Raw genomic sequence first — 54,695 nt, 5'->3', positions numbered from 1 at the left:
GCGGCAAGGGTTCCTCGACGAACACATCCAGGCTGGCCCCACGCAGATGCCCCGAATCGAGCGCGGCCGCCAGATCCGCCTCCACCAGATGCCCACCGCGCGCGGCGTTGACCACCACCGCCCCCGACGGCAGCGCCGCGAACAGGTCGGCGTTCAAAACCCCGTGCGTGTCCGGCGTCAGCGGCAGCAGACAAATCAGAATGTCGGTCTGCGGCAGCATGGCGGCCAGCCCCTCGGCTCCGGCGAAGCTCTCCACCCCGTCGACGACCTTCGGGCTGCGGCTCCACCCGACCACGCGGTAATCCAGGCCGCGCAGCGCGCGCGCCGAGGCCACGCCCAACTCCCCCAGCCCCAGAACGCCAACGGTGACGTCACAGGCCGGTTTGTGGCCCAAGGGCCGCCAGCGCTCCGCCGCTTGGAGCGCGGCGTATTCCTCCATCTGGCGGTGCCAGCGCAGAACCTGAAGCACAACATACCCAGTCATGTCCGCCGTCAACCCGTCCGACACCATGCGGACCAACGGCACATCGGGCAGCGTCGGATCCTGCAACAGCGGTTCCACCCCGGCCCCCAGCGACACGATCAAGCCAAGATTGGGCAGGCTGGCCAGCATCCCGGCGGGCGGCTTCCACACAACCGCCATCGTGACGTCGGCCAGATCGCCGCAGTCGGGCCAGACGCGCATCTCCAGACCGGGAAGGCGTCGGGCGATCTCGCGCCGCCAATCCTCGGCGTTGTCGCTGGCGGAGCAGAACAGAAGCGTCACGACCGGTCCCCTGCTATGAAGGATGAAAGACGGCTACCATAGCGCCTTTCCGCCGGTCCTGAGCCATTCCCGATCCGCAAGCCAGAAAGTCCGCCCGTGCCGCGCCTGATTTTGCTGAACAAGCCCTATGGCGTGCTGCCGCAATTCACCGACGACCAGGGCCGCCCGACTCTGGCCGCCTTTGTGCCGATTCCCGGCGTCTACGCCGCCGGACGGCTCGACCGCGACAGCGAAGGGCTGCTGGCGCTGAGCGACGACGGCGCGCTGATCGCCCGCATCGCCGCGCCCAAGAACAAGATGGCGAAAACCTATTGGGTGCAGGTGGACGGCGTGCCGACCGACGCGGCGCTGGCCGCCCTACGCGCGGGCGTGACTCTGAAGGACGGCCCAACCCTGCCCGCCGAGGTGGAGCGGATCGACGAACCCGCCGATCTGTGGCCGCGCGATCCGCCGGTGCGCTTCCGCGCCGCCATTCCCACAAGCTGGCTGGCCCTGACCTTGCGCGAAGGCCGCAATCGGCAGGTCCGCCGGATGACGGCGGCGGTCGGTTTCCCAACCCTGCGATTGATCCGCTGGTCGATTGGCGATTGGACGCTGGACGGTCTGGCCCCCGGCCAATGGCGTGAGGTGGCGTTGCCGCAACCGGCGTCGAAGCCCGTCCAAAAGCCCCCCAAGGCGCCCACCGCGCGGAAACGGCGGCGCTAGGTCAATCCCGGCCCGCTCACGGCTTGACGGGAGGGGGCGCCGGGGCGCGGGCGTCGGTTTCGTTCGCCGCGTCACCCAGCAAACCCGCCTCGCGGTAATAGCGCTCAGCCCCCGGATGCAGTGGAATGGCGACGTCGGTCGCCGCCTTCGCCGGGTCGAAGCTGCGGCCCTTGGGATGGCCTTCGGCCAGGATGCGGCGGGTGTTCTCGTGCCACAGCGCCTTGACCACGCCATAAATCAGCTCAGGATCGCGATCCGCCCGCACCAGCAGTTCGGCCCCGAGACTCAGGGTTGGGGTTGGCGCGGTGCCGGGGTAGGCCTCCGCCGGAATTTCACTGTCGAGGTAAAAGCGCACCCCCCGCCGCAGCCGCTCCGCAGGTTCGCCATCAATGGGAACAAGACGAATCGGCACCCGCGCCGCCACGTCGCTGACCGCCGCCACCGGATAACCGCCGACCATGAAAAACCCGTCCAACTCGCCCTTGGCCAGCCGGTCGGCGGCGGTGCCGGGTTTCAGATATTGCGGGGTGATCGCGCTTTCCGACAGGCCATAAGCGTCCAGAATCAGCCGCGCCTCGACCAACGTGCCGGATCCCTCCTCGCCCAAGGAAATGTTGCGGCCCTTCAGATCGACCATCCGGTCAATGAAGCCGTCGGAGCGCACCACCACCTGGATCGCCTCGGCGTACAGCATGCCAAGCGAGCGCAGCCCCTCGAACGGCGGCTTTCCCGAATAGCTGCCGGTGCCGCTGTAGGCCCAATAGGCGACGTCGGCCTGGGCCAAGCCAGCTTCGACCGCGCCCGACCGCAGCAATTCGATGTTCTCGACCGATCCGTTGGTCGCCTGCGCCACCACGATCAAGCCGGGGATTCCGCAACTGCCGCCCCGGTCGCAGGCGCGCGATCCTGGCGGGTTAGAAATGGCGTTGGCGATCAAGCCGCCAATGGGAAAATAGGTGCCCGACGTGGTGCCGGTGCCGATGCGGAAATAGCGCAGTTCCTGCGCCAACGCCCGCCCGCCCGCGCCCCAGGCCAGCAACGCCAACCCCGCCGCCCCGGCCAGAAGCTGGCGGCGCGACGGACCGGACGCGCCAGAAATCGCCGTCGTCACAACGGCTGCGGAGGGGGGAGCGTTGCGTCCTGCGCGTGACACCAGGGAAATTCCCATTCGTTTGAGGGGCGGAGGAAGAACGATCCCAACAAGATCTCCGCACAACGCGCCCTTTTCAAGCCGCGAACGATTAAATCACGCCAACCAGATCAAGAACGCCCGCGACCGACACCACGCCGCCACACATTTTCACCGCGCGGGCCGATTCCGCCTGCGTCACCACCAGCGACAGGCCCACCCCGGCGCAGGAGACCAGCAACAGCCCGCTGGCGAAACCACTCCAGAACAACAGCGTTCCCTGGTGCGGATGGCCATGGAACACCGCCGCGACGGCGGCGACCAGAACCACCAGCGCCACCGGCGCCCGCACCGCAAAGCCAACCAGCCCGCCCAGGACGATCAAGGACACCGCCAAACCCGGCATGGCGTAGGGCAGCCGCAGCCCCATTTGCGCCGCGATTCCCGCCGCCAACGCGGCGGTGACGGCGGCGGTCGGCGCCTGCCAGACCGACGCCCCCCCGGTCTGCCCGGCCCAAAGGCCAATCGCCAGAAAGCCCAGCAGATGCTGAAGCACCCACACCGGCTCGACCAGCCCCGCGCCAAAGGCGCCCGTCACCGTCGTCATGCGCCCATTTCCTCAAAACTGACCGGATCACGGGCCGGTATGACGGCGGGCGCGCCGTTGGGTCAAGAGGAGAGGCGCGGACGACGGCACAGACTTGCCGCTCAGCGCGCCAGCGGATCGCCCAGTTGACGCAACTCGTTCTCCCGCCGCATCAGATCGCGCTGTTGCAGCGGATCCAGGCGGCCCAGCGCGTCGTCGCCGCGCATCCGGTCCACCTCAGGCCGCAGCAAGTCGCGTTTGAAAGCGTCGGTGGCCCCCTGGGTCGAGGCCGGGGGCGGCAATGGCGTCGGGCGGGGCGTCGGCGGGTAGCCGGTCGAATCGGGCGGCGACGAAGATCCCACGCGCGGACGACGCTCCACCGTGCGGAGCGGGTTGTCGCGCCGCCGCCGGTCGTCGGGCGGGGTGACGGCGGCGCGCGGCATGTCCATCCGCGTGCTCCGCGTTTCCAACTCAATTGGGCGAAAGGTCGGGCTGGGATAAGCGCCCTCCTCCCGCCGCCGCTCCCCCATCGGCGCGGCGACGCAGGCCGACAGGGCCAGCGCGGCAAGGCCGGACAGGATCAGGGAGCGCGGCGGGCGATTGGCGGGGATGTGCGGCATGACCGGGATATTGGGGGCCGTCGCCCGTCCGGCAAGCCGGACCAACGGCCAAGCCCCCAACCGATCAAAACAGATGCTGGCCGCCGGTGATGAACATTTCGGTTCCGGTGACGTAACCGGCGTCGGGGCCGCACAGATAATGGATCACCGCCGCGACGTCCGCCGGGGTTCCCATGCGCTTCAAGGGAATGCGCGGGATCAGCACGTCGTATTCCGGCCCGGTCATCGCCGTTTCGATCTCGCCGGGGGCGACGGCGTTGACCCGCACGTTGATCTCGGCGAACTCCACCGCCATTTCGCGGGTCAGGCCCGACAGCGCCGCCTTGGAGGTCGAATAGGCCGACCCGGCGAAGGGATGCACGCCATGGCCCGCGATGGAGGTGACGTTGACGATCGCCCCCTTGCCGCGCGACAGCGGGGCGGCGAAGCCGCGCGCCAGCACCAGCGGCGCGAAGAAGTTCAGCTCGAACACCTGATGCCAGCCCTCGATGGAGCCGTTCAGGCAGCCCAGCCGCTCCTTGATCGGGGTTTTCGGCGAGATGCCCGCGTTGTTGACCAGGGCGTGCAGCGGCCCGCCATCCAACACCCGATTCGCTTCCTCAACGAAAGCGGCCCGGCTGGCCGGATCGGCCAGATCGGTGGGGATGTGGTGCGTCCAGTTGGGATCGCGGCGGCAATGGGCCGGAATGTCCTCCCGCGCGCAGGAGATCACGCGCCAGCCTTCGGCGCTGAAGCGCGCGACGGTGGCGTGTCCGATGCCCCGGCTGGCGCCGGTGAGAATGACGGTTTTGCGGTGTGGCATGACCCCATGTTACCGCGCTTTGCCGCGCGGCGGAAGAGTTGCGAGCGATTCGCGATTGATGTTTTCGCCGCGACGCCCAACCTTGACGCCGAACCCCTCCCTGTTGGAGCCGCCGCCCGTGCCGTGCCGTCCATTCCGCCGCCTGCTGCTCGCCGCCGCCCTGTGTCTGGGGGCCGGGACGGCCCATGCCGACGAGCCGCGCCCGACGACGCCAGCCCCGGCGGCGGCCTGCGTCGCCCCCGGCGTCTGGGCTGATGGCGAGGGCAAGCCCTTGACCGACGCCACGCCGCTGCGGCGAATCGCCGAATTCCCCGTCATCCTGCTGGGCGAGCAGCACGACAAGCCCGATCATCACCGCTGGCAGCTCCACACCCTGGCCGGGCTGCACGCGCACAACCCCGATCTGGCCATCGGTCTGGAGATGCTGCCGCGCCGGGCGCAGGCGGCGCTGGACCGCTGGATGGCGGGAGAGTTGGACGAAGCGGCCTTTCTGACCGCCAGCGACTGGCGCGCGGTTTGGGGCTTCGATCCCGAATATTACCTGCCGATCCTGCGCTTCGCCCGGATGAACCGTCTGCCGTTGGTGGCGCTGAACGTCGAGCGCGGCCTGATCGCCCGCACCGCCCGCGACGGCTGGGCCGCCATCCCGCCGACCGAGCGCGAGGGCGTCGGCCAACCCGCCGCCCCCAGCGACGCCTACCGCGACAGCCTGACCAAGGCGATGGCCGCGCACCCGACCAAAGAGGGCGCGCCCAAGGACGGGACGAACAAAGACGAGCCGGACGCGGCCAGCGACGCCCCCGCTCCGCCCAACCCCGCCGCCCAACGCTTCATCGAGGCGCAAACCGTCTGGGACCGCGCGATGGCCGAACGGATCGCCGACACCCGACGAACCAGCGGACGCGCCGTCGTCGCGATTCTCGGCGAGGGCCACATCACCCACCGCAACGGCGTGCCGCGCCAGTTGGCCGATCTCGGCCTCACCGATTCGGTGGTGCTGCTGCCCTGGGACGCCGACCGCGCTTGCGAATCGCTGGATGGCCGCATCGCCGACGTGGTGTTCGGCCTTGGCCCGGCGTCCGAGCCCGCCGAACCGCCGCGCCCGCGTCTGGGCGTGCAACTGGAACCTTCAGCGGAGGGTGTGCGGATCGAGCGGGTGTTGGAGGGCGGCGTGGCGGCGGCCAGCGGGCTGCAAGCCGGGGACCGGCTGATCGCCGCCGCCGGTCGCCCGATCCGCCAGCCCGCCGACCTCACCGCCCTGGTCCAGCGCCAAACGCCGGGAACCTGGCTGCCGTTGACCATCCGACGCGGCGACGAGACCAAGGAGCTGGTGGCGAAATTCTCGGCGGAGTGACGCCCCGCCCCACACGCTGGATTCAGCGTTTCCTCGGCTTCGCTTTCGCCTTTGACGCGCTCTTGAGGATAAGCGCCCTTTGCTGCGCGATCACCATGTCTTGTTTCGCGTTCAACGCCTTGAGGTCGGCGACATCCTTTTCATAGGCCAACCGACGCACCCGCATCTCGTCGCGCAACGCTTGAACCATGTTGGTGGAGCGATAGAGCAGAACGGCCAAGTCCCTCATCGACGCCAACGCCTCCGCGTCATAGCGGTGGGTGGGCGGATCAAACCCGGCGATGCTGGCCATCAAACCGGCGGTGACAAAGCGGGCGTCGTGATGGGCGCGAATCAAATCATGCCCCACGGCGCCCAGAATGGCGTCGTAGCGGGCGAAATCCTCGCTAAGCTGCCGTTGGGTCGGCTGCGCGCGCAGGGCGGTTCCGGCAAAACCGTCGGCCTCCATCCGGGCGTAGCTGTCCTCCGTAACCCAGCCGTCCGACCCGGAATGCTCGTGAACATAGGCGGGGCGGGCGCAGGCCATCGCCTCCAGAATCGACCGCCCATAGCCCACGACGATGTCGGCCTTGGCGATGTCGCCCGCCACGTCGATGGTCGGGCGTGGGTGGCCGCAGCGGTTCCATTCCAATCCACGATCCGACCAGGCGGCGTAAAGCTGATTGGCGCCCACATCGGCAAAATTGGCGTAATTCCCCAGCAACAGAACGCTCAACGGCGTTTCTCGCGCCCGGCCACGCGGAAGAAACCGATACAAATCAACCGGCTGGCGAACGCGAATGACCTCGCCGGCGCCAGCGCAGCCACGGGCGAGCGTGGCCAGCCGGTCGTTCGGCGCGATGGTCCCGGCGACGATTCCCGGTTCCAGCGGCGGCAACCAGAACTCATCGGCGCTGTGCATGGTGAACAGGCGTCTGGCCCGTGGGTAGCGGGCCGCCATCTCGACGGCCAGCACCTTGTCGCAGGCGATTGTGGCGTCCGCCCGCCCCGGCAGATGCCCGAGTTCGCTGACGATTCGAATTCCCCGACGGCGCGCGAAGTCCGCCATCATCCCCAGGGAGAGGGCGTACATCACCACCTCATGCCCAAGGGCGGGCAGATGATCGGCGATGGTCGTCAGGAAGGTTTGCAGCCCACCCGGATTTTCCATAGCCCGCAAGGCGATGACAACCTTCACAGCGACCGCTCCCGAAGCAGGGACGCGGCGACGGTCGCGTCGTTGAAGGGGGCATAGGCCCCCTTGTCGTTGAGCGTCTGATAACGCAGCGCGCCCAACCCCAAAATGGCGACGACGTCCCCCGGACGGGCCGAAACAAGCGCCCGTTGGATGGCCCGACGACGGTCGAGAACAAGCTCAACCGGCCCAATCTCCCGCCCAGCGTCGCGCAGTTCGCGCAGGCGCAGAAGGCGGGAGCTGCGCGGGGCCGATCCCGTGGTGAAAATGACGTGGTCGCTCAACCGGCGCGCCGCCTGGGCGCAACCGCGCGCCTTGACCGGATCGGGCAGACCAACCGCCCCGAACACGGTCCGCAAGGCGCCGCCGCGCTCCACCGTGATGGCGCGCATGGCGTCCAGAAACTGGGTGATTCCATCGGGCGTGTGAGCGTAATCGACCACCACGTCAAAGGGTTGCCCCTCATCGATCAAGCCGCAGCGCCCCTGCGGCGCCTCCGCCCCCGCCACCCCGGCGGCGATGGCGTCCCACCCTATGCCGGACGCCAAAGCGGCGCCGACAGCGGCGGCGATGTTCAGCGCGTTGTGCCGTCCTGGCAATCGGGACGGCAGGTCGATGACGCGGCCCTCATGGGCAAGGCGCGCGTTGGCCTCGCGCATCGTCCATCGGACGTCGATCAGCCGCAGATCGGCGGATGGGGACAAACCATAGGACAGACTGCGGCCACCCGCCTGCTGAACCGCGTTCAGAATCCGCCTCCCCCAAGGATCGTCGGCGTTCACCACGGCGCAGCCGCAGGTTCGTCCATCGACCGCAAACATCCGTTGCTTGATTCGGCCATAGGCCTCCATCGCGCCATGACGATCCAAATGATCCATCGACAGGTTGGTGAAAACGGCGATGGCGGGCAGAAAACTCGGCGCGGCCTCCAACTGGAAGCTTGAGACCTCGCAGACCACCATCGGGCCGAGTTGAGCGGCGGACAGCGGCGGTCCGAATTCCGTGTTGCCGACCCGTTGAACCGCTCGCCCCGCCGCGCGCGCGATCGCCGCGATCAGGGCGCAGGTCGTCGATTTGCCGTTCGTCCCCGTCACCGCCGTGATCGGCGTGGAACACAGCCGCCAGCCGATCTCAAGCTCGTCAAGGACCGGCACGCCCTGGGTCAAAGCGGCTTGGAGCAAGGGCGCGTCCAGCGAAATGCCCGGACTCTTCACGATGGCGCCAAAGGGCGCTCCGGCAGCGAGCGACGACAGACCATCGCCGCCAAGATTGACCGACACGCCGCGCCGTCGCCATTGGGCGGCGCGCGCCTGCATCGCCGTGCCGTCGTTCGCGTCCCACGCGTGCAGCGTTCCCGACGGAAACAACCCGACCAAACGGGCCAAGGCGGCGTGGCCAGCCCGCGCCAACCCGGCGACCAGAATCGGCGCCGTCGGCAGCGGCGGTTTGCCGGTGGTCATGGAGATGCGGATGGATTGGCCAGCCGCCGAGCGACCGCCGCCGCGATTGGCAGGCCGGTCGCCTGCTCCATCCAGGCCCATTGGCCCGCCGCGTTGATCTCCAGAAAAAACACCTCGCCATCCGGGGTGACGATCAAATCCAATCCGGCCACCTCAAGCCCCAACGCGCGCGACAACGCCACGCACCGCGCCGCCACCACCGGATCCAGATCCTGCGGGAGAATGTCCAACCCGGCGTAACCAACAGCCCGCCAATCGACCGCCTCGTCGCCCCGCGCCCGGTTCTGGATGCGGGCGGTGAAAACGGCGCCCCCAACGACCGTGACCCGCAGCTCATAGGCTTTGGCGACGCGCCGCTGGTAAATGGCCGGGCACGCCGCCAACGCGCCATCGTCCGCCAAATCATCCGGCGTGATCGGCGTCGTGTAGACGACATACTGAGACTCGATGGATTCGCCGATGATCTGGCCCCCGGCAAGCTTGGCCACCATCCGGCCATCCCAGGCCCGATAGCGGTCTCTGATCTCATCCGGGGTCGCCGACACCAAGGTTTCCGGCACGGCGAAACCCAGCCCGACAGCCATCCGAAGCTGCAACAGTTTGTTGCGGGCATGGCGGTTGGCGTTGGGATGATTCATCCACAGAACGCCGTCGATGGCCATCAGCGCGCCTTCCAACGTCCAGCGCATCTCAGATTCGGCCATCTTGCGCGCCGCAAGGTCGCTCACATGAGGCGCGCGCGGCAATCCTGCGCTGCGAAAATAAACAGACTTGACCGCAGCGCCGCTGTGCTCACAGCCCTGGACAAAAAGTCTGGTGAGAGGAACGCCCCGTTCAACCACGAAACCAATGTTGACCGTCGAGCCGAATTCGGCTGTGTCAAACACAATGACCTGCGAACCCAGAGCCGCCAATTCGGCGCGCACCAGATTCACATGGTCATCGGCCCCGTAGGAAACAATCAGTGTAAAACCGTCGTCCATCAAAAGAAAATCACGCCTTACCGGATTTTTCGTCGCTGACAATCGGCTTCACAAAAGCTTCCTTCGGGTCCATTTCGGTGTCAGTCCCAACATACTGGGCGGCAACCTCGCCAGAAACACTCACACGCTTCTGAAACAGAAGAGGAGCGACAAGCGTCTTTTTATTTCCAACACTCGGCATTTCTTGACCTTTCGCAAATCAACTATCCAAACTGTAGAAGCTGAAAATTCAATGTCAACCAACAATTTTTGACAAACCATCAAAGAGATTGGCGCCTCGCGTCAGGATCAACCAGAGGTCGCCCAAGCGTCCCTTTAAGGCGCGTCAAAGACAAGAGTGGAGCCGACGGCCACACCCCTCTTCGCGCGGATGGAAAAGACCTTGAAGGCCAACGTTCAAGACGCCCAGCCCCAGCGCGCCAACGTTTCCGGCGTCGGGTTGACCGCCGGGGCGCCGTCAACGCGGCCCTGCCGGTCGCCATGCTCGCGCAAGGCCCAATGGACGGTGGGGAAGGCCAGCTCGTCCCACGGGATCGCGTCCCAGGCGAAGAGGCCGACCTCCAGGCTTTCCGGCCCGGCGGACACGTCGTCCGACAAAAGCCGGGCGTGGAAGATCAATTGGACCTGGCTGATGCGCGGAAGGTCGTAGATCGCCAGCAGGGGGCCGACGGCGATGCGCGCCCGCGCCTCCTCCCACGCTTCACGGGCGGCGCCCTCGGCGGTGCTTTCGCGCTCCTCCATGTAACCGGCGGGCAGGGTCCAGAAACCCCGGCGCGGTTCGATGGAGCGGCGGCACAGCAGAATCCGCCCATCCTCCCAGGTGACGACGGAGCCGACGACGATCAACGGGTTCTGATAGGCGATGAAGCCGCAATCCGGGCAGATCAGCCGCTCGCGATCCTCGCCCGGCGGAATGGCGCGGACGCGCGGCCCGCCGCAGGATGGCGGGCATGCGGCGGGATCGGACGGCGGCGCGGCGGGGGGCGTTGGCATGGCTTCCGATATGGCGCGGCGGCGCGTTTGGGGAAGGTGGAAAGGCCGTTCTCCACCCGTTCCAATTCTTGATTCGTTCCTGTAAACTGTCAACCAATTCAAACCTTGAACAAATCCCCTTGAACCACTGGCGGGCGAAGCGGAACGGTGATGCAGCAGATCGCGGTGGATGGGCTGTCGTTGGCGCTTGGGCTGGCCGTTGGGTTGTGCCTGGGGGGTGGGCTGGTGTGGGCGCTGTTGAGCGCCGCCGCCGGGCGCGCGCAGGCCGACTCCGCCGCCCTGCACGCCGAACTGGCCGCCCGGCTGGACATGGCCGAACGCGGCGAAGACGATCTGCGCGACGAGATCGAGGCGCGCGACCACCAGATCACCCGTTTGACCGGCGAGGTGGCGGCGGCGCGGGAGCAGCACGCCCGTCTGACCGCCCGTCTGGACGCCGAACGCGCCGCCGCCGCCGAAAAACTGGCCCTGCTGGAACGCGCGCAGGCCGCGCTGTCCGACAGCTTCAAGGCGCTGTCGGCGGAGGCGCTGCACCACAACAACCGCAGCTTTCTCGACCTCGCCCGCGAAACCCTGTCGGGCTTTCAGGAGCAGGCGCGGGGCGATCTGGACAAGCGGCAAACCGCCATCGCCGCCATCGTTGATCCGGTCCGCCAGACGCTGGAAAGCATGGACCGGCAAATCCGCGAGCTGGAATCGACCCGCGCCGGGGCCTATGAGGGGCTGAAGCAACAGGTGCTGTCGCTGGTCGAATCGCAAACGCAACTGCGTTCGGAAACCGGCAATCTGGTGCGCGCCCTGCGCACCCCGGCGGCGCGCGGGCGTTGGGGCGAAATCCAGTTGCGCCGGGTCTGCGAGATGGCCGGGATGCTCGATCATTGCGATTTTGTCGAGCAAGCCACCGTGGACAGCGGCGCCGGACGCTTGCGCCCCGATCTGACCGTCACCCTGCCCGGCGGCAAAACCATCGTGGTGGACGCCAAAACCCCGCTTGAGGGCTATCTCGACGGCGTCCAGGCGACGGACGAGGCCGGGCGGCGCGAGGGCATGACCCGCCATGTCCGCCATGTCCGCGAGCACATGAAGCAGTTGGGGACCAAGGCCTATTGGGACCAGTTCGCCCACAGCCCGGAATTCGTCGTGCTGTTCCTGCCCGGCGAGAATTTCTTTTCCGCCGCGCTGGAGCAGGACGCCACCCTGATCGAGGCGGGCATCGACCACCGGGTGATTCTGGCGACGCCGACCACCTTGATCGCCCTGCTGCGCGCCGTCGCCTATGGCTGGCGGCAAGAGCGTTTGGCCGACAACGCCCGCGACATCAGCGCGTTGGGCGGCGAACTGTACAAACGGCTGTCCGATCTGGGCGGCCATATGGAACGGCTGGGGGCGCAGCTCGACAAGGCGGTGGGCTGCTACAACGGCGCGGTCGGCACGTTGGAATCCCGCGTGCTGGTCAGCGCCCGCCGCTTCCGCGACCTGGACGCCGCGCCGGACGGGGCGGAGTTGCCCCTGTTGGAGCCGCTCGACCACAGCCCACGCCGTTTGCAGGCGGTGGAGCTGCGGGCGCCGCAGGGATAGAAGCCCCCTTCAAAACCGCTCGCGGTAGCCCTGCGGGCTGGCGCCGATCTGACGCAGGAAGCTGCGACGCATGGTGTCCTCCGCGCCAAAGCCGCAACGCGCCGCCGTTTGCGCCACCGACGCGCCCTGTTCCAACATCCGACGGGCGGCCTCGACGCGGATTTGCTCCACCGCGCGGGCCGGGGTGCGCCCGGTGGCCTGCCGGTAATGGCGCGAGAAGCTGCGCGCGCTCATCGCCGCCTGTTCGGCCAGCGCGGGCAACGACAGGTCGCCCCGCAGATTCTCGGCGATCCAGGCGTGCAGCCGGTCGAAACGGGCGCCATCCTCCGGCGCGGCCCCCTCTTGCAAACTCAAGGTCGCGCTGAACTGCGCCTGTCCGCCGGGACGCTTCAGGAAGACCACCAGTTGCCGGGCCACGGCCAGCGCCGTTTTGCGCCCCAAATCCTCCTCGACCAGCGCCAGCGCCAGATCGATTCCCGCCGTGATCCCCGCCGAGGTCCAGACCGCGCCGTCGCGGATGAAAATCGGGTCGGGATCCAGTCGCACCTTGGGAAAGCGGGCGGCGAACTCGGCGCAGCGTTGCCAATGGGTCACGGCGCGCCGCCCGTCCAACAGCCCGGCCTGGGCCAGCAGAAAGGCCCCGCTGCACACCGACGCCACCCGACGCGCCGCCCCGGCGCGGGCGGCGACCCAGGCGACCAGCGCCGCGTCGGCGCAGGCCCGGCGGACTCCGGTCCCGCCCGACAGGATCAGCGTGTCGAGCGGTTGGTCCGGCGGCGGCAACGGCTCGGCGCTCAGGCTCAGCCCGGCGGTCGTCCGCACCGGCGGGACGGCGGCCACCACGGCCAAAGCGTAGGGCGGCGGCGCCCCCGCCGCGACCGCCAGATCGTTGGCCGTGGCGAAGACCTGCGTCGGCCCGGCGATGTCGAGAAGCTGCGCGTCGGGAAAGCCCAAAATCTCGACGCGGCGGGGCGGCGGCGCGGAAAGCGTCATTGGCGGGATTCGCGGGGTGATTGGCGATTGCGCCACAGCGTCGCGCGCTATCCTGCCCCCGTCAACCCGCCCACGATCCCTGACGGAGCCGCCATCATGACCCTGCGCTTTGGCATTCTCGCCTTCCCCGCCGTTCAGCAACTTGACCTGTCCGGCCCTTACGAGCTGTTCGCCAGCGCGCCCGACGCCGAGGTTCATCTGCTGTGGAAGGATTGCGCCCCGCTGCGCTCGGCCACCGGCCTCATCCTGACGCCGACCACCCGCTTCGCCGATTGCCCGCCGCTGGACGTGCTGTGCGTGCCGGGCGGCGGCGGAATCAACGCGCTGTTGGAAGACGCCGAGACGCTGGCCTTCGTCCGCGAACAGGCGGCGCGGGCGCGCTTCGTCACCTCCGTCTGCACCGGGGCGCTGGTGCTGGGGGCGGCGGGGCTGCTGGTCGGCAAACGCGCCGCCACCCATTGGAACGCCGTTGATTTCCTCGCCCGCTACGGCGCCATCCCGACCGAGGGGCGGGTGGTTCAGGACGGCGCGCTCATCACGGCGGGCGGCGTGACGGCGGGGATCGACTTCGGCCTGACGGTCATCGCCGCCCTGCTGGGCCAGACGGAGGCGGAAACCATCCAACTCTGCCTGGAATACGCGCCCGCCCCGCCCTTCCAAGCGGGAACCCCGCGACAGGCCCCCGCCCCGGTTCTGGCCGCCGCCCGCCAACGCCTGGCCCCCTCGCGCGCCGCCCGCGAGGCGATCCTCGCCAGCGGACGCGCGCCAGGGGTGACGGCGTAAGGCTGGTCACTCCTTGGCCTTCGGCGGCGGGCTGAATTCGACGCGCACCGGGGTGTTGTCGTTCAGCCGCCCGGTTCCCGATCCGCTCATCAGATCGGGGGAGCGGCGGATGTCCACCGCGCCGTAACGGCCATCGTCGCAGGACACGGCGACGATCATGCGCGGCTCGACGCTCGACGCGTCGTAAACGCCGTTGCAGGATAGGCTCTTGTCCGCCGTCTGCACGGCGTAGCGGCCAAGCGCCGAGTCCGACCGCGCCTGAGCGATGCCCGACAGGGGCGTCTTGTCGCCCAGCGCGCCGGTGACGGGGATTTGAAAGACGGTCGTGCAGGCGCTGGTCGTCGCCAGAAGGGCCAGCGCGCAAAGGGGACGGAGCATGAAACGACCTCATCAACGGTTGAAACAGGAAAACGGGATGTCGGAGCGCGCCCCCGATCCGGCGCCTTGACCGGAGCACATTCTTTCTGTAATTCGATAATTCGTTATTGCCAAGAAGTAATTTTTTGGGAGATCACGGCATGAGTCAGGAGCTTCGTCGGGTTCGTCAGGCGCGAATCATCCGCGTCAGCCGCCGCCTGTCCGCCGTGATGACGGCCCTGCTGCTGCTGACCCCCGCCGGGATCATTCTCTACGCCGTCGCCTTCTCCGACGTGATGCTGGCCAGCCATCCCTGGCTGGCCGGGCTGCGCCTGCCGGTGCGGGCGTTGCCGCTGGAGGAATCCGCGCTCGCCGCCGCCGCCCTGCTGGTCGCCGCCCTGCCCGGCCTGTGGGGGATGTGGGAGTTGCGGGCGCTGTTCCGGGGGTTCGCCGCCGGAATGGTGTTCGCCCCAACCTCGGCCCGGCGGTTGCGGCGTTTTTCCTTGTCCTTGATGGCGTCGGGGGTCAGCGAGCCGGTCGGCTCCCTGCTGCTGTCGCTGGCGGTCCTGCGCCACAACCCGGCGGACGGGCCGCACGGCGCGCTGTCGCTCAGCACGGGCGACCTGTTCGTCGTTCTGTTGGGCGTGGTATTGCTGGTCATCGCCTGGGTGATGGGCGAGGCTGCGGCCCTGGCCGATGAAAACGCGGGTTTCGTCTGAACTTATGCCCATTCGTGTCACGCTCGACCTGATGCTGATCCGCCGGAAGATGAAGGCCAAGGATTTGGCCCAACGCATCGGCATCACCGAAGCCAACCTGTCGCTGCTGCGCACCGGCAAGGTGAAGGGCCTGCGGTTTGAGACTCTGGCCAAGATCTGCGCCGTGCTGGATTGCCAACCGGGCGACCTTCTGGCGCATGACCCCGACGAGTCCGACCTGACGACGGGTGACGAGGATGGCGCGCCCTAAACCGCGTGCCGCGCCGCGACCGCCTGTGCTAACCTCCGCCTCCATTTGTGTTTTTGATGAGGACGCCATGACGGATCCGACCGTCCGTTGCCCCCGCTGCGGCAACAAACACGCGGCGGACGCCCCCACCTGCCCGCATTGCCTTTCGATTCGCCGCAGCAACTTGGTGATGGGGGTGGCGTTGCTGATGCTGGTGATTCTGGCTTTGGTCGGATGGGTCGGCACTTTGGCTCTGACATAAAAATGTCATAGGGCGCTTTGGTATCAAAACAAGCAAACCGTGTGCAAAACATGAGCAGCCTGCACAAAGAAACATCGTTTCTTTTTGGGGTTAATATTTTGTAACTTTCTGCTTGTTTTCCCGCCGCGCATTTGACATCCAACCCTTCAGACGTCGTTCCGCTGAAGGGTCCCCGACATGCTGAAAAACCTCAAGATCGCCGCCCTGACCAACCTTTTTGGCGTCGTGGTGACTCTGGGCTTCATCGTGGTCGCCGCCACCGGGATGCTCGCCATCCGGGAGTTGAAGGTGGGCGGCCCGATCTATCAGCGGATCGTGCTGGGCAAGGATCTGATCGCCGACATCCTGCCACCGCCGGAATACGTCATCGAAGCCTATCTGGAAGCGACGTTGGCGCTGAACGACCCGTCCACGGTCAAGCAGCGGCAAGAGCGGCTGGTCCAGCTTCGCAAGGACTACGACGAGCGGCACGAGTATTGGCTGAAGGAGGATTTCAACCCGACCATCCTCAAACAGCTCACCGTCGCCTCGCACGCCCCGGTCATGCGGTTCTGGACGGAGGTCGAGACCAAATTCCTGCCCGCCCTGGCCAAAAAGGACGAGGCGGCGACCCGCGCCTCCTACAAGGCTTTGTCGGACGCCTACGCCGCCCACCGGGCCGAGGTGGACGCCATCGTCACCGCCACCAACCGCTACAACAGCGAGACCGAAGTCTACGCGGCCAGCCGCGAATCCCTGTTCATGACCGCCGTGTGGGTGGTGACGGCCCTGGTGCTGGCCGTGGTGGTGCTGGGCGTGCTGGGCATCTTGGGCCGGGTGGTCCGCCCCGTCGTCGCGCTGACGGCGATCATGCGCACCTTGTCCCAGGGCGATCTGGCCGTCGCCATCCCCGAGGCCTCGCGCCAGGACGAAATCGGCGCGATGACGTCGGCGCTGCGCGTCTTCAAGGACAACGCCCAGGAAGCCGAACGGCTGCGCCGCGCCCAGGACGAGGACCGCGTCCACGCCGAACAGGAAAAAGAAGCCGCTTTGCTGCGCATGGCCGAAACGGTGGAGCGCGAGGCGACCAACGCGGTGGACACCGTGGCCACCCACACCGGCCAGATGGCGGGCAACGCCATGCGCATGGCGGAATCGGCCCGCGCGGTCAGCGACAACAGCCAGAACGTCGCCGCCGCCGCCACCCAGGCGCTCAGCAACGCCCAGACCGTCGCCGCCGCGTCCGAACAGCTCAGCGCGTCAATCCGCGAAATCGCCACCCAGATCAACACCGCCACCATGATGACCGGGCAAGCGGTCGACGCCTCAACCCACGCCGAGGCGACCATCCAACGCCTGTCCGAGGCTGTCACCCGCATCAGCGAGGTGACGACCCTCATCAACGACGTGGCCGGGCAAACCAACCTGTTGGCGCTGAACGCCACCATCGAAGCCGCCCGCGCCGGAGAGGCCGGCAAGGGCTTCGCCGTGGTCGCCAGCGAGGTGAAGGCGTTGGCCGGGCAGACGGCGCGCGCGACCGACGAAATCGAATCGCAGATCGCCGCCATCCAGGCGACGACGTCCGACGCGGTGAAGGCGGTGCGCGCCATCGCCGATCAGGTGCGCGGCGTCGAAACCGTCTCCACCACCATCGCCGCCGCGATTGAAGAGCAGGAGGCCGCGACCGGCGAGATCGCCCGCAACGTGGTCCAGACCTCCAACGCCGCGCAAGAGGTGGCGTTCCGCATCGCCGACGTGTCGTCGGAAGCCACCGCGACCGGCGAACGAGCGACCGAGGTCAACGCGCTGTCCGGAACCGTGGCGGCCAGCATCGACCAATTGCGCCGCGTGCTGATCCAGGCGATCCGCACCGCCACGCCGGAGGTCAACCGGCGCCAGTTCGCCCGTTACCCGATCAACCGCCCGGGCGGCTTGCAGATCGGCGGACGCGAGCTTGCCGTCACCATCGACAACGCGTCCGAAGGCGGCGCGCAGATCAGCGGCCTGCCCGCCGAGACCATCGCCGGTCTGTCCGTCGGTCAATCGACGCGCCTCACCTTGAGCGGCGTCGATGTGGCGGTTCCGGCGACCATCCGTTCGGTCAACCCCAATGGCCGCCTGCACGTCACCTTCACCATTCATGACCAGGACCAGAGCCGCTTTGTCGAGCAGTTCAAACGGGTGGTGGCCGGAATCGCCCCGATGGCGCAGGCCGCCTGAGCCACGCCGACAAGACCCGGATGACAGGGATTTCATGACGGTTGGCGGGCCGGATGCGCCACAATAAGCGTCCGATTTGACACCATCGCGACGCTGGCGCGCCCGCCGAAAGCCCGGTTCATCATGAGCGACACCACCGCCTGCCCCTATTGCGGCGCCGATTACGGGCATGGCCCCAAGGATTGCCCCCTCTGTCGCTCCGCCCGCCGCAAGGACATCGTCATCCGCTGCGTGATCGGTCTGATGTTTCTGGCGCCGATCCTGACCCTGTTCGCCACCGTGCTGCTGGACAGCGGGGCTGGGGCGAAAATCTTTTCCCTGGATTGACACGCGATTGACAGGCTGACCGGGGCGAGGTCCGCCGCCCCGGCCACGTCCCGTTACGCTTGCGGCTGATAGATTTCGCCGCCCGATGACCGGAACTTCTCGGCCATGTCCGCCATCCCGGATTCGGCGGCGTCGCGGATTTCCTGCGTGATCTTCATCGAGCAGAATTTCGGCCCGCACATCGAACAGAAATGCGCGGTCTTCGCCCCTTCCGCCGGAAGCGTCTCATCGTGGAAGGATTCCGCCGTGTCGGGATCAAGCGCCAAGGCGAACTGATCGCGCCAACGGAAGGAAAAGCGCGCCCGCGACATGGCGTCGTCGCGCAACCGGGCGCCCGGATGGCCCTTGGCCAGATCGGCGGCGTGGGCGGCGATCTTGTAGGCGATCACACCGGCCTTGACGTCGTCGCGGTCGGGCAGCCCCAAATGCTCCTTGGGCGTGACGTAGCAGAGCATGGCGGTGCCGAACCAGCCGATCATCGCCGCGCCGATGGCGCTGGTGATGTGGTCATAGCCGGGCGCGATGTCCGTCACCAACGGCCCCAACGTGTAGAAGGGGGCCTCGCCGCACAGCGCCAACTGCTTGTCCACATTGTGCTTGATCTTGTGCAGCGGCACATGGCCCGGCCCCTCGATCATCACCTGGACGTCGCGTTCCCACGCCACCTTGGTCAATTCGCCCAGCGTCTCCAACTCGGCGAATTGCGCGGCGTCGTTGGCGTCGGCCTGGCTGCCCGGACGCAGGCCGTCGCCCAGCGACAGCGCCACGTCGTAGCGACGGCACAGCTCGACGATTTCCGGGAAATGGTCGTAGAGAAAATTCTCGCGATGGTGCGACAGGCACCATTTCGCCATGATCGAGCCGCCGCGCGACACGATGCCGGTCACGCGCTTGGCGGTCAGCGGGATGTGGGCCAACCGCAAACCGGCGTGGATGGTGAAGTAATCCACCCCCTGCTCGGCCTGTTCGATCAACGTGTCGCGGAACAGCTCCCAGGTCAGATCCTCGGCCTTGCCGTTCACCTTTTCCAACGCCTGATAGATCGGCACGGTGCCGATGGGAACCGGGGCGTTGCGCAGGATCCATTCGCGGGTCTGGTGAATGTCGGCCCCGGTGGACAGATCCATCACGGTGTCGGCGCCCCAGCGGATCGCCCACACCATTTTCTCCACCTCCTCCTCAATCGACGAGGTGACGGCGGAGTTGCCGATGTTGGCGTTGATCTTGGTCAGGAAATTCCGCCCGATAATCATCGGTTCGGATTCGGGGTGGTTGATGTTGGACGGGATGATCGCCCGCCCGCGCGCCACCTCGTCGCGGACGAACTCCGGCGTGACGACATCGGGGATCGAGGCGCCGAAATCCTCGCCGTCGCGCGGCGTGTCCAGCGCGGCCAACCGCCCGAGATTCTCGCGGATGGCGACATACTCCATCTCCGCCGTGACGATCCCGGCGCGGGCGTAGGCCATCTGGGTGACGGCGACGCCGGGCTTGCCGCGCAGCGCGCCGCCTTCGGTCGGCTCGACGTCGCGGCGGCTGACGATCCAGTCGCGGCGCAGCGCCTCCAGCCCCTTGCGCACGTCGATGTGAACCGACGGGTCGGTGTAGGGGCCGGAGGCGTCATAGACGGTCAAGGGCGGCTCGCCGCCGCCCAGGCAAATCTCCCGCAGGGCGACGCGCAGGTCGGGAAAGCGGCTGCTCAAAACATAACGTTTGCGCGACGCGGCCAACGAGCCGGTCGTGATCGGGCGGATCGCTTGATCGAAATCTTTTGGCACGGGGTTTCTCCGTCTGACAGGTGGCCGGACAAACCCGGGACAGACGGAGGCGATGGATCGCGGATGGGGGGCCTTTGATCGGACCAACCGGACCGCGCGCAAGACGGCCCCATCGCGTGTTCCCTCCCTTCGCCGGCATGACCCGGATCAGGTTCAAAGGGTCATCACGCTGCTGGACGCCGAAACGGCCCGCCGTTGATATCTCAGCCCCTTGTCGGGACCCCCCTGGAATGGCCGCGATGGTGCACAGACCCGCGCCCGCTGTCAAAGGAAAGCAGGCCGGATGATCGCAGAGACGAACGACAGAGAGGTTACAGCCAGCGGCGCAGCCGGACGAAAATCATCGGCAGCAGCGCCGACAGCAGCATCAGCAGCAAAGCCGACGGGTAGCCAAAGGATTCGTCCGATCCCGGCATCCACGAAAAATTCATGCCGCAGACGCTGGCGACCAGAGTCGGTGGAAACAGCAGCACCGTGATGATCGAGACGATCTTGACGATCTCGTTCTGCTCGACGTTGATCCGGCCCAGCGTGCTGTCGAGCAGCAACGCCACCTTGGACGACAGAAAGGCGCTGTATTCGTCCAACCCCGTGGCGTCCTGCAAGGCGGTGCGCGCCCAGCGGCGGGTTGGCTTTCGGGTGTTCCAGCCTTCGTTGCTGGACAGGAACTCCAGCATGCGAATGAGGCTGGCCAAACTGACATGGGCCTTGCCGACCAGATGGCCGGTGTTGCCGATGCGTTTCAGCGTTCCCGAATCGTCCATCACCTCGCCGCGCCGGGGCAAGGACGGCCCCCGGAAGGCGCGGCGGTTGATGGTGTCCAACTCCAGCCCCGCCCGCCGCAGGACGGCGGCGGTGCGGTCGATCAGACCATCGACCAGCGCGCCCATCACCGACTCGGCGGTCGCCAGCGGGATCGGGGCGTGGCTGACCTTGCGGCGGAAGGCCAGGAACGCCTTGGGGTCGATGTGGTGGACCGTGACCAGACAGCGCCCGGCCAGCACAAAGCCAACCGCCGTCAAACGCGGTTCGTCGGTTTCCGCCCAGACCAGCGCCATCACCGTCAGCGACAGGACGCCGTTGACGACGCGCAGACGACTCGACTCTTCAATTTCCGCCATCTGCTCGCGAGTCGGCAGCGGCATGCCGACCATCGCCTCGACCCGCGCCAATTCGGCAGGGGTCGGGTTCAGCAGGTCGATCCAAACAACGGACTCAGGCAGTGGTCCCGACGCGGCGTCCGCCTCCTTGTCCCAGCGCAACAGACCGCCGTCGTTGACAAACACGTGCAGCACGGGCGGCGCTCCTCTGGTTGGGGGCGGTGGTGGCGGCGAAAGCCTCCTCGCCTACGTCATCCGTCCGCCCCGCCGGGGCTTGGCCAGCGGCGTGGTCGGCGGCGTGGTCGATGGGGCGGGCGGCGGGTCCAGATCCAAACCCGCCCCTTCCGCCTTCAGCGCCTGGGCCAATTTCCGCCGAAACGCCCCGCCATCGTCGCGGGCGTCGAGGAAATGGCCCACCGCCTCCTTGGCGTTGGCGCTGTCGTAGGGCACCTTGCCGAACACCGCCAGCTTGGCGCGCTCCACCAGCTTCGGATCCATCTTGTCACGGATGGCCTTGATCTGGCGGAGCAGTTCCTCACGCGGGTCGGTCATCGGGCGCTCTCGTCGGGTCTGCGGGGTCTACCCCCCAATATAGGCGGTCATTCCCGCCCGATCAGGGTGCCGACGCCGCCTTCGGTGAAGATCTCCAGCAGCAGGGCGTGCGGCACCCGGCCATCGAGGATCACCGCCGCCTCGACGCCCTTTTCGACGGCGTCGACGCAGGTTTCGATCTTGGGGATCATGCCGCCCGACGCGGTGCCGTCGGCGATGGCCGCGCGCGCCTGGTCCAGCGTCATCGTGTCGATCAGCGTCTTGTTCTTGTCGAGCACGCCGGCGACGTCGGTCAGCAGGAAGAAGCGCGCCGCCTTCAACTCCGCCGCGACGGCGCCCGCCGCCGTGTCGGCGTTGATGTTGTAGGTGTCGCCCTTTTCGTCAAAGCCGACCGGCGCGATCACCGGGATGATGTCCGACTTGGCCAGCGCGTTGAGGATTTCCGGGTTGACCTTGTGCGGTTCGCCGACGAAGCCGAGGTCGAGAACCTGCTCGATGTGGCTGTCGGGGTCGCGCTGCACGCGCTCCAACCGGCGGGCGGTGATGAGGTTGCTGTCCTTGCCCGACAGGCCGACGGCGCGGCCGCCCGCGCTGTTGATGGCGGCGACGATCTGCTTGTTGATCGACCCGGCCAGAACCATTTCGACCACCTCGACCGTCGCCTTGTCGGTGACGCGCAGGCCGTCGATGAAGCTCGACTGAATCTTCAGCCGATCCAGCATCTGGCCGATCTGCGGGCCGCCGCCATGGACGACCACCGGGTTGATGCCGACCTGTTTCAGCAGAACGATGTCGCGGGCGAACAGTTCGGCCAGAGCGGCGTCGCCCATGGCGTGACCGCCATACTTGATGACGAAGGTGCTTCCGGCGTAGCGGCGCATGTAGGGCAGCGCCTCGGACAGGGTGCGGGCCTTGGTCAGCCACTCGTCACGGGTCGTGTTCGACACGGCAGGTTCCCTTTTATGTCGGGATGGTCAGTGGGGCTTCTTTAACGGAAAGCCCACGCCGTTGCCTAGAGGGCAATTTTTTGGTCATGAACGGCAAGAGCCGCCCAACGCTCCACCAGCCGGGTCATCGGCTGGGTCAGCGCCGTCACCGCCACCGCCATCAGCACCATCGCGGAAAAACAGGCGTTCGACAGCACGCCCGCCTCCAGCAGAATGGTCAGCACGATGACCTCCATCAACCCCTTGCAGGGCATCAGCGCGCCCAGCCGCAGGGCGTCAACCCAACGCTCCCCGGTCAGGCGGGCGGGAATCGCCGTGCCCGCCATTTTGCCGACCAGCGTCGCCGCGCTCGCCAGCCCGAACACCGCCCATTGCGACGGGTCGCCCAAATCCAGATCGACCTTCAGCCCGGTCAGCGTGAAGAAAAAAGGCAGCAGGATCAGAGTGGAGAAATGCTCCAACCGCGCCAGAATCGCCGCCGCCAGCCGCCGGGGCATGGCGGTCCCGGCGACGAAGGCCCCCAGAATGTAATGCAGCCCGATCATCTCGGTGATCGCCGCCGAGGCCAGCAGCGCGGCGCAGGTGACGACCACCGCCATGTCGCCGATCTCCCCGCCGGGGGCTGCGCGCGCCATCAGCCGGGCCAGAACCGGGCGGGCGACCAGTTCGGTCACGCCGACATAGGCGAAGCCCAACGCCGCCACCCCGATGATCGCCTCAAACCCGCCGGAGCCACCCGCCGCCCAAGCCAACACCCCGGTGATGAGCAGCCACAGCAGCGCGTCGTTGACGGCGGCGTAGCCCAGCGCCAAACGCCCGATCCGGTCGCCCAGCAGCCCCATTTCGCGCAGGATCGCCCCCAAAACCGGCAGCGCGGTGACGCCGACGCAAACGCCGAATCCGGCGGCGAACAGCCCCGGCGTGGCGCGCGGCCCGGCCATGCCGGGATAGGCCCCGGCCAACCACCAGCCCAACCCCAGCCCGACCAACGTCGGCACGGCCATGCTCGACAGGGCCACCGTGGCGAAGGCGCGGCCCCGCCCGCGAAACTCGGCGGGGTCGAGGTGCAGGCCCGTCAGGAAGGCGAAAAACAGCACGGCCAGCAGCGCCAGCCCAGACAAGGGGGCCAAGGCCGCCGGGGCGAACAAAATCGCCCACAGATCGGGGGCCAACCGCCCGAGCAGCGTGGGGCCAAGCGCGATCCCGGCCAGAATCTGGATGACCACCATCGGCGCGACGTGACGCGCCCCGGCCAGCCGCCAGACCAGAAACGGCCCGGCGATCAGCAACAGCGCCTGCGCCAGAAACAGCAGCGCCGGGGTCAGCGTCACCGTCGGCATTCGGTCATTCGGCGGCGAGCGTGGCGAGGCTGGCCCGCAATTCGGCGATGCCGATGTTCTTTTCCGAACTGGTGACGTGGATTTCCGGGAAGGCCGCCGGGTGCTTCTTCAAGGCCGCCTCGGTCGCCTTGCGCACGGCGTCGAGTTCATGCGGCTTCACCTTGTCGATCTTGGTCAGCACGACGACGTAGGGCACGGCGGTGCGGTCAAGCATCTCCATGATCTCCTCGTCGTTGGGCTTCAGCCCGTGGCGCGAATCGACCAGAACCAAGGCCCGCTGCATGGTGACGCGCCCGCGCAGGAAACGGCGGACCATGTTGTTCCAGGCCTCGACCTTTTCCTTCGATTCCTTGGCGTAGCCGTAACCCGGCATGTCCACCAGCTTCAGCCGGTTGCCCAGATTGAAGAAATTGAGCTGCTGGGTGCGGCCCGGCGTGTTGGAGGTGCGGGCCAGCGTCTTGCGCCCGGTCAGCGCGTTGACCAGACTCGATTTCCCGACGTTCGAGCGCCCGGCGAAGGCGACCTCCGGCAGATCGGCTTCCGGCAACTGGTTCAGCGCGTCGGCCCCCCAGACGAAATCGCACTCCTTGGCGAACAGCAGCCGCCCGGCCTCCAACGCCGCCTCGTCGAAACCGGAAATGATGCTGGGCTTGGTCGGGCCGGAACTGGTCGGGCTGGTCATGGGGACGCTTTCGGTTGCAGAAGCAGGTCATCGACGGTGACGCCAAGCGCCGCCGCCAACGCGCGGTAAACATCGACCGTCGGGCTTTTCCGCCCGGCTTCGATTTGGGACACATAGCTGGCGGTGAGGCTGGCGGCGGCGGCCAGATCGGCCTGGGTCAGGCCGCGATGCTCGCGCCAGACCCGCAACGGCGGCTCCCCCTCGATCAGCCGACGGGCCATCGCCCAGGGCAGATCCTCGTCATCCTCGGCGTCCAGGGCGGCGCGGATGTCGCCCTGATCCATCGCGCGGGCGCGCAGCGCCTCGAATTCGGCGATGGGAACCACCGCGTATTCGGTGTTGCCGTCCTTGTCGGCGATGAACTGCACAGTCATCGTTGCAGCCTCCTGACGTCGTAGGCTTGGCCTCTGGGTTCGACCGCCATCACGTCGATGACGCGCACCCCATCATCCCTTGTGAAGATGGCTCGAAACGCGCGGGCCAGGTTGCGGAATTTCAGCCGCAGATAGCCGGTTCCGACGATGGCCTCCACATCAAGCGCCGCGTCGTCGGGGTTGGCCGCCAACGCCTCAAGGTCCATCATCATCTGGTTGCGGATTGCCGGGATTTGACGGGCGATGGATTTCATCGCCGCCCGCTTGATGAACAGCTCATGCATCGCAAAAACATAACCGCCGGAAAACGTCCGTCAAGGGGAACGTTTACCGGCGGTCATGTCAGGCGATCAAACGAAGGATCAGGCCTTCACGCCCATGCGGCGCATGATGGTCCATTGCTGCAACACCGACAGCAGGTTGTTCCAGGCCCAGTAGATCACCAGACCGGCGGGGAAGCCCGCCAGCATGAAGGTGAAGACGATGGGCAGGAACTGGAAGACCTTCTGCTGCACCGGGTCGGGCGGCGCCGGGTTCATCTTTTGCTGAAGCCACATCGTGACGCCCATGATGATCGGCCACAGGCCGAGATGCAGCATGGAAGGCGGCGTCCAGGGGATGAGGCCGAACAGGTTGAAGATGGTCGTCGGATCGGGCGAGGACAGATCATGAATCCAACCGAAGAACGGCGCGTGCCGCATTTCGATGGTCACGAACAGCACCTTGTAGAGCGAGAAGAACACCGGAATCTGAATGATGATCGGCAGACAGCCCGACACCGGCGAGACCTTCTCGCGCTTGTACATGGCCATCAGCTCTTGATTCATCCGAGCCTGATCGTCGCCGAACTTCTCACGCAGCTCCTGCATCTTCGGTTGGAGCGCCTTCATCTTGCTCATCGCCTGATAGGACTTGTTGGCGAGCGGGAAGAAGACGGCCTTGACGCAGATGGTCAGCATCAGAATGGCGATGCCGAAATTGCCGATCACGCGGGCGAAGAAATCCAGCGCGTAGAAGAAGGGCTTGGTCAGGAAATAGAACCAGCCGAAATCAATCGCCAGATCGAAGTTGGTGACGCCCAGCTTGTCGGCGTAGGCGTCCAGCAGATTGACCTGCTTGGCGCCCGCGAACAGACGCCCGGTCTGCTCGACCGACGCGCCCGGCGCCACCTCGACCACCGCGCCCAGCGTGTCGGCCTGATAGCGGTCGGTGTTGGCGATCACGGTGTGGACGTAGCGCGCCGTGACCTTTTCCTTCTGGTCGGGGACCAGAGACACCAGCCAATATTTGTCGGTGATGCCGATCCAGCCGCCGGTGGTTTCGTTGGAGATGGTTCCAGCCTTGCGCAGATCTTCGTATTTCTGCTCGTTCAGCTTGCCGTTGAACACGCCAAGCGGACCTTCATGCAGAATGTAATAGCCCGAGGTCTGGGGCGTGCCGCTGCGCGACACCAGACTGTAGGGCATCAGGCGAACCGGAGCCGCGCCGGTGTTGCGCACCGTCTGCGTCACCGTGAACATGAAGTCTTTGTCAACCGCGATGCTGCGGGTGAAGACCAGCCCTTGGCCATTGTCCCAGGTCAGCGTCAAAGGTTGCGTCGGCGTCAGAACGCCGCCGGAGCTGGCCCACAGCGTCTTGTCGGTGGGGGCGGCGACCGCGCGGTCTTCCGGCACCCAACCGAATTCGGCGTAATAAGCCTCGGGCGTTCCCGCCGGGGCCAGCAGCACGATTTCCGCGCTCTTGGGATCGGGCGTCTCGTGGTAGGTCGCCAGCGTCAGATCGTCGATCCGGCCACCCTGAAGGTTGATCGAGCCGTGCAGCGACGGCGTGTCGATCTTCACCCGGGCGCCGGCGGCGACCTGCTCAGCCACCAGGGCGGCGCGGTCCTTGGTGACGTCCGACACCGTGCCGGGAACCTGTCCGGGGAGCGTCAGCCCGCCAGGAGCGGCCCCGGGAACCGGCTTGGGCGCCGAAAGTTCCGCCTGCGCGGCCTGCTGGGCGGCGAGTTGCTTCTGCTGCTCCATCCGTGGCTTTTCGTAAAAATACTGAAAGCCGAGCAGGATGGCGATCGACAGGGCAATCGCGAGGATGAGGTTGCGTTGGTCGTTCATGGCGTCCCGGTTGCCGTGAGGCCTTTGAAGAAGGGCGGCGTGTGCGCGGCCTTGATTACGGGTTTTCACGCCGCGCGGCAACAGCCGCCTGCCTCTGTCCGCCCGTTGACGCGTTGGTCACAGGCCCCGGCACCGGGTCATAGCCCGATCCGCCCCAGGGATGACAGCGCCCGAGGCGGCGCAACGTCAGCCATCCGCCACGGATGGCCCCATGCTTTTCCAACGCCTCGATGGCGTAGCAGGAGCAGGTTGGCTGAAAGCGGCAATGCCAGCCGACGAAGGGCGACAGCGTCCAGCGGTAGAGATAGACCAGCCCGCGCAGCCCATGGGCCAGCGGACTCATGGGGCGGCGTCCGGGGCGGCGTCCACAGGCCCAGCGTCCGATTCGCCCTGGATGGCCACCGGCGGCATGGCGACCGGGGCGGGCGGCTCCACCCACAGGCCAAGCCGCTTCAACCCGGCGGTGAGATCGCCGATCAGATCGGTCCACGGACGTTCCGCCGTGGCGGCGCGCGCCACCAGGACAAAATCATGCCCAGGGGTCGCGAAGACGGGAAGAATCTGTCGAGCCGCCTCACGCAAACGGCGGCGGGCGCGATTGCGCACCACCGCGTTGCCGACCTTGCGGCTTGCCGTCAGCCCAACGCGAACAAGCGGCTCGCCGGGGGCGGGCCGCTGTCGTTCGTCGTGCCGACGCACCTGGAGAATCAGGCCGGGCGCCACATGCTTGCGCCGTGTCCCAGCCACGGCCAGAAACTCCGGCCGGCGCATCAGGCGCCCGACCGCGCGGTCCGGCGCCGTCATGGCGGACTTAGGCGCTCAGGACCTTGCGACCGCGCGCACGGCGGCGGGCGATGACCTTGCGACCGCCAACGGTCGCCATGCGGGCGCGGAAACCATGACGGTGCTTGCGCACGATGTTGCTGGGCTGGAACGTGCGCTTCATGGCGCCTACTCCTCAAAGAACGATGATGGGACTGACCAGCGCCCGGACGGTTCCGGGCGCTGACGTGATGAACCTGCGAAAGACGCTGGCCCGCCTTATTCGGCGGCGGCGGCGGCCTTCTTGCTGACGCGCGGGGTGATGCCGTGGCCGGTCGTGCGCTCGGAGATGCGGGCCGACTTGCCGCGACGATCGCGCAGGTAGTACAGCTTGGCGCGACGGACGTCGCCCTTGCGGATCAACTCCAGCGAGTCGATGCGCGGGGAGTACAGCGGGAACACGCGCTCCACGCCTTCGCCGTAGCTGATCTTGCGGACGGTGAACGAAGAGTTCACGCCGGCGTTCTTGCGGGCGATCACGACGCCTTCATAGGCCTGGACGCGCTCGCGCGTGCCTTCGACGACCTTCACGTTCACGCGGACGGTGTCGCCCGGCGAGAAAGCGGGAATGGTCTTGCCACCGAGGGCCTTTTCGATCTGTTCCTGCTCGATCTGCTGCAACAGGTTCATAGCACTATCCTTTTCATTCGGCGCGCCTCGCGGCGGACCGTCACTCCGGTTTCGGATCGCGCCGGCGAACCTGCCGTCGACCCTTGTTCGTAACACTCGCGTCCCGCGCCCGGCGCTCCGCCTCGTAGAGCGACCACAGGTCCGGTCGCCGGGCCTCTGTGATCCGCTCCGCCTCGGCAAGCCGCCAGGCTCTTACCTTTTCGTGGTGGCCGGACATCAGAACATCCGGGACCACGCGCTCCACACCCTGCCCATCGGTCCAGACCGACGGTCGGGTGTAGTGGGGATACTCCAGCAATCCCCGCTCGAAACTCTCTTCCCCCGCCGTCGCCACGTTGCCCATGACGCCGGGGAGCAAGCGCACCACCGCGTCGATCAGGCACAGCGCGGCGGGTTCGCCGCCGGACAGCACAAAATCCCCGAGGCTCACTTCCTCAAGGCCATGCGCGTCCAGGACCCGCTCGTCCACCCCTTCGTACCGGCCACAAAGCAGCGTCACCACTGGGGCAGCCGCCAACTCCTTCACCAGTTCCTGGTTCAGCACGCGACCACGCGGCGACAAATAAATTGCCCTGCCACGCCCCGGCGCTCCCACAGGTCCGACCGTCGCGGTCAACGCCGCGTCGAGCACGTCGGGCCGCATGACCATGCCAGCCCCTCCGCCAAAGGGGGTATCATCGACGGAGCGGTGTTTATCGCGCGCGAACGAGCGAATGTCCACTGATTCCAGCGCCCAGACTCCATTTTCCAACGCTTTCCCGGCCAAACTTTGACCAAGCGGCCCCGGAAACATTTCCGGAAACAGCGTCAGAACCTTGGCGGTCCAGAGCAGCGGGCCTTCGGCGCCGTGATTCACGGCTCCTGCCCTCCGCCACCATCCTCAGCGGCCTCATCGTCCCCTTCGCCGCCGTCTTCGTCGCCCTCGCGGGCTTCGACGACGGTCGGCAGATCGACGATGATTCGCCCGCCCCGGACATCCACAACCGGCACGCAGGCTTTGGAGAAGGGCAACATCTCCAAGGCGCCCGAACCGACGCGGATTTCCAGGACGTCGCCGCCCCCAAAATCATAGATCGCCTTGACCGTGCCGTAGAGGCTGCCGTCGGCCCGTTCCGCCCGCAAACCAATCAGGTCGGCGTGATAGAACGAATCGTCGTCTTCCGTCTCCGGCAAGGCGGCGCGATCCACATGGAGGCGCACACCGGCCAGCGCCTGGGCCTGTTCACGGGTGGTGACGCCCTCGACCTTGGCCAGGAACAGATCCTTGGCCTTGCCCTGAAGCGTCACCTTGAACAGACGGGCGCCGGTTTCGTCGACGAGCGGCCCATAGGCCGCCACATCGGCGGGATCCTGGGTGAAGCTGCGCAGCTTCACCAGCCCCCGAACACCATGCGATCCCGCGAATTGGCCGACGCAAAGCTTGCTGGTCATCGAAGGATCGCCCGACATTCGGTCTTATCAGGCTTCGGCGGCGGCGCGGGCGGCGGCCTCGGCCTTCAAACGCTCTTGCGCCTTGGCCTTCGGCGCCGACTTCTTCGGCGTCTCGCGCTGGACGGGCTTTTCGATCAGGCCGGCGTTGGCGAAGAACAGGGCCACGCGGTCGGTCGGCTGACCGCCAACCGACAGCCAATGCTTGGCGCGCTCGACGTCGAGCACGATGCGCTGGTCGCTTTCGCGCGGCAGCATCGGGTTGTAGGTGCCGATCTTCTCGATGAAACGGCCATCACGCGGGCTGCGGGCGTCGGCGACGACGATCGCGTAGAACGGACGCTTCTTGGCGCCACCACGAGCCAGACGAATCTTGAGAGACATGAGTCGAAACACTTTCCTGTTAGAACGTTGACGTCACTGCGCGAATCGCGCGGGTCCTCTTCACGGGGGCTTAGAACGGCCCCCGGAAATTCTTTGGCAGAAGGCTTTGCAGCCCGTGGCGCATCAGCCCCTTCTTGCCCATCTTCTGCACCTGCTTCATCATCCCGCGCATGCCTTCAAACTGCTTCAGCAGCTTGTTGACCTCCTGCACCGAGGTGCCGGACCCGGCGGCGATGCGCTTGCGGCGCGACGCCTTGATGATGTCGGGGTTTTTGCGCTCCGCCTTGGTCATCGACGAGATGATCGCTTCCTGACGCTTAATCAGGCCGTCGTCAATGTTGGCGTCCTTCATCTGCTCTTTGATCTTGCCGATGCCGGGCAGCATTCCCATCAGGCCGGACATGCCGCCCATCTTGCGGAGCTGCTTGAGCTGCATCGCCATGTCGTCGAGGTCGAAGCCCTGGCCCTTTTCCATCTTGCGGGCGAGCTTTTCAGCCTCGTCCTTGTCGATGGTCTCCACCGCCTTCTCGACCAGCGACACCACGTCGCCCATGCCCAGAATGCGACCGGCGACGCGGTCGGGGTGGAACGGCTCCAGCGCGTCGATCTTTTCGCCGACGCCCAACAGCTTGATCGGCTTGCCGGTGATCTGACGCATCGACAAAGCCGCGCCGCCGCGCGCGTCGCCATCGACGCGGGTCAGCATGATGCCGGTCACGCCGACCTTGTCGTTGAAATTCGTGGCGACCGTCACGGCGTCCTGGCCGGTCATCGCGTCGGCGACCAGCAGGGTTTCCACTGGGTTGACCGCGTCGCGGACCGCCGCGACCTCCGCCATCAGCTCTTCGTCGATCGACAGACGACCGGCGGTGTCGAGCATGACGACGTCGTAGCCTTCCAGCCGCCCGGTTTCCATCGCGCGCTTGGCGATGGTGACGGGATCCTGACCGGGGATGACGGGCAAGGTTGCGACGCCGACCTGCTCGCCCAGAACCTTCAACTGCTCTTGCGCGGCGGGACGGCGAACGTCCAGCGAGGCCATCAGGACCTTTTTGCGGTCCTTGGTCTTCAGGCGCAGCGCGATCTTGGCGGTGCTGGTGGTCTTGCCGGAGCCTTGCAGGCCGACCATCAGGATCGGCACCGGGGCGGCGGCGTTCAGATTGATCTCGACGCCCTCGCCCAGCATTTCCACGAGGTTGTCGTGGACGATCTTGATGACCTGCTGGCCGGGGGAGATGGAGCGCAGAACCTCGACGCCGACGGCGCGTTCCTTCACCTGTGCGACGAACTGCTTGACCACCGGCAAAGCGACGTCAGCCTCCAGCAACGCCACGCGCACTTCGCGCAAGGCGGCGGAGACGTCTTCCTCGGTCAGCGCGCCACGGCGGCGCAGCTTGTCGAAGATGTCGCCCAGGCGTCCGGTCAAACCTTCAAACATCAGGCAATCGATCCCACAACAACGTTTCCGTTCCCGCACAAGCGCAAAAGCGCCAGTGCGCGACATTCGCGGACTGGCGGAGACACCCGACTCAGGGTCGAGGCGCCCGGTCTATCGGCTTGGCGGAAGACAGGTCGGCGGACCATAGAGAAGCGGGGACCGCGAGTCAACACCGACGAAAACAGCCTTGAATCGCGCGGGTTGCCGGCGGAAAGTTTTTTGACACCTTTACGATCCTTAACTGTTTTTTGGCGTATTCCTTTCATTCTAAGCCGCTACACGAAAGAGGGTATCCGGCGATGTCGTCCGCCCAGGGCTTCGGGTCCAACACGCCGCGCACCAAGCTGACCCAGAGTCAGTTGAACGCGATTCTGCTGCGCCATCTGGCTTTCCGCAAAAGCCAGCCCGGCGGCGTGCGCGCCAGCCTGAAGATGCGCGACCTGTCGAATCTGGATCTGTCGGGCATTGATTTGTCCGACGCCGACCTGTCGGGGGCCAAGCTGTTCAGCGCCCGGTTGACCGGGGCAAACCTGTCGAACGCCAACCTCTACGCCGCCGATTTGCGGCTCGCCAACCTGGAACGCGCCGACCTGCGCAGGGCCGATCTGCGCGGGGCCTGCCTGCGCGGCGCGGTGTTGAGCGACGCGTCGATGGTCGAGGTCGATCTGCGCGACGGCACGCTCCTTCATTACAACGCCAGCGGCGAAATGAGCGCGCACCAGTATCAGGATTCGGTTTTGACCTCGGAATTGACGGCGGCGACGATACGCGGCGCCGACCTGTCGCGGGCCAAGATCGCCAACGCCTTCGTCATGCAAACCGATCTGACCGACGCGGTGCTGCGCGGCACCAAATTCATGCGGGCCAATTTGACCGGCTCCAACCTGACCGGCTGCGACCTGACCGACGCCGATCTGACGGAGGCCAACCTGTCGGGGGCCAAGCTGTCGGGCGCGGTGATGACCGGCTGCGCCATCAACCGCACCAATTTCAGCGGCGCGACGATGATCGGGGCGATTCTTGACGCCGCCCAGCTCCGGTCCCCCAACCTTCAGGCGGCGGTGTTGGCCAAGGCGCTGGAAAACCCGGACGACGACCTGCGCAATCTGCTGACCGAGCATCTGTCCTGGATCGACAGCGGCGGAAAATCCGGGACTCGGGCCGATCTGTCGGCGTTGGATCTGTCGGGCCGCGCGTTGGACGGCGTGAATCTGTCCGCCGCCATCCTGCAATGCATCACTTTGCGCGGCGCGACGCTGACCGGCGTGTCGATGGCCATCGCCGATCTGTCGCTGGCCGATCTGCGCAAGGTCAACTTCACCGACGCCGACCTGCGCGGGGTGAATTTGGAACGGGCGACGCTGACCGGGGCGAATCTGACCGGGGCGCAACTCGGCCCGGTTCACATCCAGACGATGAGCGGGCATGTCTGGCGCGCCAACCTCCAACGCGCCCGGTTGGGCATGGCGATTTTGCGCGACGCCGATCTGCGCAAGGCCAATCTGGCCGGCGCCAACCTCGCCGGAGCCGATCTGCGCGGCGCCAATCTAAACGAAGCCGATCTGAGCGGGGCCGATCTGAGCGGAGCGGCGCTGGACGGCGCCACGCTGGAGAACGCCAACATGGCCGACGCCATCGGCTTGCCAGCCTAAAGCGGACGGGCGGACGCGGGCTTACAGCGCCCGCCGCGCCGCCCACGCGCCTGAGGCGTAGACCGTGCGGACATGGTGAATCAGGATGTTGCGCGCGTCGATCAACTGCGCCATCCGTTCCCGGCAGGCCACCACGCCGGTGTCGGGGTGATAGACCGGCGCCAGTTCGCGGAATCGCCGCCGCACCAGATCCTCGTCAAAGCACCATTCGCTGACGAAGCCGAACATCAAGGCGGCGTCGCGCACCTCGGTGATCTGCCCCTCCAACGGTTGGAAGGACAGGCGCTTCAGCGCGTGGGCCAAGGTCTTGTTGCGGTATCCCAAGGTTTCAACCGCCGCTTCCAGACGCCCGACGTCGCCAGCGGGAATCACGCGAAACCCCGGATCCGCCAAAGCCACGGCGGCGGCCAGCGCCCGGCGCACCGCCGCGTCACTGCCGCCAACGGACGCGCGCAGAGCCAGAACCGCCGCCCCCTCTGCGTCGCGGTCCCCCGGATCATCGGCCCCGTCCGGCAACAGAAGCTGCGCCGCCATCGCCAAGGCTCCAGCGTCGGTTCCCCGCGCGGCGGCCAACGCCGACACCGCGTCGCGCAGACGGACGCCGCATGGCAAAAGCCGGGGCGGCGGCGATTCGGCGGCACGATGAGGGGCGATGGCCGACGCGCCGGACGGAAGATCCAGCGCGTCAAACGGAACGCCATCGGAAGTGGTCATTGTCGGCGCCAACAGATCGTGTGCACAGCGGAATCCTAACGCAAAGGCTCGATTCGCCGCAACATTCCTATGGGCTTAGGACCGACCTACCGCCTCATCATCCCCGGCTTGGCGGCGGGCAGCTTGTCCAGCAGATCGGCGATGTAGGCGGTTTCGCTCTTGCCCGACATGGCGGCGAAGCCCTTGAGCATCTGGCCGCCAAAGGAAAACACGTTGGCGAGATCAATGCGCCACGCCCCGCCCTCGCGCACGAAATCGGCGGGCACCAGCGCCGGGCGGTTGTCCACCATCAGCAAACCCGACGCGTGGTCGCCCTTCACCCGCACCGGCCCCAAGGCGCTGCGCGCGATGATGTTCGGGCCAAGCCAACCTTGCTTCAACGCATGGTCGGCGATGTCGCCGACCGACATGCGGCGCAGCTCCGCCGGTCCCAGATAGCGGCGCAAGCCCATGGCGGCGAAGCGTTCCGCCGGTTCCAGCCGATCCATCGCCGAATCCCCCGGCGCGCGGGCGGCGAGCCGCACCGACTCCAGGGCCTTGACCGAAGCCCGCGACAGCAACGGCACCGCGTCGCCGCCGCGTTGGCTCGACAGGGCGGCCTTGGCCGCGTCGAACGCGGCGGCGACCTCACGCTCTTCCACCGTCGCCCGTGGCGGGGCGGCGGCGAATCCCGCGCCGGACGCCACCATAAGACACAGGCTGAACGCCAAAACCAGAACGCGCATGGCAACACCCACAGGGTAAGAAACCGTCACGCCTTTTCCTCAACCCCGAAGAACTCAAGCTGCCAGCGCATCTCGTCGTCGCTCATCGGGTAATGCGTGCCATCCCGAGCGTTAAGCGCCGTTTTTGGCGGAATTTGGGCGAGCCGCAACTGGGCCTGCCGGGCAAAACGCATGGTCAACCCGGCGCGCCAGCACAGCGCCGTCACCGCGCGCGGCGCGTGGGTGCCGATGATGCGGTCGATGATCGCCACCGGAATTTGCGACAGTTCGGCCAGACCAGCCAGGACAAAGGCGCGGTCGCCTTCGACCATAGAGCCTTCCAGCACGGATTCGGTCAGCTTGCCTTCCTTGAACAGCCGCGCCGCGCGATCCGATGGACGCTCCACCGGTTTTTCCGGCCCCGCCGCCGCGCCGCCGACCAGGTCATCGCCAAAATCAACCGGACCGCGCACGACGTCCGCGCCGCCGCCCCCCGCCGACGCCGCCTTGCCGACGCGCTGGCGCACCGCTTCCGCCAAGTCGCGGGCCGCCGCCGGGTCAAGATCGTCACGGCCCTGCAACACCTTGAGCAACCCGTCCGCCACGAAACTGGCCAGCCGCGCCACCGCGCGGGCGGGCAAACGCGGCCGCCGAACCAGCGGAGCGTGCCACGGCTCATGCTGCGGCGCCTGATCGAGGATGCGATCCAGCGTCTCCTCCCGCACCTGGGCGGAGGAGTTGCCAAGCAGCGCCGTCACCGCCGCCTCGTCGTCGGAGCGGGCGATGGCGTCGGCAACCGAGGCCGAGACGTTGCGGCGGCTGGCGATGGCCGTCATCGCCCCGGCCACCGGCCCCTTCAGGATGATGTCGGCCAAATCCTCGTCGGTCAGGATCGGCGAATTCAACAGAACCGGGCTGCACACCGACAGTTCGACGTCGCGGGCCAACGTGTTGATGACGCCGTGCGGGGCGTTCGGCAGATCCTTCAACGCCTCGGCCAGAATGCCGCGCACCTCGCTGGCCTGATCGCGGGCCAGGGTTTCCAAACACTCGACCGTCAGCTTTTCAATCTGCGCCGCCTGATTGGCCGACAATTCCGGCAACAGCCGGGCGATCTTCTGGGCCACGGCCCGCCGCACCATGACCTCGCGGTCCTTGGCGAGCATCAGGTCGGCCTGACGCGGCGTTCCGGCGTTGGTGGCGATGGCGCGCCGCACCTCCGCCGCCGCGTCGGCGGCCAGAAAATACAGCAATTCGGGCCGCGTCTTGGGATGCTCGGCCACCTTCCGGCGCACCGCCGGATCGGCGCTGCGCACCATCTGCTTGGCGGCTTCGTAATCGGCGGGGTCGAGATGGTCAGGACGCGAGGTCACGGCGACGTCTCCGCGACGGGGGTGGAGGACGGGGTGGATTCGTGAGCCGGGGCCAGCGCGTAATGCCCCTTGCCGCTTTTCTTCGCCGCATACATGGCCGCGTCGGCGCGATCCGTCAACTCGCGCACCGTTTCCCCCCGCCCGGGCGCGTGAACGGCGATGCCGATGGACAGGCCCAAGGGCTTTTCCGGACTGGCCGACAGATGCGCCAGACCGGCCATGCCCGACAGCAGACGGTCGGCCACCCGGCAAGCCTGCTCTTCATCCGCGCGGCCCAGCCACAGCACGAACTCGTCGCCGCCCAACCGCCCCGGCAAATCGCCGGGTCGGACCCCGGTGGACAGCAGCGAGCCGATCGCCTTCAGCACGGCGTCGCCCTGTTGATGGCCGTGCAGGTCGTTGACCGCCTTGAAATTGTCGAGATCGACGTAGAGCAGGGCCGAGGCGCCGCTGTCGGGCCGCGCCAGACTTTCTTCCAGCCGCTCGAAGAAGGTGCGGCGGTTGAACAGGCCGGTCAGCCCATCGCGCTCCGACAGACGGCGCAAACGCTCCTGATAGGCCAAATGGGCGTGGGCGATGCCGATGTGGTCGGCGACGCCGGACAACAGATGATGGTCCTCCTCGTCCCACGGCTCCGCATCGTCGCCACGCCAGACCAGAACCGCGCCGTTCAGCGCCTGCCGATGCTCCGTCCGCTCGCCAATCACCAACAGATCGCCCAGGCTGGCGACCACCACCCCGTCGGTCGCCGCGATGCGGTCGAGCAGGGGCTGCAACGCGCCCTCCCCCCCCATCTTGTCATCGGACAGATCGGCTCCGAATTCCGCCACCAGAGCCAACCCGCCGCCCGCGCCGCCCGCGCCATCCGTTTGCGCCTCGCTCGCCCGGTAAATCCGGCAACCGTCGGCGCTCAGCGCCCGCGCCGTCTCAGCCGACGCCACCGTCAGCGCCTCCGCCGCGTCGAGCCGGTCGCGCAGGGTGTGGACGATGTGGGCGAGCAGCCGTTCGCGGTTTCGCACCCGCGCCAGCTCCGCCGACCGCAACACCTGATCGGTCACGTCACGACAGACGCCGCGCGCGCCCAACCATTCCCCTTGCGCGCCGAACAGCGGCAGGGCCGACGCCACCACGCAAGCCGGGGCGCCGTCCGCGCTCTTCAACCACAGCTCGCTTTGATCGACCGGGCGGCGGCTGTCGAAGGGCAGCGGCAAATCGCCCCACTCGTCCAGCGCGAGGCTGCGCGGGTCGCGCCCAATCAGGCTGTCGGCGTCATACCCCAGCGCGCCCTTGTGGGTGACGAAGACAAAGGCGCCATCCGGCCCGGTTTCCCAGGCGAAATCGGACGACACCTCGACCAGATCCTTGTAGCGCCGCCGCGACTCGGTCAGCGTGTGGCGCAACTGCCGCTCCAACGTGTCGTCACGGCCCAACAGCAGAAAACCGCCGTCCGACAGCGGCACCCCGGCCCATTCGACGATCATGATGCCGCGCGCCGATTCGACCGGCGCCGACCGCAGCCCCGGCGCGACGCTGGACGTCGACAGCCAGGATTGCAGGTCCGGCAGCCAACGCGGATCGTTGTCCAGCATCTCCTCCGCCTCCGCGTTGACCTCGGCCACGGTCATATCCTCAGCCAAACGCAGGGCGGGGCCGGGATAGGTGGCGACCAGCGCGGCGGTGCCGACAGGGGTATGGGAGGAAGCGGACGCTGTGGCCAAGGTAAGATCCACGGTGGTCTCTGCGGTGGTCTCGATGATCGTGGGCGACGGTCGCGTTTGGGGAAAAACAAACTTCTGATGAAACGTAGGAGTGCGCGCCAAGATGGGCAAGCCCATGCTAACGCCTTGCTGGTTAATCTTCAATCAACCATCGCATACGGGAAAATCACCGCAAAGCGCCTTGCCGCCAGCGCGGCGGCGCTCCATTCTTGGGGCATGACCGCACTTGCCAGCCTTGCCGCGCTGCGTGACACCGGGGTTTGGATTTTCGACCTCGACAACACGCTTTATCCCGCCTCGTGCAACCTGTTCGCCCAGGTGGACCGGCGCATCAGCGAATTCATCGCCAACCAATTCGACATCCCGTTCGATCAGGCGCGGATCCAGCAGAAGCGGTTTTTCCGCGACTACGGCACCACCCTGCGCGGCCTGATGGTCGAGCATGGCGCCGATCCCGTCGCCTATATGGATTACGTCCACGACATCGACGTCAGCGCCGTCCAACCGTCGCCCCTGCTGACCCAGGCGCTGGACCAACTGCCCGGACGCAAGATCATCTACACCAACGGCTCGACCCGCCACGCCGAGAACGTCGCCGGGCGGCTGGGCATCCTTGACCGTTTCGAGGCGGTGTTCGACATCGCCGCCGCCGATTATGTGCCCAAGCCCGATCCGCGCCCCTACGCGACCTTGATTGAACGCCACGCCATCGACCCATCCCGCGCCTGCATGGTGGAGGACATCGCCCGCAACCTCGCCCCCGCCCACGCGCTCGGCATGACCACCGTGTGGCTGCGCGGCGAGAAGGATTACGAGCGCGCCGGGGTTGGTGACGGGATCCACATCGACCACAGCGTGGACGACCTGCCCCGCTGGCTGGCCCAGGTGGTCGGGCTGGACGCGGCGGACGCCCCCTGACAAACGACGACTGACCAGACGGCGACGCATGGTCGCAGCCGGTTGGTTGACAGGCGAACGGGTCGGCTCCATGGTGCCGATCCCTGCCATTTTCGACAGCCGAACGACCGCGCCATGAGCAACGCCAGCCTGCAAGCCACCATCGACGCCGCCTGGGACAACCGCGACGGCCTGAACACCGCCACCACCGGCGACGTCCGCGACGCCGTGGACGCGGCGCTGTCCGCCCTTGATTCCGGCGACCTGCGCGTCGCCGAGAAGACGGACAGCGGCTGGAAGGTCAATCAGTGGCTGAAAAAGGCGGTTCTCCTGTCCTTCCGCCTGAACGCCAACGAGATGATCCCCGGCGGCCCCGGCGGCTCCTCCTGGTTCGACAAGGTGCCGCCGAAGTTCGAGGGCTGGAGCGAAGGCCAGTTCCAGGCCGCCGGTTTCCGCGCCCTGCCCGGCGCCATCGCCCGCCGCTCCTCCTACATCGCCCCCGGCGTCATTCTGATGCCCAGCTTCGTCAACGTCGGCGCCTATGTCGACAGCGGCACCATGGTGGACACCTGGGTGACGGTCGGTTCCTGCGCCCAGATCGGCAAGAACGTGCATCTGTCGGGCGGCGTCGGCATCGGCGGCGTGCTGGAGCCGTTGCAGGCCGATCCGGTCATCATCGAAGACAATTGCTTCATCGGCGCCCGCTCCGAAATCGTCGAGGGCGTGATCGTCGAGACCGGCGCGGTGGTGTCGATGGGCTGCTACATCGGCGCGTCCACCAAGATCATCGACCGCCACACCGGCGAGGTCTTCGTCGGTCGGGTTCCGGCCTATTCGGTGGTGGTTCCCGGCTCGCTGCCCGGCAAGCCGCTGCCCGACGGCACGCCGGGGCCGAGCCTGTATTGCTGCGTCATCATCAAGCGCGTGGACGAAAAGACCCGCGCCAAGACCGCGATCAACGACCTGCTGCGCGACTGATCGCGCGCGTGCGCTTCCCCCCTCTCCGGTCTCGGGGAGGGGGTTTTGATCGTTGACCAGCCATCGACCCCAGCCCCGATTTCGGACCATCCCGGACCCATCATGACCATCGACGCCGTCGCGCTTGCCCAAGACCTGATCCGCTGCCCCAGCGTCACGCCGCGCGACGACGGCGCGCTGGGGGTGCTGGAAGCCGCCTTGACGCCGCTGGGCTTCGTCTGCCACCGCCTGCGTTTCGAGCAGGAGGGAACGGCGCCGGTCGAGAATCTGTACGCCCGCCTGGGGACCGAAGGGCCGAATTTCTGCTTCGCCGGTCACACCGACGTGGTGCCGCCGGGCGAGTTGAAGGGCTGGTCCATCGATCCCTTCGCCGGGACCATCCACAATGACCGGCTCTATGGCCGGGGCGCGGTGGACATGAAGGGGGCCATCGCCGCCTTCGTCGCCGCCGTGTCGCGCCGTCTGGCCGCCGACGGCCCGCCCGCTGGCTCCATCAGCCTGCTCATCACCGGCGATGAGGAAGGCGTGGCGATCAACGGCACCAAGAAGGTTCTGGATTGGCTGGCCGCGCGCGGCGAGACGCTGGACGCCTGCGTTGTGGGGGAGCCGACCAACCCCAAGGCGCTGGGCGACATGATTAAGATCGGGCGGCGCGGCAGCCTGACCGGCCATTTGACCGTCTTCGGCGCGCAGGGCCACACCGCCTACCCGCATCTGGCCGACAACCCGTTGCCCCGTCTGGTCCGCATGCTGGCCGCGATCACCGAACAGCCGATGGACGAGGGGACGGCGCATTTCCAGCCCTCCACCCTGGCCTTGACCACCATCGACGTCGGCAACCCGGCCACCAACGTCATTCCGGCGCACGGCAAGGCGACCTTCAACATCCGCTTCAACGACGCCCACACCCCGGCCAGCATCGAATCCTGGCTGCGCGGCTGTTTCGACGCCATCGGCGGCGCCTATGAACTGGACATCCATTGCTCCGGCGAATCCTTCCTCACCGCCCCCGGCCCGCTGACCGAACTGGTCGCCGAAGCGGTGGAGACGGCGACCGGACGCCGCCCGGAATACTCGACGACCGGCGGCACGTCGGACGCCCGTTTCATCAAGAATTTCTGCCCGGTGGTGGAGTTCGGCTTGGTCGGCCAGACCATGCACAAGCTGGACGAACACACGCTGGTCAGCGACCTGACCGGCCTGTCGGCGATCTATGAGGTGATTTTGCAGCGCGTCTTCACCCACCTGCCCGCCCAGAGCGACGCCGGATCCAACGGCTGAGCGGGGCAAGGCCGATGCCGCCCAACCCCACCGCGATTCTGACGGCGCTGAGCGGCGCCTACCGGCTGGCCCGCTTCGATCCCAGCGGCTTTTCCTGCTTCGACCGCACGCCGGATGGGGCCTTGGCCTCTTTCTTCGCCGCCGTGCTGGTGCTGCCCGCCTACGCCCTGCTGCTGGCGATCCGGCTGTGGGGGCAGGTCGACGATTCACCCCTGTTGCAGGTGCTGACCGTCGAATCCATCGCCTATGTCGTCAGTTGGACGGCCTTCCCCCTGGCCCTGCACCGCATCCTGACCCTGCTGGGCAAGGCGGAACGCTTCCCCGGCGCCGTCACCGCCTACAACTGGTCGGCGGTCATCCAGATGGCGGTCTATCTGCCGGTGATGATTCTGTCGGCCAGCGACCTGTTGCCCGGCTTTCTGTCGGAAGGGCTGGTGCTGGGCGTGATGATGGCGATGCTGACCTACCAGTGGTTCGTCCTGCGGACGGCGCTGGACGTGACGGGTCCGGTCGCCGTCGCGCTGGTTCTGGTCGATCTGTTCCTGTCGGCGATGATAACCGATCTGGCCGACGGGCTGCTGTAACGCTTGCCCCCTCCCCGACCCTCCCCCGCTTGTCAGCGGGAGAGGGAGTCTTGCGCCTTGTCGGCGTTCGGCGGAGTTCCCTCTCCCGCCATCGGCGGGGGAGGGTTAGGGAGGGGGCCAAGCGCGCCCGCCTTTACTCCTCGCGGGTGCTGACGCCCGCGTCGGCGAAGGTCGCCATGCCAGCGTGGCAGGCGACCGCCGATTTGACGATGTTGATCGCCAGCGTCGCGCCCGACCCTTCGCCCAACCGCATGCCGAGATCCAACAGCGGCTCCTTGCCGATGGCCTGCAACAGGCGGGTGTGGCCCGGCTCGACCGAGCGGTGGGCGACGACGCAATGGTCGAGCGCCCGGCGGTCGGCCTTGAACAGAACCGCCGCCGCCGCCGTGCAGGCGAAACCGTCGAGCAGCACCGGCACCCGCGCCACCCGCGCCGCCAGGATCGCCCCGGCGATCGCCGCCAGCTCGTAACCGCCCAGGCAACGCAACGCCTCGAACGGGTCGTCCTTGGCCTGCGGGTTGGCGGCGACGCCCGCCTCGACCGCCGCGATCTTGCGGGCCAGCCCCTCGTCGTCCACCCCGGTGCCGCGCCCGGCCCAATCGGCGGCCTCACCGCCGAACAGCGCCAGACAGAGCGCCGCCGCCGAGGTCGAGTTGCCGATCCCCATCTCGCCCAGCGCGATGAGCTGGATGCCCATCTCCACCGCCATCATGCCATAGGCCATGGTGCGGCAGCATTCTTCCTCGCCCATCGCCGGACCCTGGGTGAAGTCAGCGGTCGGGTTTTCCAGATCGAGTTCATAGACGCGCAGGTCGGCGTCCGCCGCCTCGCACAGTTGGTTCACGGCGGCGCCGCCGTTCTGGAAATTGGCGACCATCTGCGCCGTCACGTCCGACGGGTAGGCCGACACGCCGCGCGCGGCCACGCCGTGGTTGCCAGCGAAGACGGCGACGCGCGGACGGCGGATCTCCGGCGGGTGCTGGCCCTGCCAGGTGGCGACCCACTGGGCCAGTTCCTCCAGCCGCCCCAGCGCGCCCGCCGGTTTGGTGAGCTGCCGTTCGCGCTGCAAGGCGGCGGTTCCGGCGTCGAGATCCGGTCCGGGCAAATTGCGGACGAGCGCGCGGATTTCCTCGAAAGTAACGGCGGGTTGCGGGGTGCTCATGGGGCGGATCCTGACGAAAAGCGCGGAAAAACGGCGCGACCTTGCACCGATCCGCCCCCCAAGTCAAAGCGCCTTCTCAGGGCCGATCCGGCAATCGTCGGCCAATCAGCGCGCCGACTGGCGGCAATCGGCCAGAATGTTGCCGACGGCGACGCGCTCGCGCTCGTCCATGCTCAGCGACCAGCGGGCCTTCACGGCGATCCAGTCGGCGACGTAGAGGCAAATCCCGTCACGTTTGGGCGGCAACCACTCCTCCGGCCCCTTCGCCCCCTTGGCACGGTTGGACGCTTGGCCGACCGCCAGCAGGGTCAGCGGGTCGGTCAGATCGTTGGCGTAGGCGGCGCGGCGGTCGCGGCTCCAGGCGTAACCGCCGCTGCCATAGGCTTCTTCCAGCGGCACCCGGTGGTCGATGTCGATCAGGCCGGGATCGGTGACGCGGTCGCCGGTGTAGGGGTCGATCCACTCGCCCGACGCCACCGCGCAGCCGTTGGCCGACAACCGCGCCGGGCGCTGCGAATCACGGATCAGCACCTGTTCGCGGGCGTTCAGGCAACTGCGGTCGGTGGACAGCCAATGCGGCCAGTCATCCCGCGCGTAGCCGCGCCGCTTTTCCGGCTCCACCCGGATGCCGTCGAGGAGCTTTTGCGTGTGGACGAAGTCGATGCGGTCGGACGCCCGCGCCACGGCGGGGGGCGCGACCGCCATCGCCGTGGAGGCCGGGCGGGTGGAGCGGTGGCGTTTGGTTTCCTGCCCGAAAAGCCGTTCCAGCGTGCCGGAGGGCAGAACCCCGACCCGCTCGGCCAAGGCCGCCAGCGCCAGCACGGCCAACACCAGCAGCAAACCGCGCAGCAGGATGGAGCGTCGAGGCCGTGGTGCCCCCGTGGCCTTGCCCCACCCTCTCGTCATGCCCATCCCCAGCGCGTCATCGGTTGCCCCGTCTTATGGCCGAAGCGCTGGAAAAGCTCAATCGCCGCCCCCGCGAATCCGGTTCGCCGAGGTTTGTGACGGTTCCAGACAGGCGGCGCCACAGGTTCAACAGGGTTATGCACACAATTATCCACATTGCTGTGGATAAGTCTGGTCAAGCGCTGGAATCTTCCCGCTGCGATTCCGCCCGCCCGCGTGACCCCAACGCCGCGCCGCGCTCTTTCCCCGTCAGGTTCCAGTTGCCCCCGCTCCCGGTTGGGCGTAGGTCCGTCCTGATGCTCCAAATCGACACAACCACCCCCGCGCCGCCGCCGCGTCACCTCCAGGACGCCGCGCTCGCCCTTGTCTTCCTCACCCGCCTGCCCCTGCCCATCGCCGGGCCGCTGGCCGAGGGAGCGGCGGCGCGCGCCATGGGGTGGTTTCCCCTGGTCGGCGGGCTGGTCGGGCTGGTTGGCGGGCTGGTGGCGGCGCTGGCCAACCTCGCCCATCTGCCGCCGCTCGCCTGCGCCCTGCTGGGGCTGGCGGCGATGGTCTGGCTGACTGGCGGGCTGCACGAGGATGGCGGGGCCGACGTCGCCGATGGTTTCGGCGGCGGGCGCGACGTGGCGCGCAAGCTGGAGATCATGCGCGACAGCCGGGTTGGCAGCTATGGCGTGCTGGCGCTGGTCTTCTCGGTCGGGTTGCGGGCTGCGGCCATCGCCGCGCTGCTGGGGGCTGGCCCTGGCGCCGTCATCGCCGGGCTGGTCGCGGCGGGGGCGATGTCGCGGGCCGGGTTGGCGGCTCTGGCCGACCGGCTGCCCGCCGCCCGCCGCGACGGGCTGGCCGCCGCGCAGGGCAAGCCGACCAAGACCACGGTGGGGTTGGCGGGCGCGTTGGGCGGCGGGATCGCCCTGCTGATGTTGGGATGGTTGGCCCTGCCCGCCGCGCTGGCCGCCGCCGGGGCCACGGGACTGGTCGCTGCGCTGGCCCGGCGGCAGATTGGCGGCCACACCGGCGATGTGTTCGGCGCCGCGCAGCAGGCGGCGGAGATCGCCGCCCTGTTGACCCTGACGGCGTGGATGGCGGGATCATGAGCGTGACCCGCTGGTGGTTGATCCGCCACGCCCCCGTGCCCAACCCGACCGGCGCGATTTTCGGAGCCAGCGACCCCGCCGCCGACACCAGCGACTGGGCCGCCGCCTCGGCCCTCGCCGCGACGCTGCCCGACCCGGCGCTGTGGCTGACCAGCCCGCTGCGCCGCAGCCGCCAGACCGCCCGCGCCCTGCATCCGGGGGCCGAACCGCTGGTCGAGGCGGCGTTGGCCGAACAGAATTTCGGCGCGTGGGAAGGGCTGTCGCACGACGCCATCGCCGCCCGCCACCCCGCCGACGCCGCCCGCTTTTGGGAGGATCCGGCGATGAACGCCCCGCCCGAGGGGGAAAGCTTCGCCACCGTGATGGCGCGCGCCGCCGGGGCGCTGACCCGGCTGACCGCCGCCCACGCCGAACAAAATCTGATCGCGGTGATCCATGGCGGATCGATCCGCGCGGCTGTGGCGCTGGCGCTGGATTTGACGCCCGCCGCCGCCCTGCGCCTGCGCGTCGATCACTGGTCGCTGACCCGGCTGGACCATCACGCGACGGCGGACGGTTCCGGCGCGTGGTCCGTCGGTTGCGTCAACCGCCCGCCGGGGCGGGACATGGCGGCCCGTTGAGGCGGGCCGTTGATCCAACGGGTTCCTGTCAATTTGACAAGGTTTTCCCCCTCCCTAACCCTCCCCCGCCGTTGGCGGGAGAGGGAACTCCGCCGAACGCCGACAAGGAGCCAGCCCCCTCTCCCGCAACGCGGGGGAGGGTTGGGGAGGGGGCACGGGCGTTTGAGCCTCGCCAAAGCGCCCAACCGTCACACCGGCGTGGCGGCGCTTTTCATCAGGGTGAAGACATAGCTGTCCACCAGCGCTTCCATCGACGCTTCGATGATGTTGGTGGAGACCCCCAGCGTGGACATCTCGTCCCCCCCCACCCCCGCCGAACGGATCAGCACGCGCGGCATCGCCCCGGTGCCTTCCTTGGCGGCCAGGATGCGGACGCGGTAGTCCGACAGGCTGACGCCCTTCAGGGCCGGGTAAACCGGCTCCAGCGCCTTGCGCATGGCGACGTCCAGCGCGTGGACCGGGCCGTTGCCGTCGGCGACCTCCAAACGGACCTCGTCGCCGACGCGGACGCGGACCACCGCCTCGGACTCGACGACCAGTTTGCCCACGGCGTTGTAACGGCGCTCGTCGGTGACGTGGAAGCGCAGCAACTCGAAGAAACGCGGCACGCCGCCCAGTTCGCGGCGGACCAGCAGTTCAAAGCTCGCTTCGGCGGTGTCATAGGCGTAGCCGTCGCTGTCGCGCTGCTTGACCAGATCGAGCAGGCGGGCGAGCCGCTCGTCCTTCGGGTCGATGTCCAGGCCGATGTCGCGCAGACGGGCGATGATGTTGGACCGCCCAGCTTGATCGGACATGACGATCTGCCGCCGGTTGCCCACCGCCTCGGGCGGAACATGCTCGTAGGAGGCCGGATCCTTTTCCACCGCCGAGACGTGCAGCCCGCCCTTGTGGGCGAAGGCGCTGGCCCCGACATAGGCGGCGTGGCGGTTCGGCGCGCGGTTCAGCCGCTCGTCGAACGACCGGCTGAGCTGGGTCAGCAGCGGCAGATCCTCGCGCCGGATGCCGGTTTCAAAGCCCATCTTCAGCATCAGCGAGGGAATCAGCGAGACGAGGTTGGCGTTGCCGCACCGCTCGCCCAAGCCGTTGATGGTCCCCTGCACCATGCGCGCGCCCGCCCGCACGGCGGCCAGCGAGTTGGCCACGGCGTTTTCGGTGTCGTTGTGGCAATGGATGCCCAGACGGTCGCCGGGAATCCCATGGTCGGCGATGACGGCGCGGACGATGGCGTCAATCTCGTGCGGCAGCGTGCCGCCGTTGGTGTCGCACAGCACGATCCAACGCGCGCCCGCCTCGAAAGCCGCCTTGACGCAGCTCGCGGCGTAGGCCGGGTTGCGTTTGTACCCGTCAAAGAAATGCTCGGCGTCGAACAGCGCCTCGCCCTTGGCGGCGTGCAGCGCGGCGATGCTGTCGCGGATCAGGTCGAGATTCTCCTCGCGCGGGATCCCCAGCGCGACGTCGACGTGAAAGTCCCAGGTCTTGCCGACCATGCAGACGGCCTTCGAGCGCGATTGCGCCAGCGCCGTCAGTTGCGGATCGTTGGCGGCGCTGCGTCCCGGACGCCGGGTCATGCCGAAGGCGGTGAAGGTGGCGCGCGTCAATTCCGGCGCTTCGGCGAAAAACTGGTCGTCGGTCGGGTTGGCGCCAGGCCAACCGCCTTCGACGTAATCGACGCCGAGCCGGTCAAGCTCCAGAGCGATCGCGATCTTGTCCGCGACCGAGAAATCCACGTCCTGGGTCTGCGCCCCGTCGCGCAGGGTGGTGTCGTACAGATAAATGCGTTCGCCCGTCATCGCCGCCTGACCTGACCAAAAGACAACCGGGGCCGCCGACGGCCCCCTGGAAAGGCCGGAGAATGGACGATGCGGCCCGGCGGCTCAACGATTTTGACAAGAAACTTGCGAAAAGTCGGCGGTCGCCGCAACGGAGCGCCGACGGCGCCGGTCGCTTCGTCCTCTCACCCCTCCAACCGCGCCCGCTCGCGCTCGAACAGGTCGGTCAGATGGTCGATGACGGCGCGGACGCGCGGGACGTCCTTGCGGTCGCGGTGGACCAGCAGCCACGCCTCGCGGGTCAGCGGCGGGCCGGGCAACGGCAGGCGGACCAGGCCCGGCTCCCCCTCCGCCAGCATGCAGGGCAGGAGGGCCGCGCCGAATCCGGCGACCGCCGCCGCCATCTGCCCCAACACGCTGTTGGCGCGAAAGGCCACGCGCCGCCCGCCGCCATGCTGGGCCAGCCACGCCGCCTCGGGCAGATCGGCCAGCGTCTCGTCATAGCCGACCAGGGCGTCGGGCGCGTCCGGGGCGGCGTAAAGGCCATAGCCGAGCATGGCCAGCCGCCGCCCGATCAGGTCGCCATGCTGGGGACGGGCCAGCCGGATCGCCAGATCGGCTTCGCGCCGGGCCAGACTGAGCGCGCGGTTGTCGGTGATAATTTCCAAATCCAGGTCGGGATGGGCCGTCCGCAACGGACCCAGCCGGGGAATCAGGAAGCGGTCGGCCAACGCCTGCGTCATCGTCAACCGCACCGTGCCGGACAGGCCGCCGCCGCTCCCCTCCCGCCGCCGGATCGCCTGGGCGCGGTCGTCCATCGCCTCGGCCAGCGCGCGCACCGCTTCCCCCTCGTCGGTCAGGCGGTAGCCGTCGGGGCGGCGCTCCACCAGCGTCCGGCCCAACGCCGCCTCCAGCGCCGTCAGCCGCCGCCCAACCGTGGCGTGGCTGAGCCGCAAGGCGCGCGCCGCCGCCGACAGGCTGCCGCGCCGCGCCAACTCCAAAAACACCCGCAGATCGTCCCAATCCACCGCCCGCCCCGCTCCTGGTCTCGCCGTTCATTTTTGAACAGGCGCCGCGCGAGGATAGCGGCTGTGCGCGCAAAGATGAACCGATCAAGATCGCGCCACCCCACACGCCACAGCCTTGAAGGATGACGATGATGACCGCCCCCCAGACGAGTTTGCCCCAGACCATTCTGACCCAGACGATCTTGACGATGGCGGGCGCGCCGCTGACCCCCAGCGCGCTGGATTCCGCCGCCCTGGTCCTGATTGACCTTCAGCGCGAATACACCGACGGCGCGCTGCCGCTGGTGGGCGTGGACGCGGCGGTCGCGGAGGCCGCCGCCCTGCTGGCTCTGGCCCGCGAGCATGGCGTGCCGGTCATCCATGTGGTCCATCACGGCAAGCCCGGCGGCGCGATCTTCAACCCCGACGGCCCGTTCGTGGCGATCCTCCCCGCCGTCGCCCCGCTGGACGGCGAAACGATCGTCGTCAAAGCCAAGGCCAACAGCTTCACCGGCACCAATCTGGAGGAGGTCGCGCGGGCGACCGGGCGGACGGACCTCATCATCGCCGGGTTCATGACGCACAATTGCGTCAGCAGCACGGTGCGCGGGGCGAACGACCGGGGATGGCGCGTCACCGTGGTTTCGGCGGCGACCGCGACCCGCGATCTGCCCGACGGCCAGGGCGGAATCGTCACGGCGGCGGAACTTCAGCGCGGCGTGCTGACCGGCTTGAGCGACACGCTGGCCATTGTGGTGAAGGACGCCGGGGCCTGGGGATAAGGCGCCCGCCCCACCCCCGAACCCCCGGCGTCACCGGGCGACGCTTACTTCTTCACGGCCTTCCAATAGACGTTGCTGTCGAAGCTCGGCCCCCAGACCATGCCGGTCAGGTTGGCGCGTTCGGCGACGACCTCGATCTGCTGGAACATGATGACGAAGGGCGAGTCGGCGAGGACCGAGCGCTGGAGATCCTGATAGATCGCCGCGCGCTTGGCCCCGTCCTTTTCCACGACGGCGGCGTTGGTCTTCTTGGTCAGCTCCGGAATGTCCCAGGCGTTGCGCCAGGCCAGCGGCTTGGACTTGGCCCCGTCGCTGTTGTCCGGGTTGGCGGCGAAGGTTTCGGCGTTGGTGTGCGGATCCTGATAATCCGCGCCCCATTGGTAAATGGTCATGTCGTGGCTGCGGGCGCGGTACTTGGTCAGCACCTGTTTGCCGTCGCCGGGGATGATCTCGATCTTCACCCCACCGGCGGCGGCGCTGGCCTGGATGGCTTGGGCCATGTCCTGGGTCGGCGTGGTGTTGCGCATGTCCAGCGTCACCGTGAAGCCGTCAGGGTAGCCCGCCTTGGCCAGCAACTCCTTCGCCTTGGCCGGGTCATAGCGGTAGGGGGTGTCGTTCAGCGCGCCAAGGAAACCGTCCGGCAGGAAGGTTTGATGGATGGTCGCCTGACCGTTCATGATCGTCTTGGCCATGCCCTCGTAATCGACGAGGTGCTTCATCGCCTCCCGCACCTCGGGCTTGGCAAGGATTGGGTTCTTCTGGTTGAGACCGACGTACCACAACGTGCCCTTCGGGGCCTGGATCAACCGCACGGCGCTGTTGGCCTTCAACGGCTCGAACTGTTCCGGCTTCAGGTTGCGGGCGACGTCCACGTCTCCCTTTTCCAGCAGCAGCCGTTGGGTGGCCGGTTCGGCGATGTGGCGGATCAACACCCGCTTCAGCCCCGGCGCGCCGCGCCAGTAGTTGGGGTTGGCGTCGAGCGTCAGCAGTTCGCTCGCCTTCCACTGCTTCAACTGGAAGGGGCCGGACCCGGCGGAGTTCAGGCGCAGCCACGCCGACCCGAAATCGCCGTCCTTCTCCTTGCTCTGCACCAGCTTGGAATCGACGACCGACGCCACTCCGGCGGTCAGGCAGTTCAGCACGAAGGTGGGGGCGTAGACCTGCTCGGTGGTGAAAATCAGCGTGCGCGGATCGGTGGCCTTGACCATCTGATCGACGTTTTCGGGCGTCAGACCGAACTGGCCGAGAATGAAGGCCGGCCCCTTGTTCAGCTTCACCGCCCGGCGCAGCGAATAGGCGGCGTCCTCGGCGGTCAGCGGGTTGCCGGAATGGAATTTGATGCCGTCGCGGATTTTGAAGGTGAAGACCTTGCCGTCGTCCGACACGGTCCAGCTTTCGGCGACCTCGCCCCCGATCTTGCTGACGTCCTTGGGATCGATGTTGATGAGCCGGTCATAGACCTGCGCGCCGTATTCGGCGCCGGAGAACTCAAAAATCTCAGCGGGGTCGAGGCCGACGATGTCGTCGAACTGCCACGCCATCACCAGCGAATCCTTGGGCGTGTCGGCCAGTGCCGCGCCGGTCAGGATGGCGGGAGAGAGGGCGATGGCGGAAAGGGCGAAGGCGGCGGCGCCGAACAGGCCGCTTTTGAAGCTGGTCATCCCTGTTGTCTCCCGGACGGGTCTTTGTTGGGCGCTCGATGTTTGCGCTATCGAAGCATCCCGCGCGTCTCCGCGCTTTGTCAAGCCGACCAGTGGGGATTTCTTCAGGGCCGCGCGCGCCTCTCCCCAATGAGGAAAGAGGCGCGCGACGGATCAAACCAATTCGGCGTCCTTTTCGGCGATGACCTTGTCGATGGCCGCGCGTTCGGCGGCGGACAGGCGCAGGCTGTCGCTGCGCAACTGGCCGCAGGCGGCCATGATGTCCTCGCCGCGCGGGGTGCGCACCGGGCTGGCGTAACCGGCGTTGTTGACCAGATCGCCAAAAATCTGGATCGCCCGGTCGGTGGAGCGCTCATAGGGCGCGCCCGGCCAGGGGTTGAAGGGAATGAGGTTGATCTTGGCCGGAACCCCTTCCAACAGCTTGACCAGCGCGCGGGCGTCGGCGGGGCTGTCGTTGATCCCCTTCAGCATCACATATTCAAAGGTGATGCGCCGGGCGTTGGACAGGCCAGGGTAATCCCGGCAGGCCGCGATCAAATCCCGCAGCGGGTATTTGCGGTTGATCGGCATGATGATGTCGCGCAGCTCATCCGTCACCGCGTGCAGGCTGACCGCCAGATTGACGTTCAGCTCCTCGCCGCAGCGCCGCATGGCCGGAACCACGCCGGAGGTGGACAGGGTGATGCGCCGCTTGGAGATCGAAATGCCGTCGCCGTCCATGACGATCTTCAGCGCCTTGGCGACGTTCTCGTAATTGAACAGCGGCTCGCCCATGCCCATCATGACGACGTTGGACAGCATCCGCCCGTCCGGCGGGGCGGGCCATTCGTCCAGCATGTCGCGGGCCAGCATGACCTGCGCCACAATCTCCGACGAATCGAGGTTGCGCACCAGACGCTGGGTGCCGGTGTGGCAGAAGCGGCAAGTCAGCGTGCAGCCGACCTGCGAGGAGACGCACAGGGTGCCGCGATCCTCTTCGGGGATGTGGACGCTCTCCACCTCCTGCCCGTCGGGCATGCGCAGCAGCCATTTGCGGGTGCCGTCCGCCGATTTCAGATCCTTGACCACCGTCGGGCGGGCGATGACATGGCTGTCGGCCAGCTTTTCGCGCACCGGCTTGGCCAGCGTGGTCATCACCGAAAAATCGGTGGCGCCGCGATGGTAAATCCAGTGCCAAAGCTGGCGCGCCCGGAATTTCTCCAGGCCAATGGACAGCATTTCGGCTTCCAGCTCGTCGCGGGACAGGCCGACAAGGTTTTTGCGCCCGTCCGCGTCAACGGCGGGCAGGGCAAAGGCGTTTGCGTGATGGGAGGCGCTCATGACCCCTTAAATAAGGCCATGAGCGCGAAGAGTCAAAAGACCAAGCGACGTTCAAGGTCAATCGCCCGCCCTGCCCCGGCGCGCCATCCGTGGAGGCACGATTCTTATATTGACAATTTATTTTGAGGCAAATAAATTCAATCAATAATAAATCATTGAGTGCATAAATGCACAATCGGATCAGTGAGCGCGACCAACTCAAGCGCAAACTCACGGCGGGCGTCAGCGTCCACATGCCAGCCCCCCGCCGAATCGGAAAAACCTGGACCATCCAGCGCTTGGCGACGGATCTCCGCGCCGAAGGCTGGTGCGCGGTGGAGGTCGATGTCCAAGGCATGCGCACGCCAACCGCCTTCGCCCGCAGCCTGTGCCAGCGCATCGAAGGCCAGCACTCCATCAAGAAACGCTTCCAAACCCACGCCCGCCAACGCTTTGGCAATCTTCTGAGCGGAACCTGGGGCGGCACGCCGCTGGAGGCTCTGGGCAAGGTCGACCCCATCGAATTCGCCGAAACGCTGATCGCCTCGCTTGATGACTCGGGCGAAAAATCGGCCATCATCATTGATGAGATCGCCTATTTCTTCCTGCATTTCGCCGAGGATGATCCGCAGGGCGCGCGCGATTTCGCCTACAAGCTGCGCGGCTTCCAGCAACGTTACCGCAACGTCCGCTGGCTGTTGACCGGATCGATCGGCCTGAACGTCATCGCCCGGCGCTTTGATCTGGAAGGCCCTTCGTCGATTTCGAGACCTTCGAGATGCGCCCCTTCACGGCGGAGGAGGCGCGATCCTTTCTGCGCGATCCCAATCTGCAACAGCCGCTCAACCATGTGTTCGACGCCGACGACGCCGATTTCGACGCGATGTTCGCCGAATTGGGCTGGCTCGCCCCCTATTACCTCAAAATGATCGCCAACGAGGTGCGGCCCTCGGTCGCTTGCGGTCCCAGCGCGCCCGCTCGGGCCACGGCGGCGGATTTCCGCGCGGCGTTCGACAAACTGCTGCAACCGAACCGCCGGTCGGAATTCGCGGTGTGGGGCGAGCATGTCCGCAAAAATCTGCCCATCACCGACCGGGCCATCGCCGAACGGCTGCTCAACCGGCTGTCGGACACCGCCGATGGCGAGATCCTGGACACGCTGCTGGCCCACGCCACGCAAAGCCAGGCGGGGGTGACAGGGCGGCAGGTGAAGGACATTCTCGCCATGTTGAGCAACGATGGGCTTATCACCCTGACCGATGGGCGCTACAGCTTTCGTTCGGGGCTGATCCGCCGTTATTGGCGGGAGTATGAGGTGGAATGAGCATGGTGTCCGGTCTTTTCCTGTACGGCCAAGGCAGCCAGAGCGATGACGACGTCGTGGCCAATTTCGTCGCGCGCGCCGACACGCTCGACGGCCTGCTGCGCCGGTTGCGGGCCATCGAACCGGACGGGCTTGCCACCCATCACCTGTTGATCGGCGTGCGGGGGATGGGGAAAACCACCCTGCTGCGCCGGTTGGCCATCGCCATCGACCAGGATCCGGCGCTGGCCCAGCGCTTCACCCCCCTCAGCTTTCGCGAGGAGCAATACAACGTCCTCAGCCTGGGGGATTTCTGGCGCAATTGTGGGGAGGCGCTGGCCGAATGGGCGGAGCGGACGGGCAAGGACGCGCTGGCCCATCGCCTCGACAACGCCCTGTTCACCCCGGACTGGGCCGGGGACGAGGAGGCCGCCGACCGTTTCCAGGCGGAGATGGAGCAGGTCGGGCGGCGCGCGGTGCTGCTGGTGGACAACCTCGATCTGATTCTGGACGCGCTGCCCGACGACGATCAATGGATTCTGCGGCGGCGCTTGCAGGCGCGCCATGGTCCGGTCATCGTCGGCGCGTCCACCCGGCCGCTGCGGCAAACCGCCGACCGCGACGCCGCCTTTTACGAGTTCTTCCAACCCCTCCATCTGGAGGCGTTGGACGAGCGGGAAACCGAAGGCTGCATGCGGGCGCTGGCCCAACGGCGCGGCGCGGCGGGCGGCGCGGTCATCCGGTCGCTGAACACCCAGCCGGAACGGCTGCGCACCCTGCACACCCTGACCGGCGGCAACCCGCGCATCCTGACCCTGATTTACCGGCTGCTGGAATCCTCCGAAACCGATCAGACGATGGCGGATCTGGAGGTGCTGCTCGACCAGGTCACGCCCTTTTACAAGGCGCGGGTGGAGGAGTATCAGACCGCGCAGCAGCGCGCCGTGATCGACGCCATCGCCCTGCATTGGGATCCGATCACCACCAACACCCTGGCGCAGATCACCAACATCCCGGCGACCACCCTGTCGCCGCTGCTCATCAAACTGCGCAAGGACGGCTTGATCGAAAGCCGCGAGACCTCCGGCTCCTACGCCGGTCATCAGCTTGTCGAGCGCTTTCTCAACATCTGGTATCTGATGCGCCATGGCACCCGGCGCGCCAAACAAAAGATGCGCTGGCTGGTCGGCTTCCTCGCCAGCTTCTATTCCGCCCACGAACTGACCGACCTCGCCCACCGCGCCCGAATGGCGGGCGCGAAACCGCTGCACCCCGATTATGAATTCGCGGTGAACGAGGCGCTGGAATGGTGTCTGGCGCGGGAACGAGATGGAAATGGGCGCTGGGCGGACGGGCCTGCCGACCATGTCGCCGACAGCGCGAAGGACACGGACGGGCCTGACGCCGATGACGCAGGAATCGAACGCTTCGCCGACGACAAAGAACCAGCCCTGCGCGCACAGGTCGCCATGGCCATGGTCAACAAGGGGTACAGGCTCGGCACAATGGGCGACCCGGCGGGAGAAATCGCCGCCTATGACGCGGTGATCGAACGCTTCGCCGACGACAAAGAACCAGCCATGCGC

58 protein-coding genes, 1 pseudogene and 1 riboswitch (1 of these 60 running past the window's edge) are annotated in these 54,695 nt (G+C 67.2%); of the genes and pseudogenes, 19 read left to right on the top strand and 40 right to left on the bottom strand.

Annotated elements, in window-relative coordinates:
* Nucleotides 1-766 carry the 5' portion of a 2-hydroxyacid dehydrogenase gene (locus ACODS4_RS18875; protein ID WP_488866406.1) on the bottom strand. 161 nt of this gene lie to the left of the window's left edge, so the window shows 766 of its 927 coding nt (coding positions 1-766); the start codon lies at nucleotides 764-766; its stop codon lies off the left edge, out of view.
* A 96-nt stretch (nucleotides 767-862) separates the two neighbouring features.
* Here ACODS4_RS18875 and ACODS4_RS18870 point away from each other — a divergent pair, with 96 nt between their 5' ends.
* The gene (locus tag ACODS4_RS18870) at nucleotides 863-1,471 is read left to right on the top strand and encodes a pseudouridine synthase (RefSeq protein WP_488866404.1); all 609 of its coding nucleotides are present in this window, start codon (nucleotides 863-865) and stop codon (nucleotides 1,469-1,471) included.
* A gap of 16 nt (nucleotides 1,472-1,487) precedes the next feature.
* Here the strand turns inward: ACODS4_RS18870 and ACODS4_RS18865 are convergent, their stop codons facing one another.
* The 4 genes from ACODS4_RS18865 to ACODS4_RS18850 form a co-directional block, all read right to left on the bottom strand.
* Nucleotides 1,488-2,624, bottom strand: coding sequence for a TAXI family TRAP transporter solute-binding subunit (locus ACODS4_RS18865; protein WP_488866402.1), 1,137 nt, complete (start codon nucleotides 2,622-2,624; stop codon nucleotides 1,488-1,490).
* 88 nt (nucleotides 2,625-2,712) lie between these two features.
* Nucleotides 2,713-3,207: a HupE/UreJ family protein gene (locus ACODS4_RS18860; protein WP_488866400.1), complete on the bottom strand. Its 495-nt coding sequence runs from the start codon at nucleotides 3,205-3,207 to the stop codon at nucleotides 2,713-2,715.
* Nucleotides 3,208-3,308: 101 nt separating this feature from the next.
* Complete coding sequence (locus tag ACODS4_RS18855; protein ID WP_488866398.1) at nucleotides 3,309-3,806, bottom strand: hypothetical protein; 498 nt, start codon at nucleotides 3,804-3,806, stop codon at nucleotides 3,309-3,311.
* Between the two features lie 64 nt (nucleotides 3,807-3,870).
* Nucleotides 3,871-4,608 carry an SDR family NAD(P)-dependent oxidoreductase gene (locus ACODS4_RS18850; protein WP_119830302.1) on the bottom strand — a complete coding sequence of 246 codons (738 nt, stop codon included), beginning with the start codon at nucleotides 4,606-4,608 and terminating at the stop codon, nucleotides 3,871-3,873.
* A gap of 118 nt (nucleotides 4,609-4,726) precedes the next feature.
* On the opposite strand from ACODS4_RS18850, the gene ACODS4_RS18845 reads away from it, so the two are divergent.
* The gene (locus ACODS4_RS18845; protein WP_488866396.1) at nucleotides 4,727-5,962 is read left to right on the top strand and encodes a ChaN family lipoprotein; all 1,236 of its coding nucleotides are present in this window, start codon (nucleotides 4,727-4,729) and stop codon (nucleotides 5,960-5,962) included.
* 22 nt (nucleotides 5,963-5,984) lie between these two features.
* On the opposite strand, the gene ACODS4_RS18840 is transcribed toward ACODS4_RS18845, so the two are convergent.
* The 5 genes from ACODS4_RS18840 to ACODS4_RS18820 all read right to left on the bottom strand — a co-directional run bounded on the left by ACODS4_RS18840 (nucleotide 5,985) and on the right by ACODS4_RS18820 (nucleotide 10,572).
* Nucleotides 5,985-7,139 carry a glycosyltransferase gene (locus ACODS4_RS18840; RefSeq protein WP_488866394.1) on the bottom strand — a complete coding sequence of 385 codons (1,155 nt, stop codon included), beginning with the start codon at nucleotides 7,137-7,139 and terminating at the stop codon, nucleotides 5,985-5,987.
* Nucleotides 7,136-8,596, bottom strand: coding sequence for a Mur ligase family protein (locus ACODS4_RS18835; RefSeq protein ID WP_488866392.1), 1,461 nt, complete (start codon nucleotides 8,594-8,596; stop codon nucleotides 7,136-7,138). The genes ACODS4_RS18840 and ACODS4_RS18835 overlap by 4 nt, the downstream gene beginning before the upstream one ends.
* The gene (locus ACODS4_RS18830) at nucleotides 8,593-9,579 is read right to left on the bottom strand and encodes an MvdC/MvdD family ATP grasp protein (RefSeq protein ID WP_488866390.1); all 987 of its coding nucleotides are present in this window, start codon (nucleotides 9,577-9,579) and stop codon (nucleotides 8,593-8,595) included. The genes ACODS4_RS18835 and ACODS4_RS18830 overlap by 4 nt, the downstream gene beginning before the upstream one ends.
* A 10-nt stretch (nucleotides 9,580-9,589) precedes the next feature.
* A complete protein-coding gene (locus ACODS4_RS18825; protein WP_488866388.1) occupies nucleotides 9,590-9,760 on the bottom strand; it encodes a hypothetical protein in 171 nt (56 codons plus the stop codon).
* Nucleotides 9,761-9,975: 215 nt separating this feature from the next.
* A complete protein-coding gene (locus ACODS4_RS18820; protein ID WP_488866386.1) occupies nucleotides 9,976-10,572 on the bottom strand; it encodes an NUDIX hydrolase in 597 nt (198 codons plus the stop codon).
* A 150-nt stretch (nucleotides 10,573-10,722) separates the two neighbouring features.
* Between ACODS4_RS18820 and ACODS4_RS18815 the strand changes: the two genes are divergently transcribed.
* Nucleotides 10,723-12,150, top strand: coding sequence for a DNA recombination protein RmuC (locus ACODS4_RS18815; RefSeq protein WP_488866384.1), 1,428 nt, complete (start codon nucleotides 10,723-10,725; stop codon nucleotides 12,148-12,150).
* 9 nt (nucleotides 12,151-12,159) lie between these two features.
* Here ACODS4_RS18815 and ACODS4_RS18810 read toward each other — a convergent pair whose 3' ends face one another.
* The gene (locus tag ACODS4_RS18810) at nucleotides 12,160-13,143 is read right to left on the bottom strand and encodes a GlxA family transcriptional regulator (protein WP_488866382.1); all 984 of its coding nucleotides are present in this window, start codon (nucleotides 13,141-13,143) and stop codon (nucleotides 12,160-12,162) included.
* Nucleotides 13,144-13,239: 96 nt separating this feature from the next.
* Here ACODS4_RS18810 and ACODS4_RS18805 point away from each other — a divergent pair, with 96 nt between their 5' ends.
* Entirely contained in the window at nucleotides 13,240-13,926 is a 687-nt protein-coding gene (locus ACODS4_RS18805) for a DJ-1/PfpI family protein (protein ID WP_488866380.1), read from the top strand.
* Between the two features lie 6 nt (nucleotides 13,927-13,932).
* Here ACODS4_RS18805 and ACODS4_RS18800 read toward each other — a convergent pair whose 3' ends face one another.
* Entirely contained in the window at nucleotides 13,933-14,304 is a 372-nt protein-coding gene (locus ACODS4_RS18800; protein WP_488866378.1) for a hypothetical protein, read from the bottom strand.
* A 140-nt stretch (nucleotides 14,305-14,444) separates the two neighbouring features.
* On the opposite strand from ACODS4_RS18800, the gene ACODS4_RS18795 reads away from it, so the two are divergent.
* The 5 genes from ACODS4_RS18795 (at nucleotide 14,445) to ACODS4_RS18775 (ending at nucleotide 18,019) form a co-directional block, all read left to right on the top strand.
* Nucleotides 14,445-15,002 (top strand): DUF2975 domain-containing protein, encoded by a 558-nt coding sequence (locus tag ACODS4_RS18795; RefSeq protein ID WP_488866376.1) that lies wholly within the window; start codon nucleotides 14,445-14,447, stop codon nucleotides 15,000-15,002.
* A gap of 4 nt (nucleotides 15,003-15,006) precedes the next feature.
* A complete protein-coding gene (locus ACODS4_RS18790) occupies nucleotides 15,007-15,252 on the top strand; it encodes a helix-turn-helix domain-containing protein (RefSeq protein WP_488866374.1) in 246 nt (81 codons plus the stop codon).
* Nucleotides 15,253-15,319: 67 nt separating this feature from the next.
* A complete protein-coding gene (locus ACODS4_RS18785; RefSeq protein WP_488866372.1) occupies nucleotides 15,320-15,493 on the top strand; it encodes a zinc ribbon domain-containing protein in 174 nt (57 codons plus the stop codon).
* 177 nt (nucleotides 15,494-15,670) lie between these two features.
* The gene (locus ACODS4_RS18780) at nucleotides 15,671-17,692 is read left to right on the top strand and encodes a methyl-accepting chemotaxis protein (protein ID WP_488866370.1); all 2,022 of its coding nucleotides are present in this window, start codon (nucleotides 15,671-15,673) and stop codon (nucleotides 17,690-17,692) included.
* A gap of 123 nt (nucleotides 17,693-17,815) precedes the next feature.
* Complete coding sequence (locus ACODS4_RS18775; protein ID WP_488866368.1) at nucleotides 17,816-18,019, top strand: hypothetical protein; 204 nt, start codon at nucleotides 17,816-17,818, stop codon at nucleotides 18,017-18,019.
* 53 nt (nucleotides 18,020-18,072) lie between these two features.
* Here the strand turns inward: ACODS4_RS18775 and thiC are convergent, their stop codons facing one another.
* The 17 genes from thiC to ffh all read right to left on the bottom strand — a co-directional run bounded on the left by thiC (nucleotide 18,073) and on the right by ffh (nucleotide 31,605).
* A complete protein-coding gene (gene thiC, locus ACODS4_RS18770) occupies nucleotides 18,073-19,797 on the bottom strand; it encodes a phosphomethylpyrimidine synthase ThiC (protein WP_488866366.1) in 1,725 nt (574 codons plus the stop codon).
* Between the two features lie 107 nt (nucleotides 19,798-19,904).
* A riboswitch (TPP riboswitch) is annotated at nucleotides 19,905-20,034 on the bottom strand.
* Nucleotides 20,035-20,108: 74 nt separating this feature from the next.
* A complete protein-coding gene (locus ACODS4_RS18765) occupies nucleotides 20,109-21,092 on the bottom strand; it encodes a CorA family divalent cation transporter (protein ID WP_488866364.1) in 984 nt (327 codons plus the stop codon).
* 51 nt (nucleotides 21,093-21,143) lie between these two features.
* Nucleotides 21,144-21,449 (bottom strand): hypothetical protein, encoded by a 306-nt coding sequence (locus ACODS4_RS18760; protein ID WP_488866362.1) that lies wholly within the window; start codon nucleotides 21,447-21,449, stop codon nucleotides 21,144-21,146.
* Between the two features lie 47 nt (nucleotides 21,450-21,496).
* The gene (gene argB, locus ACODS4_RS18755; RefSeq protein WP_488866360.1) at nucleotides 21,497-22,396 is read right to left on the bottom strand and encodes an acetylglutamate kinase; all 900 of its coding nucleotides are present in this window, start codon (nucleotides 22,394-22,396) and stop codon (nucleotides 21,497-21,499) included.
* 65 nt (nucleotides 22,397-22,461) lie between these two features.
* Entirely contained in the window at nucleotides 22,462-23,736 is a 1,275-nt protein-coding gene (locus ACODS4_RS18750; RefSeq protein ID WP_488866358.1) for a cation:proton antiporter domain-containing protein, read from the bottom strand.
* 4 nt (nucleotides 23,737-23,740) lie between these two features.
* A complete protein-coding gene (gene yihA, locus ACODS4_RS18745; RefSeq protein WP_488866357.1) occupies nucleotides 23,741-24,418 on the bottom strand; it encodes a ribosome biogenesis GTP-binding protein YihA/YsxC in 678 nt (225 codons plus the stop codon).
* Nucleotides 24,415-24,792 (bottom strand): helix-turn-helix domain-containing protein, encoded by a 378-nt coding sequence (locus ACODS4_RS18740; protein WP_488866355.1) that lies wholly within the window; start codon nucleotides 24,790-24,792, stop codon nucleotides 24,415-24,417. The genes yihA and ACODS4_RS18740 overlap by 4 nt, the downstream gene beginning before the upstream one ends.
* Nucleotides 24,789-25,076: a type II toxin-antitoxin system RelE family toxin gene (locus ACODS4_RS18735; RefSeq protein ID WP_488866353.1), complete on the bottom strand. Its 288-nt coding sequence runs from the start codon at nucleotides 25,074-25,076 to the stop codon at nucleotides 24,789-24,791. Before ACODS4_RS18735 ends, ACODS4_RS18740 begins: the two co-directional genes overlap by 4 nt.
* 78 nt (nucleotides 25,077-25,154) lie before the next feature.
* Nucleotides 25,155-26,903: a membrane protein insertase YidC gene (gene yidC, locus ACODS4_RS18730; RefSeq protein WP_488866351.1), complete on the bottom strand. Its 1,749-nt coding sequence runs from the start codon at nucleotides 26,901-26,903 to the stop codon at nucleotides 25,155-25,157.
* A 55-nt stretch (nucleotides 26,904-26,958) separates the two neighbouring features.
* Nucleotides 26,959-27,246, bottom strand: a complete 288-nt coding sequence (gene yidD / locus ACODS4_RS18725; protein WP_488866349.1) for a membrane protein insertion efficiency factor YidD — start codon at nucleotides 27,244-27,246, stop codon at nucleotides 26,959-26,961.
* Nucleotides 27,243-27,674, bottom strand: a complete 432-nt coding sequence (gene rnpA / locus ACODS4_RS18720) for a ribonuclease P protein component (protein WP_488866481.1) — start codon at nucleotides 27,672-27,674, stop codon at nucleotides 27,243-27,245. Before rnpA ends, yidD begins: the two co-directional genes overlap by 4 nt.
* A gap of 40 nt (nucleotides 27,675-27,714) precedes the next feature.
* Nucleotides 27,715-27,849 (bottom strand): 50S ribosomal protein L34, encoded by a 135-nt coding sequence (gene rpmH, locus ACODS4_RS18715; protein WP_085555993.1) that lies wholly within the window; start codon nucleotides 27,847-27,849, stop codon nucleotides 27,715-27,717.
* Between the two features lie 95 nt (nucleotides 27,850-27,944).
* Nucleotides 27,945-28,355 carry a 50S ribosomal protein L19 gene (rplS, locus tag ACODS4_RS18710; RefSeq protein ID WP_488866347.1) on the bottom strand — a complete coding sequence of 137 codons (411 nt, stop codon included), beginning with the start codon at nucleotides 28,353-28,355 and terminating at the stop codon, nucleotides 27,945-27,947.
* A 40-nt stretch (nucleotides 28,356-28,395) separates the two neighbouring features.
* On the bottom strand, nucleotides 28,396-29,211 hold the full coding sequence (gene trmD, locus ACODS4_RS18705; RefSeq protein ID WP_488866345.1) for a tRNA (guanosine(37)-N1)-methyltransferase TrmD: 816 nt from the start codon (nucleotides 29,209-29,211) through the stop codon (nucleotides 28,396-28,398).
* Nucleotides 29,208-29,786, bottom strand: a complete 579-nt coding sequence (rimM, locus tag ACODS4_RS18700; RefSeq protein WP_488866343.1) for a ribosome maturation factor RimM — start codon at nucleotides 29,784-29,786, stop codon at nucleotides 29,208-29,210. Before rimM ends, trmD begins: the two co-directional genes overlap by 4 nt.
* Nucleotides 29,787-29,813: 27 nt before the next feature.
* Nucleotides 29,814-30,167: a 30S ribosomal protein S16 gene (gene rpsP, locus ACODS4_RS18695; RefSeq protein WP_119830330.1), complete on the bottom strand. Its 354-nt coding sequence runs from the start codon at nucleotides 30,165-30,167 to the stop codon at nucleotides 29,814-29,816.
* Between the two features lie 70 nt (nucleotides 30,168-30,237).
* A complete protein-coding gene (gene ffh, locus ACODS4_RS18690; protein ID WP_488866340.1) occupies nucleotides 30,238-31,605 on the bottom strand; it encodes a signal recognition particle protein in 1,368 nt (455 codons plus the stop codon).
* Nucleotides 31,606-31,904: 299 nt separating this feature from the next.
* On the opposite strand from ffh, the gene ACODS4_RS18685 reads away from it, so the two are divergent.
* Nucleotides 31,905-33,257 carry a pentapeptide repeat-containing protein gene (locus tag ACODS4_RS18685; RefSeq protein ID WP_488866338.1) on the top strand — a complete coding sequence of 451 codons (1,353 nt, stop codon included), beginning with the start codon at nucleotides 31,905-31,907 and terminating at the stop codon, nucleotides 33,255-33,257.
* 21 nt (nucleotides 33,258-33,278) lie between these two features.
* Here the strand turns inward: ACODS4_RS18685 and ACODS4_RS18680 are convergent, their stop codons facing one another.
* The 4 genes from ACODS4_RS18680 to ACODS4_RS18665 all read right to left on the bottom strand — a co-directional run bounded on the left by ACODS4_RS18680 (nucleotide 33,279) and on the right by ACODS4_RS18665 (nucleotide 37,766).
* Entirely contained in the window at nucleotides 33,279-33,971 is a 693-nt protein-coding gene (locus tag ACODS4_RS18680; protein ID WP_488866336.1) for a J domain-containing protein, read from the bottom strand.
* Nucleotides 33,972-34,057: 86 nt separating this feature from the next.
* Nucleotides 34,058-34,696, bottom strand: coding sequence for a hypothetical protein (locus tag ACODS4_RS18675; protein ID WP_488866334.1), 639 nt, complete (start codon nucleotides 34,694-34,696; stop codon nucleotides 34,058-34,060).
* A 26-nt stretch (nucleotides 34,697-34,722) separates the two neighbouring features.
* Nucleotides 34,723-36,048, bottom strand: coding sequence for a DUF2336 domain-containing protein (locus ACODS4_RS18670; protein ID WP_488866332.1), 1,326 nt, complete (start codon nucleotides 36,046-36,048; stop codon nucleotides 34,723-34,725).
* Entirely contained in the window at nucleotides 36,045-37,766 is a 1,722-nt protein-coding gene (locus ACODS4_RS18665) for a sensor domain-containing diguanylate cyclase (protein ID WP_488866330.1), read from the bottom strand. Before ACODS4_RS18665 ends, ACODS4_RS18670 begins: the two co-directional genes overlap by 4 nt.
* Nucleotides 37,767-37,982: 216 nt before the next feature.
* Here ACODS4_RS18665 and ACODS4_RS18660 point away from each other — a divergent pair, with 216 nt between their 5' ends.
* The 4 genes from ACODS4_RS18660 to ACODS4_RS18645 all read left to right on the top strand — a co-directional run bounded on the left by ACODS4_RS18660 (nucleotide 37,983) and on the right by ACODS4_RS18645 (nucleotide 41,506).
* On the top strand, nucleotides 37,983-38,684 hold the full coding sequence (locus ACODS4_RS18660; RefSeq protein WP_488866328.1) for a pyrimidine 5'-nucleotidase: 702 nt from the start codon (nucleotides 37,983-37,985) through the stop codon (nucleotides 38,682-38,684).
* 114 nt (nucleotides 38,685-38,798) lie between these two features.
* On the top strand, nucleotides 38,799-39,641 hold the full coding sequence (dapD, locus tag ACODS4_RS18655) for a 2,3,4,5-tetrahydropyridine-2,6-dicarboxylate N-succinyltransferase (RefSeq protein ID WP_488866326.1): 843 nt from the start codon (nucleotides 38,799-38,801) through the stop codon (nucleotides 39,639-39,641).
* A gap of 102 nt (nucleotides 39,642-39,743) precedes the next feature.
* Nucleotides 39,744-40,922, top strand: coding sequence for a succinyl-diaminopimelate desuccinylase (gene dapE, locus ACODS4_RS18650; protein ID WP_488866324.1), 1,179 nt, complete (start codon nucleotides 39,744-39,746; stop codon nucleotides 40,920-40,922).
* Between the two features lie 14 nt (nucleotides 40,923-40,936).
* On the top strand, nucleotides 40,937-41,506 hold the full coding sequence (locus ACODS4_RS18645) for a hypothetical protein (RefSeq protein WP_488866322.1): 570 nt from the start codon (nucleotides 40,937-40,939) through the stop codon (nucleotides 41,504-41,506).
* A 133-nt stretch (nucleotides 41,507-41,639) separates the two neighbouring features.
* Here the strand turns inward: ACODS4_RS18645 and cobT are convergent, their stop codons facing one another.
* Nucleotides 41,640-42,668, bottom strand: coding sequence for a nicotinate-nucleotide--dimethylbenzimidazole phosphoribosyltransferase (gene cobT, locus ACODS4_RS18640; protein ID WP_488866320.1), 1,029 nt, complete (start codon nucleotides 42,666-42,668; stop codon nucleotides 41,640-41,642).
* Between the two features lie 105 nt (nucleotides 42,669-42,773).
* Nucleotides 42,774-43,574: an HNH endonuclease family protein gene (locus tag ACODS4_RS18635; protein WP_488866318.1), complete on the bottom strand. Its 801-nt coding sequence runs from the start codon at nucleotides 43,572-43,574 to the stop codon at nucleotides 42,774-42,776.
* 296 nt (nucleotides 43,575-43,870) lie between these two features.
* Between ACODS4_RS18635 and cobS the strand changes: the two genes are divergently transcribed.
* Together cobS and ACODS4_RS18625 are read left to right on the top strand one after the other, a co-directional pair.
* Nucleotides 43,871-44,668 (top strand): adenosylcobinamide-GDP ribazoletransferase, encoded by a 798-nt coding sequence (gene cobS / locus ACODS4_RS18630; RefSeq protein ID WP_488866316.1) that lies wholly within the window; start codon nucleotides 43,871-43,873, stop codon nucleotides 44,666-44,668.
* Nucleotides 44,665-45,288, top strand: coding sequence for a histidine phosphatase family protein (locus ACODS4_RS18625; RefSeq protein WP_488866314.1), 624 nt, complete (start codon nucleotides 44,665-44,667; stop codon nucleotides 45,286-45,288). Before cobS ends, ACODS4_RS18625 begins: the two co-directional genes overlap by 4 nt.
* Before the next feature lie 188 nt (nucleotides 45,289-45,476).
* Here ACODS4_RS18625 and cimA read toward each other — a convergent pair whose 3' ends face one another.
* Both cimA and ACODS4_RS18615 read right to left on the bottom strand, forming a co-directional pair.
* Nucleotides 45,477-47,078, bottom strand: a complete 1,602-nt coding sequence (cimA, locus tag ACODS4_RS18620; protein ID WP_488866312.1) for a citramalate synthase — start codon at nucleotides 47,076-47,078, stop codon at nucleotides 45,477-45,479.
* 164 nt (nucleotides 47,079-47,242) lie between these two features.
* The gene (locus tag ACODS4_RS18615; protein ID WP_488866310.1) at nucleotides 47,243-48,085 is read right to left on the bottom strand and encodes a LysR family transcriptional regulator; all 843 of its coding nucleotides are present in this window, start codon (nucleotides 48,083-48,085) and stop codon (nucleotides 47,243-47,245) included.
* A gap of 128 nt (nucleotides 48,086-48,213) precedes the next feature.
* On the opposite strand from ACODS4_RS18615, the gene ACODS4_RS18610 reads away from it, so the two are divergent.
* The gene (locus ACODS4_RS18610) at nucleotides 48,214-48,846 is read left to right on the top strand and encodes a cysteine hydrolase family protein (protein ID WP_488866308.1); all 633 of its coding nucleotides are present in this window, start codon (nucleotides 48,214-48,216) and stop codon (nucleotides 48,844-48,846) included.
* A gap of 44 nt (nucleotides 48,847-48,890) precedes the next feature.
* On the opposite strand, the gene ACODS4_RS18605 is transcribed toward ACODS4_RS18610, so the two are convergent.
* The 3 genes from ACODS4_RS18605 to ACODS4_RS18595 form a co-directional block, all read right to left on the bottom strand.
* Nucleotides 48,891-50,507, bottom strand: a complete 1,617-nt coding sequence (locus ACODS4_RS18605; protein ID WP_488866306.1) for an ABC transporter substrate-binding protein — start codon at nucleotides 50,505-50,507, stop codon at nucleotides 48,891-48,893.
* A 153-nt stretch (nucleotides 50,508-50,660) separates the two neighbouring features.
* Nucleotides 50,661-51,827 (bottom strand): dual-specificity RNA methyltransferase RlmN, encoded by a 1,167-nt coding sequence (rlmN, locus tag ACODS4_RS18600; RefSeq protein ID WP_488866304.1) that lies wholly within the window; start codon nucleotides 51,825-51,827, stop codon nucleotides 50,661-50,663.
* Nucleotides 51,828-51,979: 152 nt separating this feature from the next.
* On the bottom strand, nucleotides 51,980-52,480 hold the full coding sequence (locus ACODS4_RS18595) for a hypothetical protein (RefSeq protein WP_488866302.1): 501 nt from the start codon (nucleotides 52,478-52,480) through the stop codon (nucleotides 51,980-51,982).
* A 104-nt stretch (nucleotides 52,481-52,584) separates the two neighbouring features.
* Here ACODS4_RS18595 and ACODS4_RS18590 point away from each other — a divergent pair, with 104 nt between their 5' ends.
* Nucleotides 52,585-53,130, top strand: a complete 546-nt coding sequence (locus tag ACODS4_RS18590; RefSeq protein WP_488866300.1) for a hypothetical protein — start codon at nucleotides 52,585-52,587, stop codon at nucleotides 53,128-53,130.
* A pseudogene (locus ACODS4_RS18585) lies at nucleotides 53,127-54,695 on the top strand (hypothetical protein); the annotation flags it as partial. The gene ACODS4_RS18590 and the pseudogene ACODS4_RS18585, both read left to right, overlap by 4 nt.

This window comes from Azospirillum sp. FG154 (assembly GCF_057809575.1).
This window is presented reverse-complemented; position numbering and strand designations above follow the sequence as displayed.

Excerpts from the sequence above, each read along its gene's own strand:
- ACODS4_RS18860 (WP_488866400.1), bottom strand. The coding sequence starts at position 3,207 with ATGACGACGGTGACGGGCGCCTTTGGCGCGGGGCTGGTCGAGCCGGTG.
- ACODS4_RS18855 (WP_488866398.1), bottom strand. The coding sequence starts at position 3,806 with ATGCCGCACATCCCCGCCAATCGCCCGCCGCGCTCCCTGATCCTGTCC.
- ACODS4_RS18850 (WP_119830302.1), bottom strand. The coding sequence starts at position 4,608 with ATGCCACACCGCAAAACCGTCATTCTCACCGGCGCCAGCCGGGGCATC.
- ACODS4_RS18835 (WP_488866392.1), bottom strand. The coding sequence starts at position 8,596 with ATGACCACCGGCAAACCGCCGCTGCCGACGGCGCCGATTCTGGTCGCC.
- ACODS4_RS18830 (WP_488866390.1), bottom strand. The coding sequence starts at position 9,579 with ATGGACGACGGTTTTACACTGATTGTTTCCTACGGGGCCGATGACCAT.
- ACODS4_RS18825 (WP_488866388.1), bottom strand. The coding sequence starts at position 9,760 with ATGCCGAGTGTTGGAAATAAAAAGACGCTTGTCGCTCCTCTTCTGTTT.
- ACODS4_RS18820 (WP_488866386.1), bottom strand. The coding sequence starts at position 10,572 with ATGCCAACGCCCCCCGCCGCGCCGCCGTCCGATCCCGCCGCATGCCCG.
- ACODS4_RS18815 (WP_488866384.1), top strand. The coding sequence starts at position 10,723 with ATGCAGCAGATCGCGGTGGATGGGCTGTCGTTGGCGCTTGGGCTGGCC.
- ACODS4_RS18810 (WP_488866382.1), bottom strand. The coding sequence starts at position 13,143 with ATGACGCTTTCCGCGCCGCCGCCCCGCCGCGTCGAGATTTTGGGCTTT.
- ACODS4_RS18805 (WP_488866380.1), top strand. The coding sequence starts at position 13,240 with ATGACCCTGCGCTTTGGCATTCTCGCCTTCCCCGCCGTTCAGCAACTT.
- ACODS4_RS18800 (WP_488866378.1), bottom strand. The coding sequence starts at position 14,304 with ATGCTCCGTCCCCTTTGCGCGCTGGCCCTTCTGGCGACGACCAGCGCC.
- ACODS4_RS18795 (WP_488866376.1), top strand. The coding sequence starts at position 14,445 with ATGAGTCAGGAGCTTCGTCGGGTTCGTCAGGCGCGAATCATCCGCGTC.
- ACODS4_RS18790 (WP_488866374.1), top strand. The coding sequence starts at position 15,007 with ATGCCCATTCGTGTCACGCTCGACCTGATGCTGATCCGCCGGAAGATG.
- ACODS4_RS18785 (WP_488866372.1), top strand. The coding sequence starts at position 15,320 with ATGACGGATCCGACCGTCCGTTGCCCCCGCTGCGGCAACAAACACGCG.
- ACODS4_RS18780 (WP_488866370.1), top strand. The coding sequence starts at position 15,671 with ATGCTGAAAAACCTCAAGATCGCCGCCCTGACCAACCTTTTTGGCGTC.
- ACODS4_RS18775 (WP_488866368.1), top strand. The coding sequence starts at position 17,816 with ATGAGCGACACCACCGCCTGCCCCTATTGCGGCGCCGATTACGGGCAT.
- ACODS4_RS18760 (WP_488866362.1), bottom strand. The coding sequence starts at position 21,449 with ATGACCGACCCGCGTGAGGAACTGCTCCGCCAGATCAAGGCCATCCGT.
- ACODS4_RS18750 (WP_488866358.1), bottom strand. The coding sequence starts at position 23,736 with ATGCCGACGGTGACGCTGACCCCGGCGCTGCTGTTTCTGGCGCAGGCG.
- yihA (WP_488866357.1), bottom strand. The coding sequence starts at position 24,418 with ATGACCAGCCCGACCAGTTCCGGCCCGACCAAGCCCAGCATCATTTCC.
- ACODS4_RS18740 (WP_488866355.1), bottom strand. The coding sequence starts at position 24,792 with ATGACTGTGCAGTTCATCGCCGACAAGGACGGCAACACCGAATACGCG.
- ACODS4_RS18735 (WP_488866353.1), bottom strand. The coding sequence starts at position 25,076 with ATGCATGAGCTGTTCATCAAGCGGGCGGCGATGAAATCCATCGCCCGT.
- yidC (WP_488866351.1), bottom strand. The coding sequence starts at position 26,903 with ATGAACGACCAACGCAACCTCATCCTCGCGATTGCCCTGTCGATCGCC.
- yidD (WP_488866349.1), bottom strand. The coding sequence starts at position 27,246 with ATGAGTCCGCTGGCCCATGGGCTGCGCGGGCTGGTCTATCTCTACCGC.
- rnpA (WP_488866481.1), bottom strand. The coding sequence starts at position 27,674 with ATGCGCCGGCCGGAGTTTCTGGCCGTGGCTGGGACACGGCGCAAGCAT.
- rpmH (WP_085555993.1), bottom strand. The coding sequence starts at position 27,849 with ATGAAGCGCACGTTCCAGCCCAGCAACATCGTGCGCAAGCACCGTCAT.
- rplS (WP_488866347.1), bottom strand. The coding sequence starts at position 28,355 with ATGAACCTGTTGCAGCAGATCGAGCAGGAACAGATCGAAAAGGCCCTC.
- rimM (WP_488866343.1), bottom strand. The coding sequence starts at position 29,786 with ATGACCAGCAAGCTTTGCGTCGGCCAATTCGCGGGATCGCATGGTGTT.
- rpsP (WP_119830330.1), bottom strand. The coding sequence starts at position 30,167 with ATGTCTCTCAAGATTCGTCTGGCTCGTGGTGGCGCCAAGAAGCGTCCG.
- ffh (WP_488866340.1), bottom strand. The coding sequence starts at position 31,605 with ATGTTTGAAGGTTTGACCGGACGCCTGGGCGACATCTTCGACAAGCTG.
- ACODS4_RS18685 (WP_488866338.1), top strand. The coding sequence starts at position 31,905 with ATGTCGTCCGCCCAGGGCTTCGGGTCCAACACGCCGCGCACCAAGCTG.
- ACODS4_RS18680 (WP_488866336.1), bottom strand. The coding sequence starts at position 33,971 with ATGACCACTTCCGATGGCGTTCCGTTTGACGCGCTGGATCTTCCGTCC.
- ACODS4_RS18675 (WP_488866334.1), bottom strand. The coding sequence starts at position 34,696 with ATGCGCGTTCTGGTTTTGGCGTTCAGCCTGTGTCTTATGGTGGCGTCC.
- ACODS4_RS18660 (WP_488866328.1), top strand. The coding sequence starts at position 37,983 with ATGACCGCACTTGCCAGCCTTGCCGCGCTGCGTGACACCGGGGTTTGG.
- dapD (WP_488866326.1), top strand. The coding sequence starts at position 38,799 with ATGAGCAACGCCAGCCTGCAAGCCACCATCGACGCCGCCTGGGACAAC.
- dapE (WP_488866324.1), top strand. The coding sequence starts at position 39,744 with ATGACCATCGACGCCGTCGCGCTTGCCCAAGACCTGATCCGCTGCCCC.
- ACODS4_RS18645 (WP_488866322.1), top strand. The coding sequence starts at position 40,937 with ATGCCGCCCAACCCCACCGCGATTCTGACGGCGCTGAGCGGCGCCTAC.
- cobT (WP_488866320.1), bottom strand. The coding sequence starts at position 42,668 with ATGAGCACCCCGCAACCCGCCGTTACTTTCGAGGAAATCCGCGCGCTC.
- ACODS4_RS18635 (WP_488866318.1), bottom strand. The coding sequence starts at position 43,574 with ATGACGAGAGGGTGGGGCAAGGCCACGGGGGCACCACGGCCTCGACGC.
- cobS (WP_488866316.1), top strand. The coding sequence starts at position 43,871 with ATGCTCCAAATCGACACAACCACCCCCGCGCCGCCGCCGCGTCACCTC.
- ACODS4_RS18625 (WP_488866314.1), top strand. The coding sequence starts at position 44,665 with ATGAGCGTGACCCGCTGGTGGTTGATCCGCCACGCCCCCGTGCCCAAC.
- cimA (WP_488866312.1), bottom strand. The coding sequence starts at position 47,078 with ATGACGGGCGAACGCATTTATCTGTACGACACCACCCTGCGCGACGGG.
- ACODS4_RS18610 (WP_488866308.1), top strand. The coding sequence starts at position 48,214 with ATGATGACCGCCCCCCAGACGAGTTTGCCCCAGACCATTCTGACCCAG.
- ACODS4_RS18605 (WP_488866306.1), bottom strand. The coding sequence starts at position 50,507 with ATGACCAGCTTCAAAAGCGGCCTGTTCGGCGCCGCCGCCTTCGCCCTT.
- rlmN (WP_488866304.1), bottom strand. The coding sequence starts at position 51,827 with ATGAGCGCCTCCCATCACGCAAACGCCTTTGCCCTGCCCGCCGTTGAC.
- ACODS4_RS18590 (WP_488866300.1), top strand. The coding sequence starts at position 52,585 with ATGCGCCCCTTCACGGCGGAGGAGGCGCGATCCTTTCTGCGCGATCCC.